This is a genomic window from Pseudomonas sp. WS 5010, assembly GCF_012985565.1.
Lineage (GTDB): Bacteria > Pseudomonadota > Gammaproteobacteria > Pseudomonadales > Pseudomonadaceae > Aquipseudomonas.
The window spans coordinates 626,511-681,688 of record NZ_JAAQWQ010000003.1 but is presented as its reverse complement, the minus strand read 5'-3'; the positions used below and the strand labels follow the sequence as shown (position 1 = coordinate 681,688).

The 55,178-nt window shown below is 60.6% G+C and carries 61 protein-coding genes (2 of these 61 cut by a window edge); 26 read left to right on the top strand and 35 right to left on the bottom strand.

The window, feature by feature from the left end:
- Window positions 1-2,472 carry the 3' portion of a bifunctional lysylphosphatidylglycerol flippase/synthetase MprF gene (gene mprF, locus HBO11_RS12005; protein ID WP_169954602.1) on the top strand. 171 nt of this gene lie to the left of the window's left edge, so 2,472 of the gene's 2,643 nt are visible here — the last part of the coding sequence; its start codon lies off the left edge, out of view; the stop codon is at window positions 2,470-2,472.
- Window positions 2,472-3,752 carry a virulence factor family protein gene (locus tag HBO11_RS12000; RefSeq protein WP_169954601.1) on the top strand — a complete coding sequence of 427 codons (1,281 nt, stop codon included), beginning with the start codon at window positions 2,472-2,474 and terminating at the stop codon, window positions 3,750-3,752. The genes mprF and HBO11_RS12000 overlap by 1 nt, the downstream gene beginning before the upstream one ends.
- Before the next feature lie 111 nt (window positions 3,753-3,863).
- On the opposite strand, the gene HBO11_RS11995 is transcribed toward HBO11_RS12000, so the two are convergent.
- A complete protein-coding gene (locus tag HBO11_RS11995) occupies window positions 3,864-5,765 on the bottom strand; it encodes a potassium transporter Kup (protein WP_169954600.1) in 1,902 nt (633 codons plus the stop codon).
- A gap of 321 nt (window positions 5,766-6,086) precedes the next feature.
- Between HBO11_RS11995 and rimO the strand changes: the two genes are divergently transcribed.
- The 5 genes from rimO (at window position 6,087) to tsaA (ending at window position 10,022) form a co-directional block, all read left to right on the top strand.
- Window positions 6,087-7,415 carry a 30S ribosomal protein S12 methylthiotransferase RimO gene (gene rimO / locus HBO11_RS11990; protein ID WP_169851201.1) on the top strand — a complete coding sequence of 443 codons (1,329 nt, stop codon included), beginning with the start codon at window positions 6,087-6,089 and terminating at the stop codon, window positions 7,413-7,415.
- 103 nt (window positions 7,416-7,518) lie between these two features.
- Window positions 7,519-7,989: a GNAT family N-acetyltransferase gene (locus tag HBO11_RS11985; protein ID WP_169954599.1), complete on the top strand. Its 471-nt coding sequence runs from the start codon at window positions 7,519-7,521 to the stop codon at window positions 7,987-7,989.
- Window positions 7,990-8,084: 95 nt separating this feature from the next.
- Window positions 8,085-8,795, top strand: coding sequence for an rRNA pseudouridine synthase (locus HBO11_RS11980; RefSeq protein ID WP_169954598.1), 711 nt, complete (start codon window positions 8,085-8,087; stop codon window positions 8,793-8,795).
- A gap of 66 nt (window positions 8,796-8,861) precedes the next feature.
- Entirely contained in the window at window positions 8,862-9,323 is a 462-nt protein-coding gene (locus HBO11_RS11975; protein WP_057439364.1) for a DUF1456 family protein, read from the top strand.
- 3 nt (window positions 9,324-9,326) lie between these two features.
- Window positions 9,327-10,022, top strand: coding sequence for a tRNA (N6-threonylcarbamoyladenosine(37)-N6)-methyltransferase TrmO (tsaA, locus tag HBO11_RS11970; RefSeq protein WP_169954597.1), 696 nt, complete (start codon window positions 9,327-9,329; stop codon window positions 10,020-10,022).
- A 147-nt stretch (window positions 10,023-10,169) separates the two neighbouring features.
- On the opposite strand, the gene fpr is transcribed toward tsaA, so the two are convergent.
- On the bottom strand, window positions 10,170-10,949 hold the full coding sequence (fpr, locus tag HBO11_RS11965; protein WP_003172178.1) for a ferredoxin-NADP reductase: 780 nt from the start codon (window positions 10,947-10,949) through the stop codon (window positions 10,170-10,172).
- 125 nt (window positions 10,950-11,074) lie between these two features.
- Here fpr and HBO11_RS11960 point away from each other — a divergent pair, with 125 nt between their 5' ends.
- Window positions 11,075-12,001: a LysR family transcriptional regulator gene (locus tag HBO11_RS11960; RefSeq protein WP_169954596.1), complete on the top strand. Its 927-nt coding sequence runs from the start codon at window positions 11,075-11,077 to the stop codon at window positions 11,999-12,001.
- On the opposite strand, the gene HBO11_RS11955 is transcribed toward HBO11_RS11960, so the two are convergent.
- The 3 genes from HBO11_RS11955 to HBO11_RS11945 form a co-directional block, all read right to left on the bottom strand.
- Window positions 11,998-12,360, bottom strand: coding sequence for a diacylglycerol kinase (locus tag HBO11_RS11955; RefSeq protein WP_169954595.1), 363 nt, complete (start codon window positions 12,358-12,360; stop codon window positions 11,998-12,000). The two genes, HBO11_RS11960 and HBO11_RS11955, sit on opposite strands and share 4 nt — an antisense overlap.
- Window positions 12,361-12,434: 74 nt before the next feature.
- Window positions 12,435-13,085 carry a response regulator transcription factor ErdR gene (erdR, locus tag HBO11_RS11950; RefSeq protein ID WP_169954594.1) on the bottom strand — a complete coding sequence of 217 codons (651 nt, stop codon included), beginning with the start codon at window positions 13,083-13,085 and terminating at the stop codon, window positions 12,435-12,437.
- Window positions 13,086-13,247: 162 nt separating this feature from the next.
- Window positions 13,248-13,958 carry a tRNA-uridine aminocarboxypropyltransferase gene (locus HBO11_RS11945; RefSeq protein WP_169954593.1) on the bottom strand — a complete coding sequence of 237 codons (711 nt, stop codon included), beginning with the start codon at window positions 13,956-13,958 and terminating at the stop codon, window positions 13,248-13,250.
- A 194-nt stretch (window positions 13,959-14,152) separates the two neighbouring features.
- Between HBO11_RS11945 and HBO11_RS11940 the strand changes: the two genes are divergently transcribed.
- Window positions 14,153-14,587 (top strand): PA3611 family quorum-sensing-regulated virulence factor, encoded by a 435-nt coding sequence (locus HBO11_RS11940; RefSeq protein WP_169954592.1) that lies wholly within the window; start codon window positions 14,153-14,155, stop codon window positions 14,585-14,587.
- Between the two features lie 264 nt (window positions 14,588-14,851).
- Window positions 14,852-15,964, top strand: a complete 1,113-nt coding sequence (locus HBO11_RS11935) for a TIGR00730 family Rossman fold protein (RefSeq protein ID WP_169954591.1) — start codon at window positions 14,852-14,854, stop codon at window positions 15,962-15,964.
- A 192-nt stretch (window positions 15,965-16,156) separates the two neighbouring features.
- On the opposite strand, the gene recX is transcribed toward HBO11_RS11935, so the two are convergent.
- From recX to HBO11_RS11820, 23 genes are all read right to left on the bottom strand, one after another.
- On the bottom strand, window positions 16,157-16,624 hold the full coding sequence (gene recX / locus HBO11_RS11930) for a recombination regulator RecX (RefSeq protein ID WP_032858392.1): 468 nt from the start codon (window positions 16,622-16,624) through the stop codon (window positions 16,157-16,159).
- An 8-nt stretch (window positions 16,625-16,632) separates the two neighbouring features.
- On the bottom strand, window positions 16,633-17,691 hold the full coding sequence (recA, locus tag HBO11_RS11925; protein ID WP_029295312.1) for a recombinase RecA: 1,059 nt from the start codon (window positions 17,689-17,691) through the stop codon (window positions 16,633-16,635).
- Between the two features lie 83 nt (window positions 17,692-17,774).
- Window positions 17,775-18,275, bottom strand: coding sequence for a CinA family protein (locus HBO11_RS11920; protein ID WP_169954590.1), 501 nt, complete (start codon window positions 18,273-18,275; stop codon window positions 17,775-17,777).
- A gap of 81 nt (window positions 18,276-18,356) precedes the next feature.
- Window positions 18,357-18,821, bottom strand: coding sequence for a lysis protein (locus HBO11_RS11915; protein ID WP_262381032.1), 465 nt, complete (start codon window positions 18,819-18,821; stop codon window positions 18,357-18,359).
- Between the two features lie 29 nt (window positions 18,822-18,850).
- On the bottom strand, window positions 18,851-19,402 hold the full coding sequence (locus tag HBO11_RS11910) for a glycoside hydrolase family 19 protein (protein ID WP_169954588.1): 552 nt from the start codon (window positions 19,400-19,402) through the stop codon (window positions 18,851-18,853).
- Between the two features lie 17 nt (window positions 19,403-19,419).
- Complete coding sequence (locus tag HBO11_RS11905) at window positions 19,420-20,430, bottom strand: contractile injection system protein, VgrG/Pvc8 family (RefSeq protein WP_169954587.1); 1,011 nt, start codon at window positions 20,428-20,430, stop codon at window positions 19,420-19,422.
- Between the two features lie 9 nt (window positions 20,431-20,439).
- A complete protein-coding gene (locus HBO11_RS11900) occupies window positions 20,440-20,652 on the bottom strand; it encodes a tail protein X (RefSeq protein WP_169954586.1) in 213 nt (70 codons plus the stop codon).
- Complete coding sequence (locus HBO11_RS11895) at window positions 20,645-21,028, bottom strand: phage tail protein (protein ID WP_169954585.1); 384 nt, start codon at window positions 21,026-21,028, stop codon at window positions 20,645-20,647. Before HBO11_RS11895 ends, HBO11_RS11900 begins: the two co-directional genes overlap by 8 nt.
- Entirely contained in the window at window positions 21,028-22,386 is a 1,359-nt protein-coding gene (locus HBO11_RS28660) for a tail tape measure protein (RefSeq protein WP_262381031.1), read from the bottom strand. The genes HBO11_RS11895 and HBO11_RS28660 overlap by 1 nt, the downstream gene beginning before the upstream one ends.
- A gap of 128 nt (window positions 22,387-22,514) precedes the next feature.
- Complete coding sequence (locus HBO11_RS11885) at window positions 22,515-23,081, bottom strand: phage tail assembly protein (RefSeq protein ID WP_169954584.1); 567 nt, start codon at window positions 23,079-23,081, stop codon at window positions 22,515-22,517.
- A gap of 108 nt (window positions 23,082-23,189) precedes the next feature.
- Window positions 23,190-23,696 (bottom strand): phage major tail tube protein, encoded by a 507-nt coding sequence (locus tag HBO11_RS11880; protein ID WP_169954583.1) that lies wholly within the window; start codon window positions 23,694-23,696, stop codon window positions 23,190-23,192.
- Window positions 23,696-24,862: a phage tail protein gene (locus HBO11_RS11875; RefSeq protein ID WP_169954582.1), complete on the bottom strand. Its 1,167-nt coding sequence runs from the start codon at window positions 24,860-24,862 to the stop codon at window positions 23,696-23,698. The genes HBO11_RS11880 and HBO11_RS11875 overlap by 1 nt, the downstream gene beginning before the upstream one ends.
- A gap of 2 nt (window positions 24,863-24,864) precedes the next feature.
- Entirely contained in the window at window positions 24,865-25,068 is a 204-nt protein-coding gene (locus HBO11_RS11870) for a hypothetical protein (protein WP_099167790.1), read from the bottom strand.
- Between the two features lie 90 nt (window positions 25,069-25,158).
- Window positions 25,159-25,395 (bottom strand): tail fiber assembly protein, encoded by a 237-nt coding sequence (locus HBO11_RS11865; RefSeq protein WP_169954581.1) that lies wholly within the window; start codon window positions 25,393-25,395, stop codon window positions 25,159-25,161.
- An 11-nt stretch (window positions 25,396-25,406) separates the two neighbouring features.
- Window positions 25,407-26,159: a hypothetical protein gene (locus HBO11_RS11860; RefSeq protein WP_169954580.1), complete on the bottom strand. Its 753-nt coding sequence runs from the start codon at window positions 26,157-26,159 to the stop codon at window positions 25,407-25,409.
- 33 nt (window positions 26,160-26,192) lie between these two features.
- A complete protein-coding gene (locus HBO11_RS11855; protein WP_169954579.1) occupies window positions 26,193-26,726 on the bottom strand; it encodes a phage tail protein in 534 nt (177 codons plus the stop codon).
- A complete protein-coding gene (locus HBO11_RS11850) occupies window positions 26,723-27,361 on the bottom strand; it encodes a phage tail protein I (protein WP_169954578.1) in 639 nt (212 codons plus the stop codon). The genes HBO11_RS11855 and HBO11_RS11850 overlap by 4 nt, the downstream gene beginning before the upstream one ends.
- The gene (locus tag HBO11_RS11845) at window positions 27,358-28,353 is read right to left on the bottom strand and encodes a baseplate J/gp47 family protein (protein ID WP_169954577.1); all 996 of its coding nucleotides are present in this window, start codon (window positions 28,351-28,353) and stop codon (window positions 27,358-27,360) included. The genes HBO11_RS11850 and HBO11_RS11845 overlap by 4 nt, the downstream gene beginning before the upstream one ends.
- A complete protein-coding gene (locus tag HBO11_RS11840) occupies window positions 28,350-28,682 on the bottom strand; it encodes a hypothetical protein (protein WP_057439347.1) in 333 nt (110 codons plus the stop codon). Before HBO11_RS11840 ends, HBO11_RS11845 begins: the two co-directional genes overlap by 4 nt.
- Before the next feature lie 9 nt (window positions 28,683-28,691).
- A complete protein-coding gene (locus tag HBO11_RS11835) occupies window positions 28,692-29,303 on the bottom strand; it encodes a phage baseplate assembly protein V (protein ID WP_169954576.1) in 612 nt (203 codons plus the stop codon).
- Between the two features lie 3 nt (window positions 29,304-29,306).
- The gene (locus HBO11_RS11830) at window positions 29,307-29,819 is read right to left on the bottom strand and encodes a hypothetical protein (protein ID WP_169954575.1); all 513 of its coding nucleotides are present in this window, start codon (window positions 29,817-29,819) and stop codon (window positions 29,307-29,309) included.
- A 21-nt stretch (window positions 29,820-29,840) separates the two neighbouring features.
- The gene (locus HBO11_RS11825; protein ID WP_032858418.1) at window positions 29,841-30,173 is read right to left on the bottom strand and encodes a phage holin family protein; all 333 of its coding nucleotides are present in this window, start codon (window positions 30,171-30,173) and stop codon (window positions 29,841-29,843) included.
- Window positions 30,174-30,772: 599 nt separating this feature from the next.
- On the bottom strand, window positions 30,773-31,501 hold the full coding sequence (locus HBO11_RS11820) for an XRE family transcriptional regulator (protein WP_169954574.1): 729 nt from the start codon (window positions 31,499-31,501) through the stop codon (window positions 30,773-30,775).
- Between the two features lie 198 nt (window positions 31,502-31,699).
- Between HBO11_RS11820 and mutS the strand changes: the two genes are divergently transcribed.
- Together mutS and fdxA are read left to right on the top strand one after the other, a co-directional pair.
- Window positions 31,700-34,291: a DNA mismatch repair protein MutS gene (gene mutS, locus HBO11_RS11815; RefSeq protein WP_170041840.1), complete on the top strand. Its 2,592-nt coding sequence runs from the start codon at window positions 31,700-31,702 to the stop codon at window positions 34,289-34,291.
- Window positions 34,292-34,433: 142 nt separating this feature from the next.
- Entirely contained in the window at window positions 34,434-34,757 is a 324-nt protein-coding gene (fdxA, locus tag HBO11_RS11810) for a ferredoxin FdxA (protein WP_003208688.1), read from the top strand.
- A gap of 497 nt (window positions 34,758-35,254) precedes the next feature.
- On the opposite strand, the gene apbC is transcribed toward fdxA, so the two are convergent.
- Complete coding sequence (apbC, locus tag HBO11_RS11805) at window positions 35,255-36,349, bottom strand: iron-sulfur cluster carrier protein ApbC (RefSeq protein WP_169954435.1); 1,095 nt, start codon at window positions 36,347-36,349, stop codon at window positions 35,255-35,257.
- Between the two features lie 171 nt (window positions 36,350-36,520).
- Here apbC and metG point away from each other — a divergent pair, with 171 nt between their 5' ends.
- The 8 genes from metG (at window position 36,521) to HBO11_RS11765 (ending at window position 43,430) form a co-directional block, all read left to right on the top strand.
- The gene (gene metG, locus HBO11_RS11800; protein ID WP_169954436.1) at window positions 36,521-38,572 is read left to right on the top strand and encodes a methionine--tRNA ligase; all 2,052 of its coding nucleotides are present in this window, start codon (window positions 36,521-36,523) and stop codon (window positions 38,570-38,572) included.
- 106 nt (window positions 38,573-38,678) lie between these two features.
- A complete protein-coding gene (locus HBO11_RS11795) occupies window positions 38,679-39,230 on the top strand; it encodes an Rnf-Nqr domain containing protein (protein ID WP_169954437.1) in 552 nt (183 codons plus the stop codon).
- Window positions 39,227-40,435 (top strand): electron transport complex subunit RsxB, encoded by a 1,209-nt coding sequence (gene rsxB, locus HBO11_RS11790; RefSeq protein WP_169954438.1) that lies wholly within the window; start codon window positions 39,227-39,229, stop codon window positions 40,433-40,435. The genes HBO11_RS11795 and rsxB overlap by 4 nt, the downstream gene beginning before the upstream one ends.
- Entirely contained in the window at window positions 40,422-41,387 is a 966-nt protein-coding gene (locus HBO11_RS11785) for an RnfABCDGE type electron transport complex subunit D (RefSeq protein ID WP_169954439.1), read from the top strand. Before rsxB ends, HBO11_RS11785 begins: the two co-directional genes overlap by 14 nt.
- The gene (locus HBO11_RS11780) at window positions 41,384-41,989 is read left to right on the top strand and encodes an RnfABCDGE type electron transport complex subunit G (protein WP_169954440.1); all 606 of its coding nucleotides are present in this window, start codon (window positions 41,384-41,386) and stop codon (window positions 41,987-41,989) included. The genes HBO11_RS11785 and HBO11_RS11780 overlap by 4 nt, the downstream gene beginning before the upstream one ends.
- Window positions 41,982-42,485 carry an Rnf-Nqr domain containing protein gene (locus HBO11_RS11775; protein WP_169954441.1) on the top strand — a complete coding sequence of 168 codons (504 nt, stop codon included), beginning with the start codon at window positions 41,982-41,984 and terminating at the stop codon, window positions 42,483-42,485. Before HBO11_RS11780 ends, HBO11_RS11775 begins: the two co-directional genes overlap by 8 nt.
- Before the next feature lie 16 nt (window positions 42,486-42,501).
- A complete protein-coding gene (nth, locus tag HBO11_RS11770) occupies window positions 42,502-43,140 on the top strand; it encodes an endonuclease III (RefSeq protein WP_169954442.1) in 639 nt (212 codons plus the stop codon).
- A 107-nt stretch (window positions 43,141-43,247) separates the two neighbouring features.
- Window positions 43,248-43,430, top strand: a complete 183-nt coding sequence (locus HBO11_RS11765) for a hypothetical protein (protein ID WP_169954443.1) — start codon at window positions 43,248-43,250, stop codon at window positions 43,428-43,430.
- A gap of 62 nt (window positions 43,431-43,492) precedes the next feature.
- On the opposite strand, the gene HBO11_RS11760 is transcribed toward HBO11_RS11765, so the two are convergent.
- The 3 genes from HBO11_RS11760 to HBO11_RS11750 all read right to left on the bottom strand — a co-directional run bounded on the left by HBO11_RS11760 (window position 43,493) and on the right by HBO11_RS11750 (window position 47,003).
- Entirely contained in the window at window positions 43,493-44,125 is a 633-nt protein-coding gene (locus HBO11_RS11760; RefSeq protein WP_169954444.1) for a response regulator transcription factor, read from the bottom strand.
- 623 nt (window positions 44,126-44,748) lie between these two features.
- Window positions 44,749-45,966 carry an argininosuccinate synthase gene (locus tag HBO11_RS11755; protein WP_029295244.1) on the bottom strand — a complete coding sequence of 406 codons (1,218 nt, stop codon included), beginning with the start codon at window positions 45,964-45,966 and terminating at the stop codon, window positions 44,749-44,751.
- A 128-nt stretch (window positions 45,967-46,094) separates the two neighbouring features.
- Window positions 46,095-47,003: an OmpA family protein gene (locus tag HBO11_RS11750; RefSeq protein ID WP_169954445.1), complete on the bottom strand. Its 909-nt coding sequence runs from the start codon at window positions 47,001-47,003 to the stop codon at window positions 46,095-46,097.
- Between the two features lie 156 nt (window positions 47,004-47,159).
- Between HBO11_RS11750 and pyrC the strand changes: the two genes are divergently transcribed.
- Both pyrC and rnt read left to right on the top strand, forming a co-directional pair.
- Window positions 47,160-48,206 carry a dihydroorotase gene (gene pyrC, locus HBO11_RS11745; RefSeq protein WP_169954446.1) on the top strand — a complete coding sequence of 349 codons (1,047 nt, stop codon included), beginning with the start codon at window positions 47,160-47,162 and terminating at the stop codon, window positions 48,204-48,206.
- Complete coding sequence (gene rnt, locus HBO11_RS11740; protein WP_029295237.1) at window positions 48,203-48,874, top strand: ribonuclease T; 672 nt, start codon at window positions 48,203-48,205, stop codon at window positions 48,872-48,874. The genes pyrC and rnt overlap by 4 nt, the downstream gene beginning before the upstream one ends.
- 71 nt (window positions 48,875-48,945) lie before the next feature.
- On the opposite strand, the gene HBO11_RS11735 is transcribed toward rnt, so the two are convergent.
- Window positions 48,946-49,548: a peroxiredoxin gene (locus tag HBO11_RS11735; RefSeq protein ID WP_032858443.1), complete on the bottom strand. Its 603-nt coding sequence runs from the start codon at window positions 49,546-49,548 to the stop codon at window positions 48,946-48,948.
- 235 nt (window positions 49,549-49,783) lie between these two features.
- Between HBO11_RS11735 and HBO11_RS11730 the strand changes: the two genes are divergently transcribed.
- Both HBO11_RS11730 and bfr read left to right on the top strand, forming a co-directional pair.
- Window positions 49,784-50,002 carry a bacterioferritin-associated ferredoxin gene (locus tag HBO11_RS11730; protein WP_038442994.1) on the top strand — a complete coding sequence of 73 codons (219 nt, stop codon included), beginning with the start codon at window positions 49,784-49,786 and terminating at the stop codon, window positions 50,000-50,002.
- A gap of 201 nt (window positions 50,003-50,203) precedes the next feature.
- Window positions 50,204-50,674, top strand: coding sequence for a bacterioferritin (bfr, locus tag HBO11_RS11725; RefSeq protein ID WP_038442996.1), 471 nt, complete (start codon window positions 50,204-50,206; stop codon window positions 50,672-50,674).
- A 79-nt stretch (window positions 50,675-50,753) separates the two neighbouring features.
- On the opposite strand, the gene grxD is transcribed toward bfr, so the two are convergent.
- Both grxD and HBO11_RS11715 read right to left on the bottom strand, forming a co-directional pair.
- Window positions 50,754-51,092 (bottom strand): Grx4 family monothiol glutaredoxin, encoded by a 339-nt coding sequence (grxD, locus tag HBO11_RS11720; RefSeq protein WP_032858447.1) that lies wholly within the window; start codon window positions 51,090-51,092, stop codon window positions 50,754-50,756.
- Between the two features lie 103 nt (window positions 51,093-51,195).
- Window positions 51,196-53,304, bottom strand: a complete 2,109-nt coding sequence (locus HBO11_RS11715; protein ID WP_169954447.1) for a molybdopterin oxidoreductase family protein — start codon at window positions 53,302-53,304, stop codon at window positions 51,196-51,198.
- Window positions 53,305-53,739: 435 nt separating this feature from the next.
- Here HBO11_RS11715 and argF point away from each other — a divergent pair, with 435 nt between their 5' ends.
- Window positions 53,740-54,660 carry an ornithine carbamoyltransferase gene (gene argF, locus HBO11_RS11710; protein ID WP_169954448.1) on the top strand — a complete coding sequence of 307 codons (921 nt, stop codon included), beginning with the start codon at window positions 53,740-53,742 and terminating at the stop codon, window positions 54,658-54,660.
- On the top strand, window positions 54,657-55,178 hold the 5' end (the start) of the coding sequence (locus HBO11_RS11705; RefSeq protein ID WP_169954449.1) for an ABC transporter ATP-binding protein. 588 nt of this gene lie beyond the right edge of the window; only the first 522 of its 1,110 coding nucleotides appear in the window; the start codon lies at window positions 54,657-54,659; its stop codon lies off the right edge, out of view. Before argF ends, HBO11_RS11705 begins: the two co-directional genes overlap by 4 nt.

Below are 55,178 nucleotides of genomic sequence, written 5' to 3'. Positions count from 1 at the left end.
GAGCTGGATCTATACGCCCTGCACGACTCGATCCTGGAAGTGCCGAAGCCTTCCCTGCTGGGCGCCTTTGCCGCCGCGATCGCGGGTTTCATCATTCTATTGGGCTACGAATTTTCCGGCGCACGCTACGCCGGGGTAAAACTGCCGGCCAAGACCCTGGCCTACGGCGGCTTTACTGCATTCGCCATCGGCAATGCGATTGGCCTGTCGATGCTGTCCGGTGGTTCGGTGCGCTACCGCCTTTATGCACGGCATGGCATCGGGGCTTCGGAAGTGGCCCATATGACCGTATTTGCCAGCCTGGCCCTGGGTTGCGCCTTGCCGCCGCTCGCCGCCCTGGCCACGTTGAGCAACCTGCCCGCCGCCTCCAACGCCCTGCATCTGCCGGCAGCGCTGCTCGGCGGCATCGCAGGCGCGGTGCTGCTGCTGTCAGCCGTATTGTGTATCGGGATTTATCGTCGGCGCCTGCCAGAGCAGCCCTACCCCGACAACCTGCTGGTCAAGGCCGGCCGCCGCACCTTGCGCCTGCCTGGGCGCCGCCTGACGTTCCTGCAACTGATCATCACCGCGCTGGATGTCGCCGCCGCCGCTACCGTTCTTTATATGTTGCTGCCAGAAGCCCCGCCCTTTGGCCCGTTCCTGCTGGTGTACCTGCTGGCGCTCGCGGCCGGTGTGCTCAGCCATGTGCCTGGCGGTGTCGGCGTATTCGAGGCGATCCTGCTGGCCGCGTTTGCCGACAAGCTCGGCGCCGCACCACTGGCCGCCGCGCTGCTGTTGTACCGGATGATCTACGTGGTGCTGCCATTGCTGATCGCGTGCATCTTCCTGCTGATCAACGAAGCCCAGCGCCTGTTCCAGACCCAGCAAAGCCTGCGGGTGGCCTCGGGCCTCGCGGCACCGGTGTTGGCCGTGCTGGTTTTTTTGTCCGGGGTGGTGCTGCTGTTCTCCGGCGCCACCCCGGAAATCGACTCACGCCTGGAAAACATCGGCTTCCTGATTCCCCACCGCCTGATTGACGCCTCGCACTTTGGCGCCAGCCTGATCGGCGTGTTGTGCCTGTTGCTGGCCCAGGGCCTGCGTCGACGCCTGTCGGCAGCCTGGATGCTGACCATGGTGCTGCTGCTGGTGGGCGCCCTGCTCTCACTGCTCAAAGGCTTCGACTGGGAAGAAGCCAGCCTGATGACCATCACTGCGGTGCTGCTGGCAATCTTCCGGCGCTCTTTCTACCGCGCCAGCCGCCTGACCGAACTGCCGTTCTCGCCGCTGTACCTGGTGGCCAGCGTGTGCGTGCTGGGAGCGTCGATCTGGCTGCTGCTGTTCGCCTATCAGGACGTACCTTACAGTCATCAACTGTGGTGGCAGTTCACCCTCGACGCCAACGCCCCGCGTGGCCTGCGCTCGCTGCTGGGCGCCGCCATCTTGCTGGTGATTGTGTCGCTGACCTGGTTGTTGCGCACCGCCCGCCCGGTGATCCACCTGCCGACCGCCGATGAGCTGGAGCGTGCCACCAAGATCCTGATGGCCTCCTCGCAACCCGACGGCGGCCTGGCACTGACCGGCGACAAGGCCCTGCTGTTTCACCCCAACGACGAAGCGTTCCTGATGTACGCCCGGCGCGGCCGCAGCCTGGTGGCCCTGTACGACCCGATCGGCCCGACCCAGCCACGGGCCGAGATGATCTGGCAGTTTCGCGACCTGTGCGACATCCACCACGCCCGCCCGGTGTTCTACCAGGTACGTGCGGAGAACCTGCCCTTCTATATGGATATCGGCCTGACCGCGATCAAGCTGGGCGAAGAAGCCCGGGTCGATCTCAAGCGCTTTGACCTGGAAGCCAAGGGCAAGGAGATGAAGGACCTGCGCTACACCTGGAACCGCGGGACCCGGGATGGCCTGTCCCTGGAAATCTTCGAGCCGGGCCAAGCGCCGATGGATGCTTTGAAAGTCATCTCCGATGCCTGGTTGACCGGCAAGAACGTGCGCGAGAAGGGCTTCTCCCTGGGCCGTTTCAGCGACGAGTACCTCAAGCATTTTCGCATTGCGGTGATTCGCTTCGAGGGGCAGCCGGTGGCCTTCGCCAACCTGCTTGAGACCTACAGCCATGACCTGGCCAGCCTGGACCTGATGCGTGCGCACCCGGATGCGCCAAAGCTGACCATGGAGTTCATGATGGTCGGCTTGATCCAGCACTATAAGAGCCACAACTATGCACGCTTCAGCCTCGGCATGGTGCCGCTGTCGGGCCTGCAACCGCGCCGTGGCGCACCGCTGACCCAGCGCCTGGGCTCGATGGTATTCCGCCGTGGCGAGCAGCTGTATAACTTCCAAGGTTTGCGCCGCTTCAAAGACAAGTTCCAGCCTGACTGGGAACCTCGTTACATGGCCGTGCCCGCAGGACTTGATCCGCTGGTGGCACTGGCCGATACCGCCGCCCTGATCGCGGGCGGCTTGACTGGATTGGTGAAACGCTGATGATTCGACGCTCCTGGCGGTATGTATTGGCAAGTCTGGTGGTGCTGGCCCTGATCCTGGGTGGCGGCTACTGGTACTGGAATCGCCCCGCCCCCCAACCGACCCTGGAGCAACTGCCCCAGGCCGACGGCTCGACCCTGACCCGTGTGACCCCTGGCACCACCCCCAAGGCTCGCGTAGCCGTCGCCGTGCTGGCCGACGCCAGCCTGAGCGACAGCCAACTGATTGCCCTGAGCCAGGGCGGCAGCGCACAGATCGTGCAAGTGATCCTACCCAAGGACGACTGCAAGCTGCAGGAGCACGCCTTGCAAGCAGCCCTGGGCCAGCTCAAGGGCCCGGCCACCCTGGTCAGCGGCATCGGCCCTGGCGCGGCACTCGCCTGGCGCTGGCTGGCGACACAGAACGACGACAAGGCCAATGCCATCTCCGTGGGCTTCGCCCTGGTCCAGGAAGGCTGCAAGGACCCACTGCCCAAGACCGCCGCCCACGGCAACTGGCTGGTCGCCTGGAACGATAACCCTGACGACGAAAGCGCCAGTTTCGTACGCGATACCCCGCGCGCCACCACCAGCATCAGCGACTACGACATCAATTACCCGCAAGTGCTGAACAACGAACTGCGCAAGCAACTGGTGGGTTCGGACAATGGTGGCCTGGCGATCCCGGTGGTGGAAGTGCCGGCCGGCCAGGCCAAGGACACCGTGACCCTGTTCCTTTCCGGTGACGGCGGTTGGCGCGACCTCGACCGCGACGTGGCTGGCGAGATGGCCAAGATCGGCTACCCCGTGGTCGGCATCGATACCCTGCGCTATTACTGGCAGCACAAAAGCCCGGAGCAGAGCGCTAAGGACCTGACCGAGCTGATGCAGCACTATCGGCAGAAATGGGGCACCAAGCGCTTTGTGCTGACGGGTTACTCGTTCGGCGCCGATGTATTGCCGGCCATCTACAACCGCCTGCCGGAAGCCGAACAGCAACGGGTAGACGCGATAATCCTGCTGGCCTTTGCCCGCACGGGCAGCTTTGAGATCGAAGTGGAAGGCTGGCTCGGCAATGCCGGCAAGGAAGCCGCCACCGGCCCGGAAATGGCCAAGCTGCCGGCGACCAAGGTGGTGTGCATCTACGGTGAGGAAGAAGTCGACGAGAGCGGCTGCACCGACAAGAGCGCCGTGGGCGAAGCCATGAAGTTACCGGGCGGCCATCACTTCGACGAGAACTACCCGGCACTGGCCAAGCGCCTGGTGGATATCATCGAGAAGCGCCAGGTCAAGACCGAGTAATACCCCATCACGGTAGGATCTGGCTTGCCGGCTCCTCAAGGTGATCAGCCAGTTTCCCAAGGCACAAAAAAGCCCCCGCTGCCGCATGGCAACGGGGGCTTTTTGTTGGAGTTACATTTCTACCTGGGTCCCCAACTCAATCACCCGGTTCACCGGCAACTTGAAGAAACGCAGGTTGCCGTTGGCGTTCTTCAGCATGAAAGCAAACAACCCCTCGCGCCAGCGCGCCATGCCTTCGAGCTTGGAGGCGATGACCGTCTCGCGGCTGAGGAAGTAGGTGGTACGCATAGGACTGAAGTCCAGGTCGTCCAAGTGGCACAGTTTCAGGGCTTCGGGCACGTCCGGCTCATCGGTAAAGCCAAAATGCAGAATCACCCGGAAGAAGCCGTCGCCGTAGGCGTCTACCTCGAAGCGGCGCTGGGCCGGGACGCGCGGAATGTCCTCGTAGACCACCGTCAACAGCACCACCTGCTCGTGCAGCACCTGGTTGTGCAGCAGGTTATGCAGCAAGGCGTGGGGCACCGCGTCCGGGCGGGCGGTGAGGAACACCGCCGTGCCCTGCACGCGATGAGGCGGCTGGACGCGGATGCTGCTGATAAAGATCGGCAGCGGCAACCCGCCCTCATCCAGGCGTTCCACCAGCAATTGCTTGCCGCGCTTCCAGGTGGTCATCAGCACAAACAGCACTATCCCCGCCAACACCGGGAACGCACCGCCCTGCACCACTTTCGGCACGTTGGCCGCAAAGAACAGGCCATCCACCAGCAAAAAGCCCAGCAATACGGGCACGGCCAGGACCGGCGGCCATTTCCACAACAGCAGCATCACGGCGGAAACCAGGATGGTGGTCATCAACATGGTCCCGGTCACAGCTACCCCGTAGGCCGAGGCCAGGGCGCCCGAGGACTCGAAGCCCAGCACCAGCAGGATCACGCCGACCATCAGCGACCAGTTCACCGCGCCGATATAGATCTGGCCCTGCTCGGCGCTGGAAGTGTGCTGGATATGCATGCGCGGGATGTAGCCGAGCTGGATCGCCTGGCGCGTCAACGAGAACGCACCGGAAATTACTGCCTGGGAAGCAATCACCGTGGCCAGGGTGGACAAGCCCACCAGCGGCAGCAAGGCCCAGCTTGGCGCCAGCAGGTAGAACGGGTTGCGCGCGGCCTCGGGGTCACCGAGCAACATCGCGCCCTGGCCAAAATAGTTGAGCACCAGCGCCGGCAGCACCAGGATGAACCAGGCCCGGGCAATGGGTTTGCGGCCGAAGTGGCCCATGTCGGCATACAGCGCTTCGGCGCCGGTCAAGGCCAGCACCACGGCGCCGAGGATTGCTACGCCGATACCCGGATGGACCATGAAGAAACGCACACCCCACATCGGGTTCATCGCGTTGAGCACTTCGGGGTGCTGGACGATGCCATAGACGCCCAGGCCGCCCAGCACCAAAAACCAGGTGACCATCACCGGCCCGAACAGCTTGCCGATGCGGTCGGTGCCATGTTTCTGGATCAGGAACAGCCCCACCAGCACCACCAACGCCACGGGCACGACCCAATGCTCAAGGCCGTCGAACGCCAGTTCCAGGCCCTCGATGGCCGACAACACCGAAATCGCCGGGGTGATCATGCTGTCGCCATAGAACAGCGCCGCGCCACACAGGCCGCACACCACCAGGAAACTGCGCAGCCGCGGATGATTGCCCGCCGCCCGTCGGGCCAGCGCCGTCAGCGCCATGATGCCGCCCTCGCCCTGGTTGTCGGCGCGCAGCACGAACAACATGTACTTGATGGACACCACCCAGATCAACGACCAGAAGATCAGCGCCAGGATCCCCAGCACCCCATCATGATTGACCTGCACCCCATAACTGCCGGAAAACACCTCTTTAAGGGTGTAGAGCGGGCTGGTGCCGATATCGCCATAAACCACCCCGACCGCCGCCACCAACATGCCGATTGGCTTTGCGCTGGAATGCCCGGCACCCGCCGCCTGACTATTTACCTGACCCATCAACCACTCCTGCCCTTTTGACCTGAGGTCTTTTATAAACAGCCCAGCTATACACTTAAGCCCAAAGCTAAGCTATACACAGCATGTGCCGCTGTACTTCTGGTAACAGATTATTTGTTGACTACCAACCTAGCCCCGGTGCAACGGCGCGCAGCATAGCGCAGCACTCGTCGTATTTCCCTGCATAAAGCTGGTCAAGTGCGTTTCCCGTCGCTAGAATTGCGCACTTTTTGATCAGAGGCACATCAAGTGCCCGTCCGCTGCCCTGTCGTGCCCGACTGGCGGCGTCATTCAATACCGAGGTTAGACATGTCCACCACCATCGCAAAAGCCAACCCCAAGGTTGGCTTTGTTTCCCTGGGTTGCCCGAAGGCGCTCGTCGACTCCGAGCGCATCCTCACGCAACTGCGCATGGAAGGCTACGACGTCGTGTCCACTTATCAGGACGCCGATGTGGTGGTGGTCAACACCTGTGGCTTCATTGACTCAGCCAAGGCAGAGTCCCTGGAAGTGATCGGCGAAGCCATCAAGGAAAACGGCAAGGTCATCGTCACCGGCTGCATGGGTGTGGAAGAAGGCAATATCCGCAATGTGCACCCAAGCGTGCTGGCCGTGACCGGTCCGCAGCAATACGAGCAGGTGGTCAACGCCGTGCACGAGGTAGTGCCGCCGCGCCAGGACCACAACCCGCTGATCGACCTGGTGCCACCCCAGGGCATCAAGCTGACCCCGCGGCATTATGCGTACCTGAAGATTTCCGAAGGCTGCAACCACAGCTGCAGCTTCTGCATCATCCCGTCGATGCGCGGCAAGCTGGTCAGCCGCCCGGTGGGCGATGTACTGGACGAGGCCCAGCGCCTGGTCAAGTCTGGCGTCAAGGAACTGCTGGTGATCTCCCAGGACACCAGCGCCTACGGCGTCGATGTGAAGTACCGCACCGGTTTCTGGAACGGCGCGCCGGTGAAAACCCGCATGACCGAACTGTGCGAAGCCCTGAGCAGCCTGGGTGTGTGGGTGCGCCTGCACTACGTGTACCCATACCCGCACGTCGACGAATTGATCCCGTTGATGGCCGCCGGCAAGATCCTGCCGTACCTGGACATCCCGTTCCAGCACGCCAGCCCCAAAGTGCTCAAGGCCATGAAACGCCCGGCCTTCGAAGACAAGACCCTGGCGCGCATCAAGAACTGGCGCCAGATATGCCCCGAGCTGATCATCCGCTCGACCTTTATCGTCGGCTTCCCCGGCGAAACCGAAGAAGACTTCCAGTACCTGCTGGACTGGCTGACTGAAGCCCAGCTGGATCGCGTCGGCTGCTTCCAGTACTCGCCGGTGGAAGGTGCCCCGGCCAACCTGCTGGACCTGGCCGTGGTGCCGGATGACGTCAAGCAAGACCGCTGGGAGCGCTTCATGGCCCATCAACAGGCCATCAGCTCGGCCCGCCTGCAACTGCGTATCGGCAAGGAAATCGAAGTGCTGATCGACGAAGTGGACGAGCAAGGCGCGGTCGGCCGTTGCTTCTTCGACGCACCGGAAATCGACGGCAATGTATTTATCGATGACGCCAGCGGCCTCAAGCCAGGCGACAAGGTCTGGTGCACGGTCACCGACGCCGACGAGTACGACCTCTGGGCGCAAAAACGCGACTAAGCTGTAAAAAATTGAAAAAGCCCTGCTTCTGGACAAGATGTGGGGCTTTTTTAGGTCTATCGTTTGCCCCATCAACGCCAACAAGCAGCAAGGAGCAGCGGGCATGGGCCAGCACTCGGTCATCCACACCCCAAAAACCAGCGACTACCCGGAGCTGACCCGGATCTGGGAGGCCTCGGTGCGCGCCACCCATGACTTCCTGCCGCAAAGCTACATCGAACGCCTCAGGCACCTGGTGCTGACGCGCTACCTGGATGCCGTGATGTTGATCTGCACCAAGGACGCGCGCCAACGGATCACCGGGTTTGCCGGCGTTGCGGCGGGCAAGGTGGAAATGCTGTTCATCGACCCGCACTACCGGGGCCAGGGCCTGGGCCGGCAGTTGCTGCACTATGCCATTACCTCGATGAATGCCGATGAGCTGGACGTCAACGAACAAAACCCCCAGGCCCTGGGCTTCTATATCAAGCAGGGTTTTGAAGTGATCGGGCGCACCGAGCATGACGGCATGGGGCAGCCTTATCCGTTGCTGCATATGCGTTTGCGCCAGGCCCAGCAAACACGCAGTGGCTGACACCTCCCACAAAAAGCAACTGCGGCGAAATGGGGCCGGGATTAACCGGCTCCAGGCAGGTACAATAGCTGCCCCCTTTTGTTACGGCCCTTGTCATGACTGACCCCATACGCCTCTCCAAACGCCTTATCGAACTGGTCGGTTGCTCCCGTCGGGAGGCCGAGCTGTTCATCGAAGGCGGCTGGGTCTCGGTGGATGGCGAAGTGATCGATGAACCGCAGTTCAAGGTCACGACACAAAAAGTCGAACTTGATCCCGAGGCCAAGGCCACCGCTCCAGAGCCGGTGACTATCCTGTTTCATGCGCCGGCCGGCGTGGACGTCGACAGCGCGATGCAGTCCCTCAGCGCCGAGACCCTGTCCGAGGAGCACCGCTTCAGCAAGCGCCCGCTCAAGGGCCACTTCCTGCGCCTGACCGCCAGCGCCGACCTGCAAGCCAAGGCCAGCGGCCTGTTGGTGTTTACCCAGGACTGGAAGATCCTGCGCAAGCTGACGGCCGACGCCGCCAAGATCGAGCAGGAGTATGTGGTTGAAGTCTCAGGCGACGTGGCCGAGCACGGCCTGAACCGCCTCGCCCACGGCCTGATGTACAAAGGCAAGGAGTTGCCTGCAGTCAAAGCCAGCTGGCAGAACGAGAACCGCCTGCGCTTTGCCCTGAAAAACCCGCAGCCCGGCATCATTGCCCTGTTCTGCGAAGCCATTGGCCTGAAGGTTGTGGCCATTCGCCGCATCCGCATTGGCGGCGTGTCCATCGGCAAGGTGCCGGTCGACCAGTGGCGCTACATGTCCGGCAAAGAAAAGTTCTAAGCCACCCTATCTCTCGACCTCGCCCGCCCGGGCGAGGTCTACAGTCGAATACCAGGATTGCCCACCATGATTCACAACGACGTACTGCGCAGCGTGCGCTACATGCTCGACATCAGCGACAACAAGATGGTCGAGATCATCAAGATCGGCGGCATGGAAGTGTCCAAGGACGACCTGCTGACCTACCTCAAGAAAGACGAGGAAGAAGGCTTCGTGTTCTGCCCGGATGAAGTCATGGCGCACTTCCTCGATGGCCTGGTGATCTTCAAGCGCGGCAAGGACGAAAGCCGTCCACCGCAGCCGATCGAAACCCCGGTGACCAACAACATCATCCTCAAGAAACTGCGCGTGGCCTTCGAACTCAAGGAAGACGACATGCACGCCATCCTCAAGGCAGCCGAGTTCCCGGTGTCCAAGCCGGAACTGAGCGCTCTGTTCCGCAAGTTCGGCCACACCAACTATCGCCCGTGTGGCGACCAGTTGCTGCGTAACTTCCTCAAGGGCCTGACCCTGCGGGTTCGCGCGTAAACCATGAGTTACAACGTCTCGCCCGTCGGCTTCGTACGCTCCTGCTTCAAGGAGAAGTTCGCCATCCCGCGCCAGCCACAACTGGCGCCCGCCGCCCGCGGCGTGTTGGAGTTGGTCGCGCCGTTCGACCAGGGTGAGGCAGTACAGGGCCTGGAGCAGGTCAGCCATGTGTGGCTGCTGTTCCTGTTTCATCAGGCCCTGGAAGACAAGCCGCGCTTGAAAGTGCGCCCGCCACGCCTGGGCGGCAACACGTCCATGGGCGTATTTGCCACCCGCGCGACCCATCGCCCCAATGGCATTGGCCAGTCAGTGGTCAAGCTGGACAAGGTAGAGCCGGGCCGGCTGTGGATTTCCGGGATCGATCTGCTCGATGGCACGCCGGTCCTGGATATCAAGCCGTATGTGCCCTATGCCGACATCATCGACACCGCCACCAACAGCATCGCCAGCAGCGCACCACCGCTGATTCCTGTGCAGTGGCTCAAGACCGCCCTGCACCAGGCTCACAGCCACGGCCAGCGCCTGGACGAGCCGCTGGTAGAGCTGATTGAGCAGTGTCTGGCGCAGGATCCACGGCCGGCGTATCAGACGCCAGGGCCGGAGCGCGAATATGGTGTGCGCTTCTGGGATGTGGATGTGCGTTGGCACTATCCCGAGGCGGGGATGATTTGTGTGCTTGAAGTGGTTGCGGCCGAATAAACGCCAAAAACAAATATGGGAGCTGCCCGGTGTAGGAGCTGGCTTGCCTGCGATATAGGCACCTCGGTGTATCAGTTACACCACAGTGATGCCATCGCAGGCAAGCCAGCTCCTACACCAGGCAGCTCCCACATTTTTTGACCGCGTTTATTTCTCGACGAACGCACGTTCGATCAGGTAGTCACCCGGCTCACGCATGCGTGGCGAAACCTTCAGGCCGAAGCTGTTCAGCACTTCGCTGGTCTCGTCGAGCATGCTCGGGCTACCGCACAGCATGGCGCGGTCGTCTTCAGGATTGATCGGCGGCAGGCCGATATCGCTGAACAGCTTGCCGCTGCGCATCAGGTCGGTGAGGCGGCCTTCGTTTTCGAACGGCTCGCGGGTCACGGTCGGGTAGTAGATCAACTTTTCACGCAGCGCTTCGCCGAAGAACTCGTTCTGTGGCAGGTGCTCGGTGATGAATTCGCGGTAAGCGACTTCGTTGACGTAACGCACGCCGTGGCACAGGATCACTTTTTCAAAGCGCTCGTAGGTTTCCGGGTCCTGGATCACGCTCATGAATGGCGCAAGACCAGTACCGGTGCTGAGCAGATACAGGTGTTTGCCCGGCTTCAGATCGTCGAGCACCAGGGTGCCCGTCGGTTTTTTGCTGATGATGATCTCGTCGCCTTCCTTCAAATGCTGCAATTGGGAAGTCAGCGGGCCATCCGGGACCTTGATGCTGAAGAACTCCAGATGCTCTTCCCAGTTCGGGCTGGCAATGGAGTAAGCACGCATGAGCGGGCGGCCGTTGGGCTGCTGCAGGCCGATCATCACGAACTGACCGTTCTCGAAGCGCAGGCCCGGATCGCGGGTGCACTTGAAGCTGAACAGAGTGTCGTTCCAGTGATGAACACTGAGGACACGCTCGTGGTTCATGTTGCTCATGTACGGGGAACTCCTGGAAATGGGTCTGCGCCAAAATGATAGGTGCGCAATTGCACAGTATTCTAATGGCGGCGACAATATCTGTTAACTGGATTATTAAGATAAGGGTTATCGGTTATATCGATATGCGATTTACTCTCCGTCAACTGCAAGTCTTCGTCGCCGTCGCCCAGCAGGAAAGTGTGTCACGCGCTGCTGGCCTTCTGGCCTTATCTCAATCCGCCGCCAGCACCTCGATCACCGAGCTGGAGCGCCAATCCAGCTGCCAATTGTTCGACCGCGCCGGTAAACGCCTGAGCCTCAACGCCCTGGGACATCAGTTGCTGCCCCAGGCGGTGGCGCTGCTGGACCAGGCCAAGGAAATCGAAGACCTGCTCAACGGCAAGTCCGGCTTCGGCTCCCTGGCAGTCGGCGCGACCCTGACCATCGGCAATTACCTGGCCACACTGCTGATCGGCAGTTTCATGCAGCAGCATCCCGAGAGCCAGGTGAAGCTGCATGTACAGAACACTGCGCATATCGTGCATCAGGTTGCGCATTACGAAATTGATCTGGGTCTAATCGAAGGTGACTGCAGCCACCCGGACATTGAGGTGCAAACCTGGGTCGAGGATGAACTGGTGGTGTTCTGTGCGCCCCAGCATCCCCTGGCCCTGCGTGGCCAGGCGAGCATGGAGCAGTTGACCCATGAAGCCTGGATCCTGCGGGAGCAGGGCTCCGGGACGCGCCTGACGTTTGATCAGGCCATGCGCCATCATCGCAGCGCACTGAATATCCGCCTGGAGCTGGAGCACACCGAGGCGATCAAGCGCGCCGTGGAGTCGGGATTGGGGATTGGCTGCATTTCCCGCCTGGCGCTACGGGATGCGTTCCGGCGCGGCAGCCTGGTGCCCGTCGAGACCCCGGACCTGGACCTGGCCCGGCAGTTCTACTTTATCTGGCATAAACAGAAGTACCAGACCTCGGCCATGCGCGAGTTCCTCGAACTGTGCCGCGCCTTTACCGCCGGGGTGCAGCGCAGCGACGAGATCGTGCTGCCGAATATCGCCTAGATCAGGATCACGGCCCACACCACGGTAATCATGGTCAGCGCGACGAATTGCGCGGCGCTGCCCATGTCCTTGGCGTTTTTCGACAAGGGGTGGCGATCCAGGGAGATCCGGTCGATGGCCGCTTCCACCGCCGAGTTGAGCAACTCGACAATCAACGCAAGCAAGCACACGGCAATCAACAGTGCGCGCTCTACACGGCTGACGCTGAGGAAAAAGCTCAACGGAATCAGGATAACGTTGAGCAACACCAACTGACGAAAAGCCGCCTCGCCGGTGAAAGCGGCACGCAGGCCATCGAGGGAATAGCCCCCGGCGTTGAAGATACGTTTGATACCGGTTTGACCCTTGAAAGGCGACATAGGTAGGCAACTGAGCAAAAAAGATGGAAGGAAGCTAGAGCACGCCAAGTCAAAAAAGCGTGAATCGAGCAGGCCTATGAGTGGGAAATTGACTCAAGTTGTTGCAACAGCAGCGCCGCCTGGGTGCGGGTGCGCACGCCCAGCTTACGGAAGATCGCGGTAACGTGTGCCTTGATGGTCGCTTCAGACACGCTCAGCTCATAGGCGATCTGCTTGTTCAGCAAGCCCTCGCAGACCATGGTCAACACACGAAACTGCTGTGGCGTGAGGCTGGCGAGCCCTTCCTGAGCGGCCTTGGCTTCGGCGGACACGTTGATTTCTTCGAATGCCTGCGGCGGCCATGAGACATCACCGTCCAACACCGTGCGCACCGCTGCTTGAATCTGCTCCATGGAGCTGGACTTGGGGATAAAACCACTGGCCCCGAACTCGCGGGAACGCACTACGACGTCTGCCTCTTCCTGGGCCGACACCATCACCACCGGAATCTGCGGGTATTGCCCGCGCAACAGCACCAGGCCGGAAAACCCGTAGGCACCGGGCATGTTCAGGTCCAGCAGCACCAGATCCCAATCGGTCTTGTCAGTCAGGCGGGCTTCCAGCTCAGCGATGCTGCCCACTTCCACCAGGCGGACGTCCGGGCCCAGGCCCAGTGTGACGGCCTGGTGCAGCGCGCTGCGGAAAAGCGGGTGGTCATCGGCAATCAGGATTTCGTATGTGGCCATTTATTAAATGATCCTGTTTTTTATGGGAGCACCGATGGGTTCGGTGCTCGCCAACGTACAAGGTGCCAGCCAGCGGCTGTCACGAACAGTTACGCTTGATGGCATTTTAGCCGGCTCAGGCGATGCAGTGCCATCATGCAAAGGTCATCTGACCCCGAAGTCCTACAGATAAGGTGCCAGACGCGTGTGGACACTGTCCGTCGGATCCAGCGCCAACTGGAACTTGGCCGCCAGGTAATGGGTACTGAAAACATCCAGGTAGGCGTCCAGCACTTCGCTGGCCTGCTGGTCCTCGGCCAGTTCCAGGCACAACGCGGCCACTTCGGCGGTGCAGAAGTGGTCATCACGCTTGGAGCGGCGCAATTTGTAGCGCGAAAGCTGCTCCGGCTCCAGGCTCAGTACCGGCAGGTGCTCCAGATACGGGCTCTTGCGAAACATCTTGCGCGCTTCGCTCCAGGTGCCGTCCAGCAGGATAAACAACGGGCGCTTGCCCTGCGCCACCTTCACCTCGCTGACCACCCGCTGCGGCGCCACAAACTCGCCGGGAAAGACGATGTAGGGCTGCCATTGCGGGTCGGCCAGCAGCGCCAGCAACTCAGGTTCGACGGCCGTGCGCGTCCAGGGGAAGGCGCTGGTGTCTTCGATCACATCAGCGATCAGCCAACCGGTATTGCTGGGCTTCATCGGCTCCACATCGTGCATCAACAGGCACATGGCCGACCTGGCCTGGACCTTGGGACGCCAGGCGCACAGGCAGTATTGGGGGATCACTCGGCATCTGGGGCAACGTTCTGCACGCGAGCCGCGTGCGACAAAGGGGCTGACGGCACGGGCCAGGCGCTGGGTGCGCAGACGGAACACCGCGTGGCTCATAGCGGGTGCCGTTGTGAAGCGATGAAAATCGACACGGACAAAACTCGGGGGCAGGCAAAAGTGCCAGCAGTTTACCAGAGCCGCCCCGCCAATACGCCTGGCCGTCGCGGCGACAGGTCACCTATAATCCTGCGCCACTGAACGCATAGCGCAGTGATGGGTCTATGGACCAGTAACCGAATCAGGAGAGTTTCATGCTGCGTCTTATGTTGCGTCTTGCCGCCCCGACCGTCGCCCTGGCGCTGGTATTGCCCTTGGGCGCCCAGGCAGCCTCCCTGGTGGAGCTGCAAATGAACAAGAAACTGCAAAGCGTCGCGGCAGAAAGCAACAAAGACCTGCCCAGGGAAATTGATGAGCAAACCCTGGAAGTGGCCTACACCGTCGAAGGCATGCAACTGATTGACCACTTGAGCGTGCTGCCCGAGCGCGCCGAGCAAATGCGCGCCAACCCCAAAGCCGTGTATTTCCAACTGGGACAAAGCGTTTGCCTGAACAAAGGCTATCGCGAGTTGATGGCCAAGGGCGCCGTGATGCGCTACGAAATCACCGAAAACAAAACCAACCGGCCAGTGGCCTCGGTCAAGTTCGTCGAGACTGATTGCCCGGCCCCGGCCAAGAAGAAAAAGTAAGCCCCCTCTCCCACGCGCCGTTGGTCAACGGCGCGACAGCTCCCGCCCGCAAAACCTCGATCAATGCCCATTAAGTTATTGCCAGACAAGACTTTAGGGGCTCATGATCGAGCGATCCGGTAACATTTCCAGGGCAAAAAAGGTTGCCCTCGCGTGACTTGCAGTGCAAAGGTTTTTAACCACAAGGAACATACAGAGCCTGTTTCGTCGCCGTCAGCAGCCTGCAAGCAAGACGCCGGGGCTCTGTAACGAAGGAGAAGCTGAATGCCTGATCAACCGAATGACCTGCTGTCCCGTCATTTTCCAGAAAACGGGAACGACCTTACACAACAGGTCGAAGCGCAACTCAAGCTGATTGCCCCCAGCAGCCCGAATATCTCCCTGTATCGCGACATGATCCTCACCGTGCTGCGCATGGCCCAGGACGACCGCGACCGCTGGAACGCCAAGATCACATTGAAGGCGATAAATGAACTGGACCATGCGTTTCGCGTGCTCGAACAGTTCAAGGGCCGACGCAAGGTCACCGTCTTCGGCTCGGCCCGCACACCAGTGGAAAGCCCGCTCTATGCCCTGGCCCGGGAAGTGGGCGCAGCCCTGGCCCGCTCGGACCTGATGGTCATCACCGGCGGCGGCGGCGGCATCATGGCCGCGGCCCACGAAGGGGCGGGCCTGGAACACAGCCTGGGGTTCAATATCACCCTGCCCTTTGAGCAGCATGCCAACCCGACCATTGATGGCACGGAAAACCTGCTGTCATTTCACTTCTTCTTTACCCGCAAGCTGTTTTTCGTCAAGGAAGCTGATGGGTTGGTGCTCTGCCCCGGCGGCTTCGGCACCCTGGATGAAGCGCTGGAAGTCCTGACGTTGATCCAGACCGGCAAGAGCCCGTTGGTGCCTGTGGTGCTGCTGGACGAGCCTGGCGGCGGTTTCTGGAAAGGTGCCCTGGAGTTTGTTCGCAACCAACTGGAGGCCAACCGCTACATCTTGCCCACCGACCTCAAGCTAGTGCGCCTGGTGCACAGCGCTGAAGAGGCGGTGCATGAAATCAACCAGTTCTATGCCAACTTCCATTCCACCCGCTGGTTGAAGCGCCAGTTCGTGGTGCGCATGAACCATCCGCTCAGCGAGCAGGCAATGGCGCATATACAGACGGCCTTCGCTGATCTGCGGCTCAGTGATGACTTCCAGCAACTGCCCTACGGGGGCCAAGAGCACGATGAAGCACGCTTCAGCCACCTGACACGCCTGGTGTTCAACTTCACCGGGCGGAACCAGGGGCGATTGCGGGAGTTGGTGGATTACATCAACCTGCCGGAGAACTGGGCTGAGGCTCAGGGCAAAGCACAGCAACGGGTAGCGCCGGAACCGGCGTGATGCCGTAAAACACAAAAAAGGCCCGCTATTTTCATAGCGGGCCTTTTTTAGTGCTGTTTTATGTGGGAGCTGTCGAGCCCCTGCGAGGCGCGATGGCGGCGTGTCAGGCAATACACTATTCGCTGTGAGGCCACCATCGAAGCCTCGCAGGAGCTCGACAGCTCCCACCTTTGATCGTCGCTTGCCGAAGAATCAGTCGTCCAGATCTCGACCGCTCAACAGCCGGCTGATCATCTCCATCGAAAACCCGCGATAACTCAAAAAACGCCCTTGCTTGGCACGCTCACGGGCATCAATAGGCAGATGGCCAGCAAATTTGCGGCGCCAGGTGTCTTCCAGTTGTGTTTGCCAACTGATGCCACACTCGCGCAGTGCCAGATCAATATCGGCGCGCTGCAAGCCCCGCTGGCTCAGCTCCTCGCGAATCCGCGCAGGCCCGTAGCCCGAGCGTGCCCGGTAGGAAACAAAACTTTCGAGATATCGGGCTTCGGAAAGCAGCCCCTCTTCCGTCAGGCGGTCGAGGGCTGTTTCGATCATTTCAGGAGGGGCGCCACGCTGACGCAATTTACGCGTCAGCTCGACACGACCATGCTCGCGTCGTGCGAGCAGGTCCATTGCCGTACGCCGTACGGCAACCAGCGTATCGAGTACAACTGTCATCGTTGGACTCAGATATCAGCGTCGGCTTCTGCCATGTCATCAACAGGTTCACGGTTAGCCGCAGCCTTGACGTCTGGCGCCGGGGTCAGCAGCTTGTCGCGGATTTGCTTCTCAAGGGTCGCCGCGATATCCGGGTTGTCCTGCAGGAACTTGGCCGAGTTGGCCTTGCCCTGACCGATCTTGCTGCCGTTGTAGGCATACCAGGCACCGGACTTCTCGACAAAACCGTGCAGCACGCCCAGGTCGATCATCTCGCCGTTCAGGTAGATACCCTTGCCGTAGAGAATCTGGAACTCAGCCTGACGGAATGGCGGGGCTACCTTGTTCTTCACCACCTTGACGCGGGTTTCGCTACCGACAACCTCGTCACCTTCCTTCACCGCGCCGGTACGGCGGATGTCCAGACGGACCGAAGCGTAGAACTTCAGCGCGTTACCACCGGTGGTGGTTTCCGGGCTGCCGAACATTACGCCGATCTTCATCCGGATCTGGTTGATGAAGATCACCAGGCAGTTGGCGTTCTTGATGTTACCGGTGATTTTACGCAGGGCCTGGGACATCAGACGGGCTTGCAGGCCGACGTGCATGTCGCCCATTTCGCCTTCGATCTCGGCCTTCGGCACCAGGGCCGCCACGGAGTCGACCACGATCACGTCGATGGCGTTGGAGCGCACCAGCATGTCGGTGATTTCCAGGGCTTGTTCGCCAGTGTCCGGCTGCGAAACCAGCAGGTCGTCGACATTGACGCCCAGCTTGCCCGCGTATTCAGGATCCAGGGCGTGCTCGGCATCGACGAACGCGCAGGTGGCGCCCATTTTTTGGGCCTGGGCAATCACCGACAGGGTCAGGGTGGTTTTACCAGAAGACTCTGGACCGTAGATTTCAACGATACGGCCTTTTGGCAGGCCGCCAATGCCGAGCGCGATGTCCAGACCCAGAGAGCCAGTGGAAATAGCCGGGATCGCCTGACGGTCGTGATCGCCCATACGCATTACGGCACCCTTGCCGAATTGACGTTCGATCTGACCCAGGGCCGCAGCCAAGGCTTTCTTCTTGTTGTCGTCCATTAAAGTCCTCACGTAATCAATAAGGCCTGACGGCCAACACCTGTATAAGTAGACAGTATTGTTCCATAAAGATCGGGGATCGCCTACCCCTGATTTTCTATTTCTGCTGCAGCTCGTCGCAACAGCCCCTCTAATGCGGCCTTTACCGTTTGTCGGCGGACCTCGTCGCGGTTGCCGGGGAAGTGCTGGCACTCGGCCGTAACCTCTTCGCCGACGCCCCAGGCCAGCCATACGGTGCCCACCGGTTTGTCCGGCGAGCCGCCATCGGGGCCCGCCACACCACTGACCGCCACGGCAAACCGCGCCAGGCTTTTTTCCTGGGCGCCCCGGGCCATGGCCTCGACCACTTCACGGCTGACCGCGCCGACCTTGGGGAACAAACCCTGTGGCACATTCAGCTGGCGGGTCTTCTGCCGATTGGAATAGGTCACGTACCCGGCCTCGAACCAGGCCGAACTCCCCGGAATACGGGTGATGGCTTCGGCAATACCACCACCGGTGCAGGACTCGGCGGTGGTGACGTGGGCATTGAGCACCTGCAAACGCCGGCCAAGTTCGGCGGCGAGTTGGGTAATTTCCTTCACGGTCGTCTCCAGGAAAGTGCGGGGGTTTGCCTACCCTACAGGAGCCCATCGGCCACGCAAGGTGCAGACGGGTTCATCGACTTACCGGGAGATGACCTGCACATAGGCCTGGCAGGCCCGCAACGCGATCAATCCGTCATCGCCGGCATCGGTGATGCCGATAATTCGTTGAGCATGCGCCGGGTCAAGTCGGCCTCGCGCGGCGCCATGAACCACGCTGCCGGCAGCGGTGGCTGGCATTGCGTGGCTGTTGGCGGGGTCGGCGGGGTCGAGAAGGACTGACAAGCGCACATCAGCAGTGGCCAGCCGGTCGCGCAGATAAACCTGGTGACGCTGTGCATCGTTCAACTCCCGGGTGTGTTGTTGATCGCTGGCCTGAAGCTGTTGCTCCAACGCCTGACGCCTGTGCTGTTCGGCCCGGTATTGGCCCAGCGCCGCCTGGCTTTGTCGGTTGAGCACCTCTGAATGCCGCGCAGCCTGGCGTTCAAAGGCAAGGCCATGGCGCCAGGCCTGGACCTGCCAGCTGGCTGCCGCCGAGATAGCCATCAGCAGGGCAACCGCCCATATGCGCCCGCTCAACGGCATAACACTGCCCTCGCCTTTTCCCACAACTGTTGGCGGTGCTCCAGTCCGTTAAGGCCACCATTGATACGGCGGGTGATGGTGGTGAATTGGTCCTGGTCCGCCAATTCATTCAAGCCGTTGCTGTGCCAGAACCAGGCGGCGGATTCCGCCGCCCATTGCGGTTGTTCCAGCAGTTCGGGGAAATGCAGCAGACGTTCATCGCCAAACAGCGCCCGGCTACAGGCCAGGTAATTGCGCCGCCCGGTAATCTGGATCAAGCCGCGGCCCCGGTACTTCTGGCCATCACCGTCGGCGTCGGGAGTGTTGCCCAGGCGTGCAGCCAAGGCGCCCGTGTCGTATTTGCTCAGGTAGTGCTCGCCGCCCAGTTCACGCACGTAACGCAGTTCGCCGGACTCATGCCCGACCTGGGCGATAAAGGCCGCCATCCGCTTGGACCCGGTGATGTGTCGATGAAGCATGGCGGCGTTCAATGCCAAAATAAAAACACCCGCTTGGGCGCGGGCGTTAGGCAGGATCTGTTGCAACTGCGTCAGCGTGATCATCCTTGATCTCCAACCATTTAAGAGGCCAATCCACGGGCCATGATCGAACTGCGATACCCCGTCGTCGTGTCGCCTACATGGGTCACCTTGTCAATCGACCAGCGCCCCTGCATATAGCCCGGCCAGGTTTCATCCAGCAACAACAGGCCTTCGGCGGACAGCAACGGGTTACCAGGGCAGTCGATAGTGATGCTCAAACCTTCACGCCCCACCCGGCGCAACTCGCCCTGTGCCACTGAGCGCGCTTCGGTTTCACTCTGGCACCGTTGGCGCAACGTCTTGAACGGTGCGATCCCCACCTCGACCACGCGCTGGCGAGAGGCCGCGGCATCCCACCAACTGACACGGCAACCCTGGTATTTGGCCCGCACATTTTCATCAACCCGGGCACTGATAAACGCCTGCTCGCCGGGACGGTTGTCATGGGTCACCGACAGCCGCACATCCGGCAGTTGCTGGCCCGAGAGCGACTTGACCTGGCCGCTTTCCGCCAGCACATACAGCTCGTTGACCGGCTTGGTCACCGCGTTGTGGCGCCCGGCCAGGCGGGTGATAAAGCCCATGTCGGTCTCGTTGGACTGGTCGATATGATCAATCGCAATCCCATCCAGCGACGGCGCCACCCTGGGCGAAAACCCATGCCGCGTCGCCAGTTGGCGAAACAGCGCACCGAGGGTCGTGGGCCCATGGCTGGCGGAACGGCGCTGGCGGTAGCCACTCTGGTCCATCACGCTGAACGGCGCCGCCGTGGCCACGAGCGCCAGGCGCATGGGAAACAGGTAGGGGGTGCGCTGGGTAATCACAAACTCGCCTTTTTCCACCAGGCCCGACTCGCGGTAACCCACGCGCAAACCGATCTTGGCGCCCAGGCTAGGCAGGCCTTCCAGGCCCTCGATATTGATGGTCAGTTCCAGGCGGTCGGATTCGATCCCCGCCGCATCGGTGTGCTTCCACTGCATCAGCCGCGGGTTGATCAGAGCTGCGTTGGCGCCATAAATCTCCACGACCGGGGTAAATCCCATTGCCATGCTGCCTCCTTAATCCCAGGCCGAAACGGGCTTTGCAACACCCGGTTGCGCGTCCATCTCGGGCACGATCACCCCTACGCCCGCCGGCAACACCGGGCCATGCTCGGCAAGCCCAGGGTTCAAGCGCCAGAGGGTTTCTTCGGCCGCGTCATCGCACCGCCCCAGCTCGCGGTAGAGCAGCAGGTTGACCGAATCACCGGCAATACTTCGTACTCTACGCATTGACGAATTCCTCCAGCACCAGCGACCAATTGATCAACATGGCAGTGCCGTCGTCGATCACATTGGCCTGGTTTTCCGTGAGCCCGGTAATGCGCCACAGGCCCCAGTTGCGGCCGATGCCATCAACCAACGGCAGCGGTGCCCGTGCATCCTGCAAGGCGCGCAATTGGTCCAGGCGCTGCATGCCAACGGCCGCCATGGCGGTGCCGGCGAAGGTCAGTTTTTCCAGCTTCTGGCCGTTTTGCCGCGACTGGGGCTTGCTGGCAATAATCTCCAGGTCACCCCAGCCGCCATCACTGCTGCGCTGGAGCGTGGAATAGGCGAACCCTCGGGACAGCCCGAAAATAAAGTCGCCCAGCACCATCTGCTGTCGCATTAATCACCTCCATCGGTCAGTGCCGCGTTGCGCCGAACCGCCAGTGAATCGGTGAGCATCGGCACGCATTGGTTTTGCAGGGTTTGCAGGACCCGGTCGACCACCTGCTGGGCGTCGGCGGGGTTGACGCCGGTGATCTGGATGCTCGGTGCCAGGGTGACCTGGACGTTGTCCGAGCGGGCGCTGTTGAGCTCTTTGCTCACTGCATCGGGCGATGGCAGGCGATTGCTGGAAGGGAAGAGTTTCTCACCCAGCCAGGTGCCCGCTTCGCCGCCCAACAGGCCGCCGATCAGGCCACCGACGGCAGTGCCAACGCCTGGCAAAACCAGGGTACCAAGGGCCGCCCCGGCAGTGGCGCCGGCCCATGCACCGCCGGCAGTGCCGAGGCTACTGCCAACCGCTTGCAGGTCGCCATTGCGCACACCTTGGACGAGGTTGACGGCGGTGTCGGCGTAGCGCAGCGGCGCAAGGGATCGAGTGCCGACGGACTCCAGTTTGGTCATCGTTGAAACCAGGTTGGAGGGGATAGTCTTGGGCAAAACGAGCGCTGGAGCGCTGAGCAACAGCGGCCCACGAACGGGTGAAACAAGCGCCTTGGATGAACGCTCGCCCAGGCGCGGAGCGGGCCGATCAACTTGAAACGACGCACCATGAAAACCCACTTTGGGCCCGTCAAACGCCTTGCTGGCCTGTCCAAAAATACGCTGCAGCGTTGCCATTGACCCAGCAATGCTGCTGCCGACGCGGGTGGTTTTTTTCGACGACGACCGCTCCGTGAGTCTCTCGCGCAGCGTTTTTTTCGGCAGAAAACGCGCACGTCCCTTCAAGGTTTCGGTCGCCCCTGGGCAGCAGCAATCCTTGCTATCGTCGCGAAACAGTTTCCCCACGCCGGGCAACTTGCCAAGCGTCACATCGACAGCCTTGCCCGTTAACCGGCTCCTGGCCGTCTCGAGATAGCCCTCCCCCAACCAATTTGCCCCCTTGGTGTACCAGGAGTCCGCTGCCGGCTCCTTGTCTTGGATGGCCTCTGGAGCCACAGGGACGGAGCTTGCAGCGACACCACCGAGCAGGGAGCCGCCCGTGATAAACAGGGTGCCATTAAGGGTTTCCAGGCTCTCGCGCAGGCGCACCTGTTCTTCGGTCAACGCGTGGATATGCAGGCTGGCATTGGCCAGGGCCAGGCTCAGCTCAGACGGCGGTTCTGTTGCGCCGCCCACACTGGTGGCGCCAACCAGACTTTCGTCCTGTGCTTCAAGCAGGCCCGGCAGTTGCAAGGCTCCACTTTCGGCCAGTGCGGGAAAGGTCATCCAGCGCTTGTCTTCGTCGGCGAGCTTGAGCGTATATCGAGGGTCTTGCATCTCGCTCTACTCCTATTTGACGCCAAGGCGATTGATCGCGATGTCGTAGCGGCGCAATGCTTTTGCGGCATTCCATTCAAGAATTTCCGCTTCGTTTACCGAGTAAACCAGCGGTACAACATCGAGGATTACTTCGATATCGCGCTGCGAAAGAAGTCCGCCGGTTTGTTTAAAAAATCGTCGATGCGCTCCTGCATCTCCGTCCAGTCCGGCACGGTCAGGCCGTCCAGGTCGGGGATCATCAGGCCGGTGCAGTGCGAGGTAATGAACTCGGCGCGCTCTTTGTTGGTGGCGAGCTTTTTCATCACCTTGGTGGCGCGCAGGGCGGGCATTTCCAGGGTGACGCTGGTCAACACGCGGCCGGCCACGTCCAGTGGCAGCAGCAGTTGCACCTGTTCGCCGGGCTCGGTGGAACCTTCCAGGAAGAACGAAGCCGGGCGCGTCGAGAGGTCGTGCACGTACTGGACGATGCTCACGTAGTCCGGGCGCTTGAGTTGGTCGAGTTCTTTTTCCGAAAGGCCGGTGGCCAGCTTGGCCAGTTCGAAGAATTGATCGTCCTCGTCATCGCCCGCACGGGCCAGCGCCTGTTTTTGTGGGGCGTAGAACAAGGGTTTGAGTTGGATCTGCTCGATCGTCGCACCGCTGTCGGCGGTGATGGGCGCCAGCAGGATATGCAGGGGTGGCTTCCAGGCCATGGGCGAAATTCCTTGATGAACAATGTTGAACACGTGGACACGGTCAATGTGGGAGCTGGCGTGCCTGCTCCCACACTGGCCGTGCCTATTTCCGATTCGTGGAAAGGTTTACGGCATCAACACCGCACGCCGGGCATCGCCGAGGATGTCGACGCCGTTGAGCACAAACTTCTGGGTGCGCACGTCGATGTCGATCACCGGCACGCCGTTGTCCAGGCGATGGTAGGTGCGGCAGGACAGATCCAGGGTGGTAGTCGCCTTTTCGCCCATCTTCAGCTTGGCTTCCTCCAGGGATTTGAGCTTGCCGCCGACGGTGTGGTAGGTGAAGTAGGTCTTGCCGTCCTGGTCCTGGCCCGCTTCGCGCACGTTAAGCAGGATGTCTTCGCCCAGGCGCACGCCCAGGGCCAGCATAATTTCGGGACCGGCGCCTTGCAGCACCAGCTTGGCGCTGAGTACCTTGCCACTCTTGGCCATTTCCTCGGCGATAAAGCGCCCGCCGGACATGGGCTCCATTTCGAACTCGATCTTCGGCGGGGTGAATTCCTCGACGGTCGCCGACAGCGGCAGGCCCTGGAGGGTGGCCGCAATGGCCTGTCTTACTCGGTTGGTAAACATTAGAGAACGTCCTCCAGGAATTGCTCGATGATTTCATCGCGGGCATTGAGTTGATAAACCATATGTTCGTTCGGCGCATAGCGGCCGTAGTCGATCACGATGAACCAGGTGCCGTTCTTGTACTTCTCGACACTGTTGAGTTCCGGGTGCAGGTACACGCTGCCACCGGGGATGGTTTCGTCGGCCACCAGGGTTTGCAGCCAGTCGTTGATGCGCTTGACCTCCTGGTCCATGAACGACTTGGTCAGGTTGTGCGCCATGGCTTTCTGCCCGGCCTTGACCAGCTTGCGGCTGATGGCGTCTTCCAGGCCGACATAGCTGATGAACTTGCCGGTGACGGAGCGGTTACCCAGCAGCGAGAAGCCACCGAGGACGGTGCGCGCGTAGTAGCTCACGCCGTAGCGGTTGAGCAGGTCGCCTTCGGTGGAGGTGTCGAGGATGTTGTACTCGACCACGCGGGAAACATCTTCGGCGAAGGTCACCTGATTGCCCGGGCTTTCCCACTGCTTGACCTTGGCCAATGCGGCGATGGCCAGGGACGACGGCGCGAGGAACACGTTTTTCTTCGCAGCCTTGGAGTACACCGACGGCATGTTGTGCACCAGCAGGCAGCGGTCGAAACCCAGGCCTTCGCCACCCAGCTCGCCGCTGTAGGTCACTTGGTCGGCGACGCTGGCGTCTTTGCCGTCCAGCACCACACGGGCCTTGATACGCTTGCCGAACGCGGCAAATTCACCGGCCACAGCCTTGGTCCCGGTAAAGCCCGGGGCGCCGATGATGGTCAGGTCTTCGGGCACGCTGCCAAGCGCTGCGAGGCCCAGTTTGCGACCGGTCACCGGCTCATTCCCGCCGATCACGTTGTTGAGGGTATCGGCCGGGGTCGCGCCCTCTTCGACGATCACCACATACACCGGCACCTTGACCACTTTGAGGATCTGGTACACCGCATGAAACAACGTGCCCGACTCGGCGCCGGTGGGGTCCAGCAGCGCCTGGGCGGTGAAGCTGTTGATACGGAACGGGGCGTTTTTCGGGATCGACAGGTGCGCATTGGGCGCGGTGCCGACCAGGCCGATCACGTTGTCACCCAGGCCACCCATGGCCTCGGGGGATTCGCTGGCATTGACGGTGATGCCGTTATGCTCGAAGTTCAAAACCTCAGCCATGATTATTCAGCCTTCTTGGTGACGGCCTTCTTGGCCGGTGGGGTGTCTTGGGCGGCAGCCAGCACGCTGGTCAATTCCAGGCGGCCGGCGGTGCGCAGGGCGGTTGCTTCGACGTCCAGCAGCTCCAGTTCCTGACCGACGGTGGACCAGTGGCCACCTCCGGTGGGGAATGGGATGAGGACGGTGTAGGTTTGGCGGTTGGCCATGGGGGGAATTCTCCGGGTGCAAAAAGCGCAAAACCCCTGCGGGAGGGGCTTTGGGCGGGCGAAAAAAAACCGCTGTCGCGGTGGGGTGAGTTACTTCAGGAAGGCCGGTTTTTCAGGCCAGATCACAGCATCCGGGTCGGCGCCCTGGTCGGGGATATCGCGCAGTGCCTTGCGGTAGGCGACGAATACCGGGCGGTCTTTATCGGCCATGGGGTAATCCGGCATTGCCGCATAATCGCTGGCGGCCAGATCGGCGTCGCGCGACGCTCGAATGACACTCCATTTAATCAACGGATGCAGTTCAGCAGATGCAAATACAGGTTTCATCAAAGGTCTCCTTAACCCAAAGCCAGCATGCAAGACCAGTCGGCCGGATTAGTCACGACACCGGTACAGGCGCCAGCAAGCATGACCTCGACTGTCCCACCGACAGAAACACGTTCCGGGTGCATGATCATGTACTGACCAAACACGCCGGCCGGCTGGATTGCCAAAGAACACCAACGCCATTTGCCCGACTCAGCACCCGTCGCCCAAGTGCCCCTGATCTCGCCCTCAACCACCCGGACAAAGGCGCCCATCGTCAGCATCGAGTTCAAAAGCAGGGTCCCGCCACCACTTGGCCGTGCGGCGTCGATGGAATGTGGAAACGCAAGCCACGGGCTTCCGAGGTTGTCCGACCATTTCATCTGCCAGACATGGATAGGGTTTCGCCAAAAGTCGGCAGCGTGGATTTCGAAGTCCGGGAACTGCTCGCGTACATCGGCTTGCACTTCTCGCATAAAGTCGACATCGGCCTGGGGGCGACCCGCACTCTGTGACGTAGCGACGATCGAACGCAGTTTGGTAGTAGTGACCTGCTGATGAACATCCCAGCCATCAACCAAGTTGCCATTGGCGTCCGGGACCATGGTGAAGTTTTTCGTAATCGCCAGCCTGGGCAAACGTTGATTCAGGCTGGCGAGCTGTTCGCGGTAGGTTTGTTGTGCAACTTCAAGGGCGCGGTCAATCTCGCCAATCTTGCCAGTCACAACACCCGTCAGATTATTTGCCGCGCTGACAACCGCGGCCAATTGCTGTTCAGTACTCAATGTTCAAACTCCTTGTAGTGCATTGATCTTGTGTTAAGCCTTCGCTTCAAGCGCCATCAATCGGAATAAAACTCCGACTCCTCGCGCCATGTTGTCGATGCTCGCCGCCGAGAGTGACGCCAACTCATCCACCATTAGGATGTTGAGGTTTTCCGAGCCCACGATCACGGTGACGCTATCCGCCGGCAACGGCGAAATATCCAACGTGAACTTCTGCAGCACCCGCGCCGCCGCCGCCTTATACGTCAGCAACTGCCCCGCCACCGAATACACGGCCAACAACGTCCCGCTGGCGAGATAAAACCCGAACTCGCCAATCTCATATTCGCCATCGCCATCAAACAGCGCGGCCATGCGCAGTTGGCGCTGGCCCAGGTCTTCGTAGTCCACAATGGCTACGCGCTGGCGCTCATTGCGCAGGGCGGTTTCGTTGCCGGTGGGGTTGTAGCGGCCGGTGCCGGCGGCGATGTGGGTGATTTCGCCTTTCAAGCCTTGGTTCTTTGCCTGCAGCACTTCATCCAAACCCTTGGAGGTGAAGCGCACCAGGCGCGTGATGTCATCGGTCATGGCTGCGCCCTGAGGTCGTAGTCGTTAATGGTGTAGTGCTGGGCGATGCCCGCACTGTTTAGCCTTGAACTCAATGCGAGTTCCGGCAGCGCGCCCCACAACGACAACTCGCCGTCGCTCAGTGCACGGTGGGCGGCGCCGGTCATCGGCAGCCCACCGAACACTTCGTGCACCAGGGTGATGGTGGCCAGGTCGCGCTCGCTCTTGGCCGCGTTGATGCGGCGGATCAAACGGTTGTGGTCGCCACTGGACCAACTGCGGCCGATGATCGCCTGCACGTCAAAGGTGTAGGGCTGGGCCTGCGGGCGCTGCTGGTACCAGGCCAGAATATTGGGGGTGAATCCCAGGGATTCGACCGCGTGGCTCAACGCCTTGGGTGTGCCGGCCTGGCGCTGGATTTGCCAGGACAGGGCGACCGTGAGGCGTTTTTCGGTTTCGCTGGCAGATGCATTCCATTCGCTGACGCCACGGTCCGCCGCCAGGTAAGGCAGGAACGGCGCGGGCGTTTGCAGCGGGTTCATCAACGCCGGGAATGGCGGGGCGACCCGTTCGAGCAGTCGGCCAAAGCCCAGGTCCAGCGCCTTCTCCAGCGGTGAGCTGTTGGCGGGCAACAGGCTGGGAGATTGTTCAGTCATAAGCTGCGCACCTCCACCTCGACACCCATGCAATACGGGGCCTGGAATGCCGTGGTGATAATCGGCGCCAGCGGTTCGAGAATCTCCAACTGCGCCGCCCCGGCGGTGTGGATGGTGTAGTCGATCCAGCTCGGGTCCACGCGCCCTTCCAGGCAGTGGCAGGATTCGGCATAGGTTTGCAGTAGCTGCTGGGCCGCCACTTGCGTCAGCCCCGAGTCGGGGCCGGCGTTGATCTTGGCCACCACGCGGATCTTGTACGGCACGATCTGCGCGCCCTGCACCGCCACCCAATCGGTTTCCGGACGTACATCGGGCCGGGCGAAATGACGCCGCACCCCTTCAAGCAAATCTGCCGACGGCGTGCCATTGCCGGTACGAGACAGCACGGTGACCATCACTTGCCCAGGTGCGGTGCGCCGGGCGTTGCCGTCCTTGACCTGGGCGGCATAGCCATCCGGGTCGAAGGTATAGCTGACGGTGACCACCCCCGCCGCAGTACCGTGGACTTTCACCACCGGCCGTTCGCCGAGGGTAAAGACCTCGCGCCGATACTGCATGCGCGAACCAGCGGCCGGCGCGTGGGGTGCCAGGTAGTAGCGCAGCCGGGCATCGTCATCGCTTTCGAGGGTCGGCGGCACCGGCGGGAACGCCGCCGGGTCGCCGGGGTCGAGCACCTGGCGCTCCAGGCCCATATCGGCCAGGCGCGCATCCAGGTTGCTGCCGTTGGCCCACCACGCCAGCATCTGCTGGATGCGCGCGTTGTACTTGCGCTCATGGGTTTGCAGGCGCACACAAAACGCCTCCAGGGCCAGGGTCAGCAACTCGCTTTCGTTGTCCAGGCTGACCTTGAGCTTGGCCGCGCTTTGCGGAGCGCGGGCGGCGACATAGTCGACGACAAACGCCTTGAACTGCGCCAGCAACGGCTCGAATTCGTCGACGGCGATCAAGTCGGGCGGCGCCAATTGGTTCTGCCCGGGGATCAACATGCTCATGTCACCACCTCGAAGGATTGCTTGCGGTTTTTCCAGGTCCCGGCAAACCGCAGCAACAGGCCAGCGCCCTGGCGATTGGCGACGATGACTTGCGGATCAAAATCGGCGATGCCGTTCTGTGGGTTGTAAAAAGCCTGGGCGGCGTGGCTTTGGGCGAGGATCAACAGGTCATCGCCCAGGTTCTGCCCCAACAATTGCGGGATCAGCGAACCGTACAGCGGGCGTTTCTGCCGTGTGCCCAAAGGTGTGGTCAGGGCCCGGGTGGCGCGCTGGACAAATTGCGGCCAGTCGTCCACCACGGCCCCGGTGTTTCTCTCTATTCCGATCATGGCAAATCCTTATGCCGTGCTGATAACTCGGCCCTGGTGGTCCACCACCGGGCCACTCAAGTGCACGCCGGACGCATCCAGCAGCAGGCCAACTGCACCGACCTGCACGCTGATGGTTGCGGCGGTCATGACCAAACGGGCGGCGCCCAGACTCATTTCCACCTGCTCGCGGGAGCCACTGAATGCCGTGGGGCCGTTGCTCCAATCCAGTACATGACCGGCGGCGTCGTAGGCGCTTTGCGTGCCGTCCGGGTAACGCCGGCTCGTCAGGCTGGCCACACTGGACAGCGGCGGGAAGCGATCGCTGTTGAGGCCAAACAACGCCACCGACTGCCCGCCGCCCTCGCCGCCACCGTAGTTGAGCAGCAGGCATTGCTCACCCACGGTGGGAATCCGCGTTTCCGTCTGCGCCCCGGCGCTGGGGTTGAAAAAGCGAATCGCCGGGGTCAGCAATTCGCCATGCCTGACCTTGCAGGTATTGCTGGCCGCGTCGACCTCCTGGCACACGCCGATCCGGCAAAAACTCTCGGCGCGCCGATAGAGGTCCTCAAGCTGGGTTTCCATCTGCGCCAGGCGCTCGACGATGGGCGCCAGTTGCAGGCGTAACAGTGCATCGAACATGGGCTACTCCTGCAATGGCCGGTATTGATCGGGGTCGTCGATATTCGACACCTCCCAGGTGCAGGCAAACAGCGGCTTGCCGATAGGGTCATCAAGCAGCGGCGGGCCGAGATAGAGGGTTTGGTTGAAGGACACGGTCCAACTGTCGTAGTGAGTGTCGGCCCCCACCAGGGTCAACGGCAGCGCAACGATATTGACGGGCACATCGCACTGGGCCGCCGGCAACTGCCAACGATTATCCAGCACCAGGTCCATCAGCCGGCTCGCCAGGTCACAGGCATCAAAGGGCTGCGCGCCCTGGGCGGACATGACCTTGAGCGAGATCGACAGCACATGAGCCTTGCGCCCCTCCAGGGAACGGACGCCCGGGCCATTACGCTCGATGGTGATTGCCACGCAGGGTTCATCCGCCGCCAGGATGCCCGGCGGGCTGCCCACCCGTAGCTCGGGAAACGCCGCACGCAGGGCCTGGCCGATGGCTATCGGCAGTTGTGAAGGTTTTTCAATGAGGGTCATGGTGTGGCTTCCTTGCAACGATCACTTTGAGTCCGGGGGCTGGTTGACCCCGATGCGCTTGGCGGCCCAGCGCTCATAAAGGCCGATAGCGACATCGGCGCCGGCCATGGCGGTCAAGCAACCCAGAGCACCGGCCGTCCAGATCGACATGCCGGCGGCGTACAACAGCATCAACGCCGATACCCCGCACACCATGCACGCCCCGGAACGCAGGGCCAGGCGGCGCACCAGTGACCAACCGCGGGCGCCCTCCTTGTCGGCGCGCCACATCTCCCCGGATACACCGCCAATCAGGGCCAGAATAATCACCAGCCAGATAGGCATTTCTGCCAACGCTTGCTGCTCGTTTGTCATGTCACGCCTCCTGGAATGCGTAAAACCGGCAGATGGCCGGTGCTTTGTTAAATAGATGGATGGGGGTGTCGGTAGGCATTCCAAAAAGCCCGGTGGCCCGGGCTTTTCAGTAATGCGGTCCTTGGATCTTTCGGCGCTACTGGCGCGGTACGGATCTTTCCTCGATGTTTTTCCGACCACGATCCCTGTCTGCCGGATAACTGCTTGTGGTGCTTTACGCTGCACACCCGGGTCAGTTGCCAACCCTCTGAACCGTCAAGGCCGGTTCATCGCTGCCTGTTGTAAAACCGTGAAACTAAAGAGCGTCGGCATCCTTGCCGGTGTTGCCTGGCGTCCTTGCCATCACTCGGTGGCGTCCATGCCAGTGTTGCGTGCCTTCCTTGTCTTCCTTGGCAGCATCCTTGCCGCCTCCACCAGGCCTTGTTGGCTGGCTTGAGATGGAGAATATGCATGTATGCATATACAGTCAATGCATAAATGCATTTATATCGCCACCAAAAATGCGTTAACGCATAAAACCCTTATGTAGCGGGCACTTGCGGTTTTGCACAGACGAAAAAAAGCCCGCTCGTGGGCGGGCTGTTTCTTACGGAGCGAGGTTAACGGGCGTACATGCCCCACCAGAAAACGTGACCGAGGATGCTGATCTGCTCCTCCTGGATATCCTGGAAGCTGTAGTCCTCATCCGGATGCTCGTCACGATTGAAACTGCGCAAGCGAATCCCCGACGGCAGGCGATAGAGTTGTTTGACCCGCAATTGACCGTTGTGATTGATGGCATACAAGTCACCATCCACGATATCGCCGATCCCGCTCTTGCCGGCATTCACCCCCACCGTCGCCCCGTCGCGCAACACCGGCAGCATGCTGTTGCCACGCACCGTCACACACTTGGCCTGGTCGAACTGCACACCGTTATGCCGCAGGCTGCGCTTACCAAAACGCAGGCTGGCCTTCTCGCTTTCCTCGATGACGAATCTTCCTGATCCAGCAGCCAATTCAACCTCGCGCAAAAAGGGGATCGACACCTCGTCATCATTAACGGGCGTGTCGTCGTCCCACAGGCTTATATCCTTGAGCTCCGAATGCATCGGATCGCGTTCATCCTGCCACGCCGGCCCCGCGCGCCCGCGCAACTGGTCGGTGCTCACCCGGAAGTAATCGGCAATACGCGAGATGTGCTTGTCCGACGGATCAACGATCTTGCCGCTGAGAATCCGGGACAGAGTGGATTGAGGCACGCCGGTACGCCGGTGAAGCTCCGTGGGGGAGATCCCGTCGCGAGCGAGCAGCTCTCTTAAGACGATAGAAACGTTGCGTTTTTGCATAAATGGGATAGTGACGGGAGTTTTTGGGGTTGGCAAATGCTAATTTGCATATTTTGTGCATGGTGCATGCGGTTGTACCTGGCCGTTTGTGAACTGCGAAGCACTAACCTCACATGTTAACCTTGCCGCCATCGCAAAAAATGCTGGGCCAAGCGCCCCCTTTGCCCCATCACTTTCAACGAATTTGCCTACTACCCAATGAGTAAAAATACGTCCGATCTGTCCTCCCACACCCCAATGATGCAGCAGTACTGGCGCCTGAAAAACCAGCACCCTGATCAGTTGATGTTCTATCGCATGGGCGACTTCTACGAGATCTTCTATGAGGACGCGAAGAAGGCCGCCAAGTTGCTGGATATCACCCTGACCGCGCGCGGGCAGTCGGCTGGGCAGGCGATTCCGATGTGCGGGATTCCCTATCATTCGTTGGAAGGTTACCTGGCCAAGCTGGTCAAGCTGGGTGAGTCGGTGGTGATCTGTGAGCAGATCGGCGACCCGGCGACCAGCAAGGGGCCGGTGGAGCGTCAGGTGGTGCGGATCATTACGCCGGGGACGGTGAGTGATGAGGCGCTGCTGGATGAGCGGCGCGACAACCTGATCGCTGCGGTGCTGGGGGATGAGCGGCTGTTCGGCCTGGCGGTGCTGGATATCACCAGTGGCAATTTCACCGTCCTGGAGATCAAGGGCTGGGAGAACCTGCTGGCGGAGCTGGAGCGCATCAATCCGGTGGAGTTGATGATCCCGGATGATTGGCCCAAGGATCTGCCGGCGGAAAAACGCCGTGGGGCCAAGCGTCGCGCGCCGTGGGATTTTGAGCGCGATTCGGCGCTGAAAAGCCTGTGCCAGCAATTCTCCGTACAGGATCTGAAAGGTTTTGGTTGCGAGACCCTGACCCTGGCCATCGGCGCTGCCGGTTGCCTGCTCAATTACGCCAAGGAAACCCAGCGCACCGCCCTGCCGCATTTACGCAGCCTGCGCCATGAGCGCCTGGACGACACGGTAGTGCTCGATGGTGCCAGCCGGCGCAACCTGGAACTGGACACCAACCTGGCCGGTGGGCGCGACAATACCCTGCAGTCGGTCGTCGACCGTTGCCAGACCGCCATGGGCAGCCGTTTGCTGACCCGTTGGCTGAACCGCCCGCTGCGCGATTTGACCGTGCTGCAGGCGCGCCAGTCTTCTATTACCTGCCTGCTGGACGGCTACCGCTTTGAAAAGCTGCAACCGCAGCTCAAGGAAATTGGCGATATCGAGCGGATTCTCGCGCGGATCGGCCTGCGTAATGCCCGCCCGCGTGACCTGGCGCGCCTGCGTGACGCGCTGGGTGTGCTGCCCGAGCTGCAACAGGCGATGACCGAGCTGGAAGCGCCGCACCTGCAACAACTTGCTGTCACGGCCGGCACTTACCCGGAACTGGCTGCGCTGCTGGAAAAAGCCATTATCGACAACCCGCCCGCGATCATCCGCGACGGCGGCGTGCTGAAGACCGGTTACGACAGTGAGCTGGATGAGCTGCAGGCCTTGAGCGAAAACGCCGGGCAGTTCCTGATCGACCTGGAAGCCCGCGAAAAAGCCCGCACCGGCCTGGCCAACCTGAAGGTCGGCTACAACCGCGTGCACGGCTACTTTATTGAGTTGCCGAGCAAGCAGGCCGAGCAGGCCCCGATTGATTACCAACGTCGCCAAACCCTTAAAGGTGCCGAGCGCTTTATCACCCCTGAGCTCAAAGAGTTCGAAGACAAGGCGCTGTCGGCCAAGAGCCGCGCCCTGGCCCGGGAAAAAATGCTCTATGAGGCCTTGCTCGAAGACCTGATCGGCCAGCTCGCGCCGTTGCAGGACACCGCTGCGGCCCTGGCCGAGCTGGATGTATTGAGCAACCTTGCCGAGCGCGCGCTGAACCTTGACCTGAACTGCCCGCGTTTTGTCAGCGAGCCGTGCATGCGCATTGTCCAGGGCCGCCATCCGGTGGTGGAGCAAGTGCTGACCACCCCGTTCGTGGCCAACGACCTGTCGCTGGACGACGATACGCGCATGCTGGTGATCACCGGTCCGAACATGGGCGGTAAATCCACCTACATGCGCCAGACCGCATTGATCGTGCTGCTGGCGCATATCGGCAGCTTCGTGCCGGCGGCCAGTTGCGAGTTGTCTCTGGTGGACCGCATCTTCACCCGTATCGGTTCCAGTGATGACCTGGCCGGTGGCCGTTCGACCTTTATGGTGGAAATGAGCGAAACCGCCAATATCCTGCACAACGCCAGCGACCGCAGCCTGGTGCTGATGGATGAAGTGGGGCGCGGCACCAGCACTTTCGACGGCCTGTCGCTGGCCTGGGCGGCCGCCGAGCGCCTGGCACACTTGCGGGCCTATACGCTGTTCGCCACCCACTACTTCGAATTGACCGTGCTGCCGGAAAGCGAGCCATTGGTGGCCAACGTGCATCTCAATGCCACCGAGCACAACGAACGCATCGTGTTCCTGCACCACGTGCTGCCAGGGCCGGCCAGCCAGAGTTACGGCCTGGCCGTGGCCCAGTTGGCCGGTGTGCCGAACGATGTGATCCTGCGCGCCCGCGAGCACCTCAGCCGCCTGGAAACCACCGCCCTGCCCCACGAAACCGTGGTGGCCAGCCCAGCCAAGGCCGCCAGTAAACCGGGTGTGCCGATGCAGAGTGATATGTTCGCCAGCCTGCCTCACCCCGTGCTGGATGAGTTGGCAAAGCTTGACCTGGACGACTTGACTCCACGAAAAGCGTTGGAATTGCTCTATGCACTGAAGACACGGGTCTAACGCAGACGCTTGCAAGCTGATAGAATCTCGCGCGGTTTGGGATGCTGCGGGCTTTTAGCCTGGCCTGCAGACTATCGCTCCCAAACCTCGCGAGCCCTGCCACAAGGGGTTTCGCTGCCGCCGCCTGAGGAGAAAATTAGAAATGACCTTCGTCGTCACCGACAACTGCATCAAGTGCAAGTACACCGACTGCGTAGAAGTGTGTCCGGTGGACTGCTTTTACGAAGGGCCGAACTTCCTGGTAATCCACCCGGATGAGTGCATTGACTGCGCCCTGTGTGAGCCAGAATGCCCGGCCGTTGCGATTTTCTCCGAGGATGAAGTCCCGGCAGAGATGCAGGAATTTATTCAGTTGAACGTCGAGCTGGCGGAAATCTGGCCCAACATCACTGAGCGCAAAGACCCGATGCCGGATGCGGCAGAGTGGGATGGCAAAAAAGGCAAGATCGCAGACCTCGAGCGCTGATCGCGTCGATGTCCTCTAAAAGGCCCCTTGCGGGCCTTTTCGCATTTCTACGGGGTGGATTTCACTTTTCTACGGGCAAAAAAAAGGGGCGGTTTGACCCGCCCACATTTTTTCCCTAGTCCCTGTGTTCCTTTTCATCGTCCTGATGAATCGCATCCTGCGAACTTCCCTGAGTCATCGTTCCTTGATGACTGTGTCAATCCGTGGACACAGGGCTGATATTAGAGACTTCCCGAACAAGTTCAACGGGATCCATTCGCAAGCACAACCTGCCACGGCCCTCAAACAGAAATAAATAAACCTTACTTTTCAAATAGTTATAAATATGCACAGGTAATTCGAGACGTCTCGGCGCGGTTAAAAAACCAAACACTTACCCAAAAGTAAGCGAATGCTTACAACGCCCATTAGGAAAATGCACACCCGACCTCCCAAAAGGTTTACGCCAGGCAAGAAAAAGCCCCGACAGGGTCGAGGCTTTTCTGCCTTCAGGCCGATCAGTCGTCGCTGACAGTGATGGTCGGCATTGCCTGGGTGCTGGCTTCCTGCAAGACAATCCGCGCCCCGACGTGACGGGCCAGTTCCTGGTAGATCATGGCGATCTGTCCATCGGGTTCGGCAACTACCGTCGGCCTGCCGCCATCGGCCTGCTCGCGAATGCCCATCGACAGCGGCAACGACGCCAGCAATTCAACATCATATTGGGTGGCAAGCTTTTCGCCGCCGCCTTCACCGAACAAATGCTCGGCGTGACCGCAGTTGGAGCAGATGTGCACCGCCATGTTTTCCACGACGCCCAGCACCGGGATGTTGACCTTGCGGAACATTTCCACGCCTTTGCGCGCATCCAGTAACGCCAGGTCCTGGGGCGTGGTGACGATCACCGAGCCTGCCACCGGTACTTTCTGCGCCAGGGTCAGCTGGATATCGCCAGTGCCTGGTGGCATATCGATCACCAGGTAGTCCAGGTTGCCCCAGTCGGTCTGCATCACCAACTGCATCAAGGCCCCGGATACCATGGGCCCGCGCCACACCATCGGGGTGTTGTCATCGGTGAGGAAGGCCATCGACATCACTTCCACGCCATGGGCCTGGATCGGCACGAACCACTTCTGGTCCTTGATCTTGGGCCGCGAACCTTCGGCAATGCCAAACATCACACCTTGGCTGGGGCCATAGATATCGGCGTCGAGGATGCCCACCCGCGCGCCCTCACGGGCCAGGGCCAGGGCCAGGTTGGCCGCCGTGGTCGACTTGCCCACGCCGCCCTTGCCGGATGCCACGGCCACCACGTTCTTGACGTTGGCCAGGCCCGGGATCTGCGCCTGGGCCTTGTGCGCAGCGATCACGCATTGGATGTCGACCTTGGCCGAGCGCACGCCATCCAGGCCTTCAATGGCCATTTGCAGCATCTGTGCCCAACCACTCTTGAACAGACCTGCGGCGTAGCCCAGTTCAAGCTGGACCGAAACCTGGTCGCCCTGCACATCAATGGCCCGGACACAGCCGGCGCTGACCGGGTCCTGGTTCAGATAGGGGTCGGTGTACTGGCGAAGAACGGCTTCCACCGCTGCGCGATTGACGGCGCTCATGGGCTACTCCCGGAAAAGACAGACTAAAACAGGCGGCTATCCTAACCGTTCCGAGGCGTGAGGGGCATGCTTTCGCGACATTGGAAAACCCTGAAACAGCCTCACGGGGTGAAATAAATTTCCCGGCGCTTTATAGTGGCCGACCTCCGTTTCATCAAGTAGCCGAGCCCCATGTCCGAGCCACGCAAGATCCTCGTCACCAGCGCCCTGCCCTATGCCAATGGTTCCATCCATCTTGGCCATATGCTTGAGTACATCCAGACCGATATGTGGGTGCGCTTCCAGAAGCATCGCGGCAATCAATGCATTTATGTCTGCGCGGACGACGCCCACGGTTCGGCCATCATGTTGCGCGCCGAAAAGGAAGGCATCACCCCGGAACAACTGATCGCCAACGTCCAGGCTGAACACAGCGCCGACTTTGCCGAGTTCCTGGTGGATTTCGACAACTTCCACTCGACCCACGCCGAAGAAAACCGCGAGCTGTCGAGCCAGATCTACCTCAAGCTGCGTGACGCCGGGCACATTGCCACCCGCTCGATCACCCAGTATTTCGACCCGGAAAAGAAAATGTTCCTGGCCGACCGCTTCATCAAGGGCACCTGCCCCAAGTGCGGCACCGAAGACCAGTACGGCGACAACTGCGAAAAATGCGGCGCCACCTACGCGCCAACCGACCTTAAGGATCCGAAGTCGGCGATTTCGGGCGCCACCCCGGTGCTCAAGGATTCCCAGCACTTTTTCTTCAAGCTCCCGGATTTCCAGGAAATGCTGCAAGCCTGGACCCGCAGCGGCACCCTGCAGGACGCCGTAGCCAACAAGATCGCCGAATGGCTGGATGCTGGCCTGCAACAGTGGGACATCTCCCGCGATGCGCCGTATTTCGGCTTCGAGATCCCCGATGAGCCGGGCAAGTACTTCTATGTGTGGCTGGACGCGCCGATCGGCTACATGGCCAGCTTCAAGAACCTCTGCGACCGCACGCCAGAGTTGGATTTCGACGCGTTCTGGGGCAAGGACTCCACCGCCGAGCTGTACCACTTCATCGGCAAGGACATTGTCAATTTCCACGCCCTGTTCTGGCCGGCGATGCTCGAAGGTTCGGGCTACCGCAAGCCGACCGGCATCGCCGTACACGGTTACCTGACGGTCAATGGCCAGAAAATGTCCAAGTCCCGTGGCACCTTTATCAAGGCGCGCACCTACCTGGACCACCTGTCGCCGGAGTACCTGCGCTACTACTACGCGTCCAAGCTGGGCCGCGGCGTCGACGACCTGGACCTGAACCTGGAAGACTTCGTGCAGAAGGTCAACTCGGACCTGGTGGGCAAGGTGGTCAACATCGCCAGCCGTTGCGCCGGGTTTATCCACAAGGGCAATGCTGGCGTGATGGTGCCGGTCAACGCCGCACCGGAGCTGACCGATGCCTTCCTGGCAGCCGCGCCAAGCATTGCCGACGCCTATGAAGCCCGCGACTTTGCCCGCGCCATGCGCGAGATCATGGGCCTGGCCGACCGCGCCAACGCCTGGATCGCCGACAAAGCGCCGTGGTCGCTGAACAAGCAGGAAGGCAAGCAGGATGAAGTCCAGGCCATCTGCGCCACCGGCATCAACCTGTTCCGCCAGTTGGTGATCTTCCTCAAGCCGGTGCTGCCGTTGCTGGCCGCTGACGCCGAGGCCTTCCTCAACGTTGCGCCGTTGACCTGGAATGACCACGCCAGCCTGCTCAACAACCATCAGCTCAACGAGTTCAAGCCGCTGATGACCCGTATCGACCCGGTCAAGGTGCAGGCCATGACGGACGCGTCCAAGGAAGACCTGACCGCTAGCCAGACCGACACCGGCGAAGCCGCCCCGGCCGGCAATGGCGAGCTGGCCAAGGATCCGTTGTCACCGGAAATCGACTTCGACGCCTTTGCCGCCGTGGACCTGCGGGTTGCACTGATCATCAAGGCCGAAGCCGTGGAAGGTGCCGACAAGCTGCTGCGCCTGACCCTGGATATCGGCGACGAGCAACGCAACGTGTTCTCCGGGATCAAGAGTGCCTACCCGGACCCGTCCAAGCTCGATGGTCGACTGACCATGATGATCGCCAACCTCAAGCCACGAAAAATGAAGTTCGGCATCTCCGAGGGCATGGTGATGGCAGCCGGCCCTGGCGGTGAAGAAATCTACCTGCTCAGCCCCGACAGCGGCGCCAAGCCTGGCCAGCGCATCAAGTAACCCGAAGCGCCCTGTCGCGGTGATTGGCCGCGACAGGGCGGTTTGCGCTAGTACCCTCTCCCTGCTTGCCGGATAATCAGGCCCTGTTTGCTTAACCGGCTCGACCATGACCGAACTGCTTGTCGCCCTTCTCTGCGCCGCCCTGATCAGCCATTACCTGCTGCGCCTGGCGCTGCCTGGAGATCCCCGGGTGGAGCGACTGCGGGTACACGCCCTTGGGTTGGCGACCACGCTGTTGATGGTGCTGACGGGTGTTTCGAGCTACCTGCTTGTTCATTTCGTGTTGCAACCCTTGGCGCTGGACGCGTTATGGCTGTTTGCCTATGTGCCCGTGGCAATCCTGTTGAGCCAGCCGTTGCTGAATGGGCTTTCGCGCCACGTGCCCGCCCTGCCCGTCGATGGCTTATGGGTACCACTGCTGGCTAACGCCGGCGTGCTCAGCGGGGTACTCCTGGGCCCGGGCCACGCCAGCCAACTGATCTACAGCCTGGGCATCGGCCCGGCGTTCTGGCTGACCTTCAGCCTGTTCAGCGATTTGCGCCAGCGAATAGATGAAAACGATATCCCCCAGCCCTTCAAAGGCTTGCCCGTGGACCTGCTCAGTGCCGGGCTGATGGCCGTGGCATTCCTGGGCTTAAACGCAATGATCAAACCATGAGCCTGATTCAACGTATCGACGCCCTGCTGCCCCAAACCCAATGCGGCAAATGCGGGCACCCCGGTTGCAGGCCCTACGCCGAAGGCATCGCCCAGGGCGAGGCCATCAACAAGTGCCCGCCGGGCGGCCCCGAAACCATTGCCGAACTGGCGCAGTTGTTGAACCTGGTACCGCTGGAGCTGGACAGTTCCCGTGGTGAAGCCCCGGCGCAGATCGCCTTTATCCGCGAGGCCGAGTGCATCGGCTGCACCAAGTGCATCCAGGCCTGCCCGGTGGATGCGATTGTCGGCGCGGCCAAGCTGATGCATACCGTGATCGTGGATGAATGCACCGGCTGCGACTTGTGCGTAGCGCCTTGCCCGGTGGACTGCATCGACATGCTGCCGCTGCCCCTGGCCGCGGTGCTGCCGATTGTCGCGGGCTACGCGAATACTGCCGAGGAGCGCCAGGCGCGCGGGATCAAGCGTGATCGCGCCCGCCGTCGCTTCGAGCAACGCAACGCAAGGCTGCAACGCGAGGAAGAACACAAGCTGGCGGAGCGCCTGGCCCGCAGCAAACGCCCGGCCCCCATCGAGCAGGTCAATAGCGACCCATTGCAGGCCGCCATCGAACGCATGCGCGCACAAAAAGCCGCAGAGATCGACACAGCGTTAAAAAAAGCCAAGGTCAACCTGGCAATGAGCCGGGCGCAACTGCACAAATCCCTGAAAGCCTTTGGCCATCCGCCGACCTTTGAGCAGCAGTCGCAGTTGATCATCCTGCAGCAGCAGTTTGAGTCCGCCGAACAGGCATTGACCGCCCTCGCAGCGAACGCCCCCACAGTGGCGCCCCCCCAGACCAGTAAAGACCCTGAGCTCAAGCGCGCAAAAATCCAGCTGGCCATGCGTCGCGCCGAGCTGAAAAAGGCCCAGGACGCACTGGCCGATGCAGAGCAACTGACCACACTCGGCGCAGCCCTGGCCGCCGCCGAACAGGCGTTGCACGCAGCCGAAGAAAAATCCGAGCAGCCCCGGCCGGACCTGCAACGTATCGAGAAACGGCCCATCGACCGCCACCTGCGCCAGTTGAAGACCGCCCTGGCCTATGCCCGCGCCGACCTGAGCAAACTTGAGCGCCAGCCCACCAGCAGTGCCGCCGAGCTGACGGATGCCAGGCTGCGCGTGGATGAAGCCCAACGGCAAGTAGATAGTCATGTCAGCGCCTGAGGTGGTTGATCGCCAGCAACACGCCATGCAGCGATTATTGCTGGCCACAACGCCCGGCGTGCTGGTGCTGTTCTGGCTGTATGGCTGGGGCGTGCTGATCAATCTGTTGCTGGCCGGCAGCTGTGCATGGGCCGTCGAAGCCGGTGTGCGCCAAGTGCGCGGCCATGATTCCCGCGACTTGGGCGGCCTGGTCAGCGCGGTGTTGCTGGCCTTGGCGCTACCACCTTATTGCCCGTGGTGGTTATGCCTGGGCGCTGTCAGCGGTGGCTTGCTGTTGGGCAAACACCTGTATGGCGGCAAGCAAAACCCCTTCAACCCGGCCATGCTCGGTTATGCGTTGATGCTGCTGGCCTTTCCCCAGCCAATGACCCATTGGCCGGCGTCCCACGGGCTGGACCTGTTGGCCGGTCTGCAACAAGTGTTCGGCCTGCACGGCGAGACCGCCGATGCCTGGGCCCGGGCCACGGCGTTGGATGCCTTGCGCATCAATAACAGCCTGACTGTCGACGAGCTGTTTGCCCGCCACCCGGCTTTCGGCCAGCTCGCAGGTAAAGGCACTGAGTGGGTGAACCTGGCATTTCTCGCTGGCGGCCTCTATTTACTGCAGCAACGGGTCTTCAGCTGGCATGCGCCGGTGGGCATGCTCGCCAGCCTGTTTGTCATCAGCCTGCTGTGCTGGAACGGATCGGGTTCGGACTCCCATGGCTCGCCGCTGTTTCACCTGCTGACCGGAGCCACTATGCTCGGGGCCTTCTTTATCGTCACCGAGCCGGTGTCGGGTGCAAAAAGTGCGCGGGCGCGCTTGTTGTTTGGGGTGGGCGTGGGATTGCTGACCTATCTGGTCCGCACCTGGGGCAGCTACCCGGATGGCGTGGCGTTCGCGGTGCTGATGATGAACCTGGCAGTGCCGGCACTGGAGCGCTGGACGCGGCCGCAGGCGGTGGAAGCATGAAGCGCACCTCGCAAGCCTTGAGCGTGCTTTTGATCGCCGCCGGCGCGGTAGGCCTGACCCTTGGCCTGCAACAGCTGACCGCCAAGCCCATTGCCGCGCAGCAGCGTGAAATGCAAAGCCGGGCGTTGCTGGATGTACTGCCTGCTGGCAGTTATGACAATCAACCGCTGGAACGCCCCTTGGACGTTACTTCGGCAATGCTGGACAACAGCCAACTGCTGGGAGCTTACCTCGCGACCTTGGCCGGCAAACCCAGCTCCGTGGTGCTGCGCTCCCAGGTCGAGGGTTATGGTGGCCGCATCCAATTGCTAATTGCCATCGACCGCAACGCCAAGCTGCTCGGGGTCAAGACCCTGGCACACACGGAAACGCCCACGCTGGGCGGGCATATCGGCGAACCCGGCAATCCCTGGCTTGCCTCATTCAAGGGGCTGTCGCAGGAAAATCCACAGGCTTGGGCGCTGAAGAAAGACAGCGGCCAGTTCGACCAAATGGCCGGTGCGACCATCACGTCCCGCGCCGTGATCAACGCGATCCACGATGCCCTGCGGTATTTTGACGAGCACCGCCAGGCCCTGCTGGAGCGCACCGACCATGACTAAGCCATTGGTCCTCGGCAACCTGTTGCTGCTACCGGCGCTGCTGGGTGTCAGTGACACGCCGGCGAGTGCTGCAACGTTCTGGGTTATGTGGACGCTGATCATGATGCTCCATGGCTGGAGCTGCGGCTGGGTGCGCAATCGCCTCAGTGGCCAGTGGCAGCTGATGGCCAATGTATTACTGGCCACCACCTGGGTCAGTTGCGCCAACCTAGTGGCGCAGGCAGTGGCCTTTGCCCCGTCTACGGGCCTGGGGGCATACCTGGCCTTGATCGGCCTGCAATGCGTGCTGCTTGAGCACGAAGGCCTGTTCGCCGCCCACCAGCGCAGGGCACAACTTAAACTGTTCGCGCTAGTAACCGGGCTACTGGCTGCAATCACCCTCTCGCGCTTGTTACTCGGCAGTAGCATCGCCACCCTCGCCCCCACAGAGTTTATCCTGCTCGGGTTGCTGCTCGCCGGGTGGCAGGCCTGGACCCAACGCCACACACCACATTGAAGGAACCGCTCGCCCAATGAACGCCGCAAAACGCCTGGAGATCTTTCGTCGGTTTCACGAGGACAACCCCGAGCCCAAGACCGAACTGGCCTACTCATCGCCGTTCGAGTTGCTGATTGCCGTGATCCTGTCTGCGCAATCGACGGATGTGGGCGTCAACAAGGCCACGGCCAAGCTGTTTCCCGTGGCCAACACCCCGGCTGCTATCCACGCCCTGGGAGTCGAAGGATTGTCGCAGTACATCAAGACCATTGGCCTGTACAACAGCAAGGCGAAAAACGTCATTGAAACCTGCCGACTACTGGTCGAGTTGCATAACGGTGAAGTGCCAGAGACCCGCGAAGCACTTGAAGCCCTGCCCGGCGTAGGCCGCAAGACGGCCAATGTGGTGCTCAATACGGCGTTTCGCCAATTGACCATGGCGGTGGACACCCATATTTTCCGTGTCAGCAATCGCACGGGAATCGCGCCGGGCAAGAATGTGGTGGAGGTCGAAAAGCAATTGATGAAGTTTGTGCCAAAGCCTTACCTGCTCGACTCCCACCACTGGCTGATCCTGCACGGTCGGTATGTGTGTCAGGCCCGCAAGCCGCGCTGTGGCAGCTGCCGCATCGAAGACTTGTGCGAATACAAGGAAAAGACGTCGGACGATTGAGCAATCATTGGTTTTATTGATCAGTCGATTGAAAAAATCTTTTTTACCCGGTGCACGATTGTCGATATAAGGAGCGCCAACGGCAGTCTTAGCCTGGAGTTAACCTTATGAGCACTGGCAAAGAACAACTGGATGTAGAAGAAGACTTTGTGGCCGCAGACACGGACGAGGCAGCCGAGGCGCCTGTAGAAGTTGCCAAGACCAATTTGAGCAAACGCCGCACCATCGACAACCTTCTGGAAGAGCGACGCTTGCAAAAACAGTTGGCCGATTACGATTTCGATCTCTAGCCAAACGATCACACAGAAGCCTCCGCCATGGAGGCTTTTTTCTGCCTGTTGCTCCCTGCTTCTTAAACCAGGCCGTTACGCTGGGCAAGCTCGATCAGGTCCACCAGGGACCGGGCGTTGAGCTTGAGCAGCAAGCGCGTCTTGTACGTGCTCACAGTCTTGTTGCTGAGGAACATGCCATCAGCGATCTCTTTGTTGGTCTTCCCCTGGGCCAGTTGCTGCAGCACCATCATCTCCCGGCCTGAAAGCCGCTCGACCATGTCGGCTTCGCAGGTATTACCCTGGCTGGAACGCACCGAGTTGAGTGCCTGGTTGGGAAAGTAGCTGTAGCCGGACAGCACCGCCTTGATCGCGCTCAGCAACTCGGTCAGATCCTGTTGCTTGCACACGTAGCCAGCCGCGCCCGCGTGCATGCAGCGCATGGAGAAGTGGCCCGGCGCCTGCGACGTCAACACTAATACCTTGAAGGGTTGCGCCTGCTTGGTGGAAGACAGGCGACAAATAACTTCCAAACCGTCAAGTTTGGGGATTCCAATATCCAGGATGACAATATCCGGCATATGCTCCCGCGCTAGTTGCAACGCGTCGACTCCGTTATCGGTCTCTGCAACGACCTCATAACCATGACGTTCCATTAGCATGCGTACAGCAAGGCGAATGACGGGATGATCATCCACGATCAGCACTTTATTCATGGGCAAGTCCAATTTCGCTGTTCGAATTATTCAGAACCAGCACAATAGCCTAGTCGTTTCCTCCTTGGCATAGCACTCCCCCCCAAGTAACGACAAGCAGAGACCCAACCCACAAAGTTATGAGAATAGGCCTACAAAAAAACGCCTATATGGATGTGTGGGTTATTGTTTGGCCTTTCAGAACTTTCCGTGAGCAAACATATTTTGAGCAAAAAAACGCCTGCCGAACCAGCAAAAGTAAACACGACGCACGCCACTTTCAGGAAATGCCCCTTGCCAGGGTTGTACCGGCAGGGACCATTACAGAAAAACACCTCTCGGAAAAGTTCCATGGAAAAATTCACCACTAACCATGTACCGAACCATCTGACAGATAATTCCTAAGATAAAACCAGATATCTGATCCGTCCTACTAATTAACCGAATGAATTTAAACATAAATACTCACATACGGTTAATCTACCAACTTCCAGATACAAAAATCACAAGCAACCCATAATAAACAGCAACACCCTCAACATCAGAAAAAATATTAAACATAATTAAACAACGACGCCCAAAATTACAGTCAAAAAAAATGGCCCCTCATTCGAGGGACCACTTTTTATCCAGCCTGGACGACATCAGAACAACTTGCGGCCCTTGTTGGCCGCAATGCGCATGCGCAGAGCGTTGAGCTTGATGAAGCCAGCGGCGTCGGCCTGGTTGTAGGCGCCGCCATCTTCTTCAAAGGTCGCGATGTTGGCGTCGAACAGCGACTCATCGGACTTGCGACCGGTGACAATCACGTTGCCCTTGTACAGCTTCAGGCGCACAACGCCGTTCACATGGACCTGGGACGCGTCGATCATCTGTTGCAGCATCAGGCGCTCAGGGCTCCACCAGTAGCCGGTGTAGATCAGGCTGGCGTACTTGGGCATCAGCTCGTCCTTGAGGTGAGCCACTTCACGGTCCAAGGTGATGGACTCGATGGCGCGGTGCGCGCGCAGCATGATGGTGCCACCCGGGGTTTCGTAGCAGCCACGGGACTTCATGCCCACGTAGCGGTTTTCGACGATATCCAGACGGCCGATACCGTGCTCGCCACCGATACGGTTCAGGGTCGCCAGTACGGTGGCCGGAGTCATTTCGACACCGTCCAGCGCAACGATGTCGCCGTTGCGGTAGGTCAGTTCCAGGTATTGCGGCTTGTCAGGAGCGTTCTCCGGAGAGACGGTCCATTTCCACATGTCTTCTTCGTGCTCGGTCCAGGTGTCTTCCAGCACGCCGCCTTCATAGGAGATGTGCAGGAGGTTGGCATCCATCGAGTACGGGGACTTTTTCTTGCCGTGGCGCTCGATCGGGATGGCGTGCTTTTCAGCGTAATCCATCAGCTTTTCACGGGACAGCAGGTCCCACTCACGCCAAGGAGCAATCACTTTCACGCCTGGCTTCAAGGCATAGGCGCCCAGTTCGAAACGCACCTGGTCGTTGCCCTTGCCGGTGGCACCATGGGAAATGGCGTCTGCGCCGGTTTCATTGGCAATTTCGATCAGGCGCTTGGCGATCAGAGGACGTGCGATGGAAGTACCCAGCAGGTACTCGCCTTCGTAGACGGTGTTGGCGCGAAACATCGGGAAAACGAAATCGCGGACGAATTCTTCGCGCAGGTCGTCAATGTAGATCTCTTTGACGCCCATGGCTTGCGCCTTGGCTCGTGCAGGTTCGACCTCTTCGCCCTGACCCAGGTCAGCGGTAAAGGTCACCACTTCACAGTTATAAGTATCCTGCAGCCACTTGAGGATCACCGAAGTGTCCAGGCCGCCGGAATACGCGAGAACGACCTTGTTTACGTCGGCCATGCCATCACTCCACGGGGTTTTACGGAAAGGCGTCGATTCTACCGATCAAAACCGTGAAATTACAGGGGCGCGACAGCAAATGAAGATAAAGCGACAGATTATGTCGGGCGAGCGACGAATGGCCGCACCTAAGAGGTCGCTGCTGCGTTCGCCGGACCCGCAGCCTGAGGCGCCGGCTTTTCTGGGGCGGGCACGCGGTCGAGGTGGATATTCACCCGTCGATTCTTCGCCCGGTTGGCAGGATTGGTATTGGGTACCAGTGGATAACGTTCACCGTGGAAACGCAGCACGATCTGCGACTCGGGGATGCCGTTGGCCTTGAAGAAGTCCATCACGGCCAAGCCTCGGCGTCGGGACAGGTCACGATTGGTCAGGCGGTTGCCGCTGTTGTCCGAGTGGCCGTCCAGCTCGATATGGTTGACCGTAGGGTCGGCCTTGATGAACTCAAGCATCACCATCAACTTGGCCTTGGCGGCTGGGTCCAGGTCGATGCCGCCGCCCGGAAAGCCGACTTCAGCCTGCTTGACCTGCTCGAAGTTCATCGGCAGCAACTTCGCGGTACACAACTGGTAGTCGCTGTAGGCCTTGTTAAAGCGTACCGGCAGCAGGCGGATCTCCGAATAACCGCCATCCCGCGAATAGTGGCGCACGGTCGGGCTGCGGCCATCGAGCAAGCCATTGAACAGGCGCCCGGCCTGGGCCTGGGAACTGTTGAACAGCACATCACCACTGCCGGCCCGCACGGCGCCGAGGTTGATATCACCGCGCCCAGGCTGCCACGGCGCGGCCGCCGCCAATAGTGTTGCAGAGCCGACGCCCAACGCACCGTTGTAGGCTTTCAAACGAAATGTCGCCTGCTCGCCGGCCCGGCGCACGAACTCACCCGAACCAAAATCGGCAATCGGCTGGCTCAAGCGGCACTCGAACTTGTCGCCTTCCACCTTCCACTCAATATTTTCCAGGCGCGTCTGGAACGTCAGGGCCATCGCAGGCAGGCTGGCGAACACGCTGAGCAGGGCTAGATATTGCTGGCGCACGGGCGGCTCCACTGGTTTCTACAACACAACAAGGCGTCATACATCGTTAAGGCATACCCAGGGATATCGGTCGCGTCCTGCAAAACTTGATAGCGAGTGCCTGCAAGAGTCTTTTCCGGTAGCATTCCCACCAGATTGACCCGCCTGGAATCCCCAATGTCCGACCGCCTGACCCTGCTGCGTCCCGACGACTGGCATATTCATCTTCGCGATGGTGCTGCGTTGCCCCAAACCGTGGCCGATGTTGCGCGCACGTTTGGCCGCGCCATCATCATGCCTAACCTGGTACCTCCGGTGCGCAATGCCGCAGAAGCCGACGCCTATCGCCAGCGCATCCTCGCTGCGCGGCCGGCCGGCAGCCGCTTCGAACCGTTGATGGTGCTCTACCTGACCGACCGCACCCAGCCCGCCGAAATCCGCGAGGCCAAGGCCAGCGGTTTCGTACACGCTGCCAAGCTGTATCCGGCCGGCGCCACGACCAACTCCGACTCCGGCGTGACCAGTATCGACAAGATCCTGCCCGCCATCGAAGCCATGGCCGAAGTGGGCATGCCGCTGCTGATCCACGGTGAAGTCACCCGTGGCGATGTCGATGTGTTCGATCGCGAGAAGATCTTCATCGACGAACACATGCGCCGTGTGGTCGAGCTGTTCCCGACCCTCAAGGTGGTGTTCGAGCACATCACCACCGCAGACGCCGTGCAGTTCGTCACCGAGGCGTCGGCCAACGTCGGCGCGACCATCACCGCGCATCACCTGCTGTACAACCGCAACCACATGCTGGTGGGCGGGATCCGGCCGCACTTCTATTGCCTGCCGATCCTCAAGCGCAACACCCACCAGGTGGCGTTGCTCGATGCGGCTACCAGTGGCAGTGCGAAGTTCTTCCTCGGCACCGACTCGGCGCCCCACGCCCAGCACGCCAAGGAAGCGGCCTGCGGCTGTGCCGGCTGCTACACCGCTTATGCGGCGATCGAGCTGTACGCCGAGGCCTTCGAGGCGCGTAACGCCCTGGACAAACTCGAGGCTTTCGCCAGCCTCAATGGCCCGCGTTTCTACGGCCTGCCGGCGAATACCGACCGTATTACCCTGGTCCGTGAAGACTGGAGCGCCCCCACCAGCCTGCCATTTGGCGAGCTGACCGTTATCCCGCTGCGCGCCGGTGAAACACTGCGCTGGCGCCTGCTGGAGGAACACAAGTGAGTGAAGACCATTACGACGACGAACAGGAACACGGTGGCGGCGGTTCGCGCCATCCGATGGCCGAGCGTTTTCGCGGCTATCTGCCTGTCGTTATCGACGTAGAAACCGGCGGCTTCAATTGCGCTACCGATGCGCTGCTGGAAATTGCAGCAACCACCATCGGCATGGACGAACAGGGCTTTGTGTATCCAGAACACACCCATTTCTTCCGCGTCGAGCCGTTTGAAGGCGCCAACATCGAAGCCGCAGCCCTGGAATTCACCGGGATCAAGCTCGACCATCCGTTGCGCATGGCCGTTAGCGAAGAAGCGGCATTGACCGATATCTTCCGTGGCGTACGCAAGGCCTTGAAGGCCAACGGCTGCAAACGCGCGATCCTGGTCGGCCACAACAGCAGCTTCGACCTGGGCTTCCTCAACGCCGCCGTGGCGCGCCTGGACATGAAGCGCAACCCGTTCCACCCGTTCTCCAGCTTTGACACCGCCACCCTGGCTGGCCTGGCTTATGGCCAGACCGTACTGGCCAAGGCGTGCCAGGCAGCCGGTATCGACTTCGACGGTCGCGAGGCCCACTCAGCTCGCTACGACACCGAGAAGACTGCCGATCTGTTCTGCGGCATCGTCAACCGCTGGAAGCAGATGGGCGGCTGGGAAGATTTCAGCGACTGATTGAATCGCCAAATCCCACGCATAAAAAAACCGGCCCTCTCAGGCCGGTTTTTTTTCACCGCGAACCTGGCTTACAGCTTGCCAGCGTTCTCGGTCAGGTAAGCCGCAACGCCTGCTGGCGAAGCGTTCATGCCTTTGTCGCCTTTTTTCCAGTTGGCTGGGCAGACTTCGCCGTGCTCTTCGTGGAATTGCAGAGCGTCGACCAGGCGGATCAGCTCTTCCATGTTACGGCCCAGCGGCAGGTCGTTGATGATCTGCGAGCGCACAACGCCCTTGTCGTCGATCAGGAACGCGCCACGGAAAGCCACGCCGCCTTCGGACTCAACATCGTAGGCCTTGGCGATGTCGTGCTTCATGTCGGCAGCCATGGTGTATTTGACTTTGCCGATGCCGCCATCATTGATAGCGGTGTTGCGCCAGGCGTTGTGGGTGAAATGGGAGTCGATGGAAACGGCGACCACTTCAACGTTACGCGCCTTGAAATCGTCCATGCGGTGATCCAGGGCGATCAGCTCGGACGGGCAGACGAAGGTGAAGTCCAGCGGATAGAAGAACACCAGGCCGTATTTGCCTTTGATGGCTTCAGACAGCTTGAAGCTGTCAACGATTTCGCCATTGCCGAGGACGGCTGGGACGTCGAAATCCGGGGCTTGTTTGCCGACGAGTACGCTCATTGGTTATCTCCTGATGGTAATTGAAGTAAATGGACCGCCCTTGAGTCTGCCGCGAATTGACGACAGGCCTGCGACGCGATCACGCTTCGTAAAGACCGACCATCATACCTGAAAAAAGCCGTTCGTCAGTGTGGGGGCCAGGGCGGGCAACGGTTTGAGAAAGCACTTTGACAATCATTCTCGTTAACATTAAGATCCATCGCACTTAAGCCTTAAACCGCGATGGTTCTCCCTTATGTATGTCTGCCTCTGCACTGGCGTCACCGACGGACAAATCCGCGAAGCGATCTATGAAGGTTGCTGCAGCTACAAGGAAGTGCGTGAAACCACCGGCGTTGCCAGCCAATGTGGCAAATGTGCCTGCCTTGCCAAGCAAGTGGTACGGGAAACCCTGACAAAACTGCAGGTAGCCCAGGCGGCGATCCCCTACTCGGCAGAATTTACACACGCCTGAAACAGCCTATTTTAAAGAACCGGACTTAGTGTCCGGTTTTTTTATGCCTGTAATTCAAATAGTTAGGGCCAAGACGCGGAACACAAACATTCTTATTCCGATTAATTTTCATTTATTATTCAATAACTTAGGTTTGACACCAGTAATTGCGCAGCTCAAACTCCGCCCTATATACAACGAACACAGGGCAGGACCCCAATCATGAAAGGCGACATCTCAGTCATCCAGCAACTCAACAAAATCCTTGCCAATGAACTGGTCGCGATCAATCAGTACTTCCTGCATGCACGCATGTATGACGATTGGGGTCTGGAAAAGCTCGGCAAGCGTGAGTACAAGGAATCGATCAAGGCCATGAAGGACGCAGACGCGCTGATCAAGCGCATCCTGTTCCTCGAAGGCCTGCCGAACGTCCAGGACCTGGGCAAGCTGAACATCGGCGAGCACACCCTGGAAATGCTCAACAGCGACCTGGGCTTCGAGCGCAAGAGCCATGCCGACCTCAAGGCCGCCATCGCCCATTGCGAAACCAAGGGCGACTTCGGCAGCCGCGAACTGCTGGAAGATATCCTCGAAGACCAGGAAGAACATATCGACTGGCTGGAAACCCAAGTTGGCCTGATCGACAAAGTGACCCTGGAGAACTACCTGCAATCGCAAATGGGTGAATAACCCATCGCCTGCCGGTAAACATCAGGCACAAAAAAGCCCCGCTCTCGAATGAGAAGCGGGGCTTTTTATTGCGCGCCGATTACGCTTCGGTCTTGGCCGCCGCTTTTTCAGCAGCATCCTTGATCAGCGCTTGCAACGAACCATCAGCCGCCATTTCGGTGATGATGTCGCTACCGCCGACCAGCTCACCGGCCACCCACAGTTGTGGGAAAGTAGGCCAGTTGGCGTACTTGGGCAGATTGGCGCGGATTTCCGGGTTTTGCAGGATATCGACGTAAGCGAACTTTTCGCCACACTGCATGACAGCCTGGGAGGCCTTCGCGGAGAAGCCGCACTGCGGGGCATTCGGCGCGCCCTTCATGTAAAGCAGAATGGTGTTGTTAGCAATCTGCTCTTTAATCGTTTCGATGATATCCATGGAACACCTCGGCTGGAACTTTGCGACTCACAGGTCGGCACGGTGGCGCATTGTAACGCAAAATCCCAGCGTGGTGCTCGAGCTCCCCGACAGACTCACTGCGTCACGCCGCCGCGACCTGCACCGGCACGCCATTCAATGCCGCGTTGCCCGACAACTCATCCAACTGCCGCTCATCCGTCAGGTCGTTGGCGCTGGCCCCCGGCTGCGCGCTGGCAATGTTCATGTGCACGCCCGGCCGATCATGACCCCAACCGTGGGGCAGGCTGACCACGCCGGGCATCATCTCCAGGCTGGCCAGCACTTGCACCTCGATCATGCCGATCCGCGAACTGACCCGCACACGCTGCCCGTCACTGAGCTGGCGATTGGCTAAGTCATCCGGGTGCATCAGCAACTGGTGCCGCGGCTTGCCCTTCACCAGCCGGTGATAGTTATGCATCCATGAATTATTGCTGCGTACGTGCCGGCGGCCGATCAACAGCAACTCATCGACCTTGGGCAACGGCAATGCGGCAAACCGCGCCAGGTCCGCGAGGATCACTGCTGGCGCCGCCTGCACCCGACCATTGGCGGTTTTCAAGCGCGCGGCCAGGTTGGCCTTCAGCGGCCCCAGGTCCAGGCCGTGGGGATGCTCGGCCAACATCGCCACTGACAACTTGTGCGTGGAGGCGTCGCCATAGGCTCCCGCCCGCAGGCCCAGGTCAATCATCTGCGCCGGCGCCAGGGTCGGCTTGAGCGGGTTGCCGGTGCGGGCCGCAAACGCTTGGGCCAGGCCGACGAAAATCTCCCAGTCGTGCAGTGCACCCTCGGGCTTGGGCAGAATCGCCCGGTTGAAGCGCGTGACGTTGCGCACTGCAAACATGTTGAAGGTGGTGTCGTAGTGATCGTTTTCCAGGGCCGAGGTCGATGGCAGGATCAGGTCGGCATAGCGTGTGGTCTCGTTGATATACAGATCGACACTGACCATGAACTCCAGGCCGTCCAGCGCCTGCTCGAGTTGCCGCCCATTGGGCGTGGACAGCACCGGATTGCCAGCCACTGTCACCAGTGCGCGGATTTGTCCTTCGCCCTCGGTGAGCATTTCTTCGGCCAGGGCCGACACCGGCAACTCGCCACTGTACTCGGGACGCCCGGACACCCGGCTCTGCCAACGATTGAAGTGCCCGCCGGACGTGGCCGCCACCAGGTCTACCGCAGGCTCAGTGCACAAGGCACCGCCGACCCGGTCCAGATTGCCGGTAACCAGGTTGATCAACTGCACCAGCCAGTGGCACAAGGTACCGAACGCCTGGGTCGACACCCCCATGCGCCCGTAACAGACGGCCTTGTCTGCCGCCGCAAAATCCCGCGCCAACTGGCGAATCTGCTCGGCCGGCACCGCGCATTGCGCGCTCATGGCCTCGGCGGTAAAGCCCGCGACAGCGCGGCGCACCTCGTCCAAGCCATCCACCGGCAAGTGGCTGTCGCGGGTCAGGTGCTCGTTGAACAATGTGTTGAGTAACCCAAACAGCAACGCCGCATCGCCACCGGGGCGCACAAACAGATGCTGGTCGGCCATGGCCGCCGTCTCACTGCGCCGGGGGTCGACCACCACCACTTTGCCGCCACGTGCCTGAATGGCCTTCAGGCGTTTCTCCACGTCCGGCACGGTCATGATGCTGCCATTGGAGGCCAGTGGATTGCCGCCAAGGATCAGCATGAAGTCGGTCTGGTCGATATCCGGGATGGGCAGCAACAGGCCATGGCCGTACATCAGGTGGCTGGAAAGGTGATGGGGCAACTGGTCTACCGATGTCGCAGAGAAGCGGTTGCGCGTCTTCAACTGCCCGAGGAAGTAATTGCTATGGGTCATCAAGCCATAGTTATGCACGCTGGGGTTGCCCTGATACACCGCCACCGCATTGTGCCCATGCCGTGCCTGGATCCCCGCCAGCCGTTCGGCCACCAGGGCGAAGGCCTCGTCCCAGGGGATCGGCTGCCATTCGCTGCCCACCCGCAACATGGGTTGGTGCAGGCGATCGGGATCGTTCTGAATATCCTGTAGGGCCACGGCCTTGGGGCAGATATGGCCGCGGCTGAAGGTGTCCTGTGCATCACCCTTGATCGATGTGATGGCAATACTGCCATCATCCGAGGTGGTGGTTTCCAGGGTCAGGCCGCAGATGGCTTCGCACAGGTGGCAGGCACGGTGATGGAGAGTCTTGGTCATGGCCAGTCTCTTTATTAGGGCTTTGGCCCGACTATGAGCCGCGCCCATCGGCGGCGCCAGCAACGTTCGCCCCGTGAATCAACGGGCATCAGGCCAGGCCATGGGTAAGCATGAGCAAATGTTTCAGAAACCTCCCACACCGCCCAGGAAACCGACCCAACCTGGCCCGGGGCCGCCATCACACATTGCAAAAGGTCGCGGCGCCAGTGTACAAATGACCCGCTGCTGTCCGTAAACAGGCCTCAAAAGTGCAATTCCCGCCCCTTTGAACACCCCTAAAAAACCGTAGCCTATTGGTAAGACGCGACATTTAGTGTCAATATCGCGCCTTCCCCTATTTCGTCGCCCCGTGCGGCTTTCGCCGCAGGTCTCGCCCGTTGTCACAATAAACAAGGCTTTGAGTATCTGCGGTCTGTTGCAAAAAGGTAGTTAATGATGAGCGCAAGGCACTTTCTCTCCCTGATGGATTGCACGCCCGAAGAGCTGGTCAGCGTGATCCGTCGAGGCATTGAGCTTAAAGACCTGCGTAATCGCGGCGTACTGTTCGAGCCTTTGAAAAACCGCGTACTCGGGATGATTTTCGAGAAATCGTCCACCCGTACCCGCCTGTCCTTCGAAGCCGGCATGATCCAGCTCGGCGGCCAGGCCATTTTCCTGTCGCCACGGGACACCCAACTGGGCCGTGGCGAGCCGATCAGCGATTGCGCCATCGTCATGTCGCGCATGCTCGATGCGGTGATGATCCGTACCTTCGCCCACAGCACCCTCACCGAATTTGCCGCCAACTCGCGGGTGCCGGTGATCAACGGCCTGTCCGATGACCTGCATCCCTGCCAGTTGCTCGCCGATATGCAGACGTTCCTCGAACATCGCGGCTCGATCCAGGGCAAGACCGTGGCCTGGATCGGCGATGGCAACAACATGTGCAACAGCTATATAGAAGCGGCGATCCAGTTCGACTTCCATCTGCGCATCGCCTGCCCCGAGGGCTATGAGCCGAGCGCCGAATTCCTGGCCAAGGCCGACGCCCGCGTACAAATCGTGCGTGACCCGAAAGACGCGGTGATCGGCGCGCACCTGGTGAGTACCGACGTCTGGACCTCCATGGGCCAGGAAGACGAGACCGCCAAGCGCTTGGCCCTGTTCGCACCTTATCAAGTCACCCGCGAATTGCTCGACCTCGCCGCGCCGGATGTGCTGTTCATGCACTGCCTGCCGGCCCATCGCGGCGAAGAAATCAGCCTCGACCTGTTGGACGACTCGCGCTCCGTCGCCTGGGACCAGGCAGAAAACCGCCTGCACGCCCAGAAGGCCTTGCTGGAGTTCCTGGTCCCACCGGCGTACCACCACGCATGAGCCAGCCACTTCTGCTGAATCTACGCAATCTGGCATGCGGCTATCAGGACCAACGGGTGGTGCAGAACCTCAACCTGCACCTTAACGCCGGCGATATCGGTTGCCTGCTGGGCTCCTCGGGCTGCGGCAAAACCACTACCCTGCGGGCGATTGCCGGGTTCGAACCGGTGCACGAAGGTGAGATCAACCTGGCCGGCGAAGTGATCTCCAGCGCCGGCTTTACCCTGGCACCGGAGAAACGTCGCATTGGCATGGTGTTCCAGGACTACGCGCTATTTCCGCACCTCTGCGTGGCCGACAACATTGGCTTCGGCATTCGCAAACACCCGCACAAAGAGCGCGTGGTCGCCGAGCTGCTGGAATTGGTCAACCTGAAGAACCTGGGCAAGCGCTTCCCCCACGAACTGTCTGGCGGCCAGCAACAGCGCGTGGCCCTGGCCCGTGCGTTGGCGCCGGAGCCGCAATTGCTGCTGTTGGACGAACCCTTCTCCAACCTTGATGGTGAGCTGCGGCGCAAG

Bases quoted from the DNA above. Each gene is read 5' to 3' on its own strand.
- HBO11_RS11820 (WP_169954574.1), bottom strand. From the start codon at position 31,501: ATGCAAAAACGCAACGTTTCTATCGTCTTAAGAGAGCTGCTCGCTCGC.
- nth (WP_169954442.1), top strand. From the start codon at position 42,502: ATGAACGCCGCAAAACGCCTGGAGATCTTTCGTCGGTTTCACGAGGAC.
- HBO11_RS11845 (WP_169954577.1), bottom strand. From the start codon at position 28,353: ATGAGCATGTTGATCCCCGGGCAGAACCAATTGGCGCCGCCCGACTTG.
- HBO11_RS11910 (WP_169954588.1), bottom strand. From the start codon at position 19,402: ATGATCACGCTGACGCAGTTGCAACAGATCCTGCCTAACGCCCGCGCC.
- HBO11_RS11875 (WP_169954582.1), bottom strand. From the start codon at position 24,862: ATGGCTGAGGTTTTGAACTTCGAGCATAACGGCATCACCGTCAATGCC.
- HBO11_RS11885 (WP_169954584.1), bottom strand. From the start codon at position 23,081: ATGGCCTGGAAGCCACCCCTGCATATCCTGCTGGCGCCCATCACCGCC.
- HBO11_RS28660 (WP_262381031.1), bottom strand. From the start codon at position 22,386: ATGCAAGACCCTCGATATACGCTCAAGCTCGCCGACGAAGACAAGCGC.
- recA (WP_029295312.1), bottom strand. From the start codon at position 17,691: ATGGACGACAACAAGAAGAAAGCCTTGGCTGCGGCCCTGGGTCAGATC.
- HBO11_RS11765 (WP_169954443.1), top strand. From the start codon at position 43,248: ATGAGCACTGGCAAAGAACAACTGGATGTAGAAGAAGACTTTGTGGCC.
- HBO11_RS11915 (WP_262381032.1), bottom strand. From the start codon at position 18,821: ATGGCTATCTCGGCGGCAGCCAGCTGGCAGGTCCAGGCCTGGCGCCAT.
- HBO11_RS12000 (WP_169954601.1), top strand. From the start codon at position 2,472: ATGATTCGACGCTCCTGGCGGTATGTATTGGCAAGTCTGGTGGTGCTG.
- HBO11_RS11870 (WP_099167790.1), bottom strand. From the start codon at position 25,068: ATGGCCAACCGCCAAACCTACACCGTCCTCATCCCATTCCCCACCGGA.
- HBO11_RS11945 (WP_169954593.1), bottom strand. From the start codon at position 13,958: ATGAGCCACGCGGTGTTCCGTCTGCGCACCCAGCGCCTGGCCCGTGCC.
- HBO11_RS11840 (WP_057439347.1), bottom strand. From the start codon at position 28,682: ATGATCGGAATAGAGAGAAACACCGGGGCCGTGGTGGACGACTGGCCG.
- bfr (WP_038442996.1), top strand. From the start codon at position 50,204: ATGAAAGGCGACATCTCAGTCATCCAGCAACTCAACAAAATCCTTGCC.
- HBO11_RS11955 (WP_169954595.1), bottom strand. From the start codon at position 12,360: ATGTCGCCTTTCAAGGGTCAAACCGGTATCAAACGTATCTTCAACGCC.
- HBO11_RS11830 (WP_169954575.1), bottom strand. From the start codon at position 29,819: ATGACCCTCATTGAAAAACCTTCACAACTGCCGATAGCCATCGGCCAG.
- apbC (WP_169954435.1), bottom strand. From the start codon at position 36,349: ATGAGCGCCGTCAATCGCGCAGCGGTGGAAGCCGTTCTTCGCCAGTAC.
- HBO11_RS11780 (WP_169954440.1), top strand. From the start codon at position 41,384: ATGAAGCGCACCTCGCAAGCCTTGAGCGTGCTTTTGATCGCCGCCGGC.
- HBO11_RS11730 (WP_038442994.1), top strand. From the start codon at position 49,784: ATGTATGTCTGCCTCTGCACTGGCGTCACCGACGGACAAATCCGCGAA.
- grxD (WP_032858447.1), bottom strand. From the start codon at position 51,092: ATGGATATCATCGAAACGATTAAAGAGCAGATTGCTAACAACACCATT.
- HBO11_RS11960 (WP_169954596.1), top strand. From the start codon at position 11,075: ATGCGATTTACTCTCCGTCAACTGCAAGTCTTCGTCGCCGTCGCCCAG.
- HBO11_RS11985 (WP_169954599.1), top strand. From the start codon at position 7,519: ATGGGCCAGCACTCGGTCATCCACACCCCAAAAACCAGCGACTACCCG.
- rsxB (WP_169954438.1), top strand. From the start codon at position 39,227: ATGAGCCTGATTCAACGTATCGACGCCCTGCTGCCCCAAACCCAATGC.
- HBO11_RS11775 (WP_169954441.1), top strand. From the start codon at position 41,982: ATGACTAAGCCATTGGTCCTCGGCAACCTGTTGCTGCTACCGGCGCTG.
- fdxA (WP_003208688.1), top strand. From the start codon at position 34,434: ATGACCTTCGTCGTCACCGACAACTGCATCAAGTGCAAGTACACCGAC.
- HBO11_RS11940 (WP_169954592.1), top strand. From the start codon at position 14,153: ATGCTGCGTCTTATGTTGCGTCTTGCCGCCCCGACCGTCGCCCTGGCG.
- mutS (WP_170041840.1), top strand. From the start codon at position 31,700: ATGAGTAAAAATACGTCCGATCTGTCCTCCCACACCCCAATGATGCAG.
- HBO11_RS11995 (WP_169954600.1), bottom strand. From the start codon at position 5,765: ATGGGTCAGGTAAATAGTCAGGCGGCGGGTGCCGGGCATTCCAGCGCA.
- HBO11_RS11785 (WP_169954439.1), top strand. From the start codon at position 40,422: ATGTCAGCGCCTGAGGTGGTTGATCGCCAGCAACACGCCATGCAGCGA.
- HBO11_RS11980 (WP_169954598.1), top strand. From the start codon at position 8,085: ATGACTGACCCCATACGCCTCTCCAAACGCCTTATCGAACTGGTCGGT.
- HBO11_RS11735 (WP_032858443.1), bottom strand. From the start codon at position 49,548: ATGAGCGTACTCGTCGGCAAACAAGCCCCGGATTTCGACGTCCCAGCC.
- pyrC (WP_169954446.1), top strand. From the start codon at position 47,160: ATGTCCGACCGCCTGACCCTGCTGCGTCCCGACGACTGGCATATTCAT.
- HBO11_RS11895 (WP_169954585.1), bottom strand. From the start codon at position 21,028: ATGCGACAGCAGATGGTGCTGGGCGACTTTATTTTCGGGCTGTCCCGA.
- HBO11_RS11835 (WP_169954576.1), bottom strand. From the start codon at position 29,303: ATGTTCGATGCACTGTTACGCCTGCAACTGGCGCCCATCGTCGAGCGC.
- HBO11_RS11935 (WP_169954591.1), top strand. From the start codon at position 14,852: ATGCCTGATCAACCGAATGACCTGCTGTCCCGTCATTTTCCAGAAAAC.
- HBO11_RS11825 (WP_032858418.1), bottom strand. From the start codon at position 30,173: ATGACAAACGAGCAGCAAGCGTTGGCAGAAATGCCTATCTGGCTGGTG.
- HBO11_RS11975 (WP_057439364.1), top strand. From the start codon at position 8,862: ATGATTCACAACGACGTACTGCGCAGCGTGCGCTACATGCTCGACATC.
- HBO11_RS11715 (WP_169954447.1), bottom strand. From the start codon at position 53,304: ATGACCAAGACTCTCCATCACCGTGCCTGCCACCTGTGCGAAGCCATC.
- HBO11_RS11755 (WP_029295244.1), bottom strand. From the start codon at position 45,966: ATGGCCGACGTAAACAAGGTCGTTCTCGCGTATTCCGGCGGCCTGGAC.
- HBO11_RS11865 (WP_169954581.1), bottom strand. From the start codon at position 25,395: ATGAAACCTGTATTTGCATCTGCTGAACTGCATCCGTTGATTAAATGG.
- HBO11_RS11850 (WP_169954578.1), bottom strand. From the start codon at position 27,361: ATGACTGAACAATCTCCCAGCCTGTTGCCCGCCAACAGCTCACCGCTG.
- HBO11_RS11760 (WP_169954444.1), bottom strand. From the start codon at position 44,125: ATGAATAAAGTGCTGATCGTGGATGATCATCCCGTCATTCGCCTTGCT.
- metG (WP_169954436.1), top strand. From the start codon at position 36,521: ATGTCCGAGCCACGCAAGATCCTCGTCACCAGCGCCCTGCCCTATGCC.
- HBO11_RS11900 (WP_169954586.1), bottom strand. From the start codon at position 20,652: ATGCGTAGAGTACGAAGTATTGCCGGTGATTCGGTCAACCTGCTGCTC.
- HBO11_RS11795 (WP_169954437.1), top strand. From the start codon at position 38,679: ATGACCGAACTGCTTGTCGCCCTTCTCTGCGCCGCCCTGATCAGCCAT.
- HBO11_RS11880 (WP_169954583.1), bottom strand. From the start codon at position 23,696: ATGTTTACCAACCGAGTAAGACAGGCCATTGCGGCCACCCTCCAGGGC.
- recX (WP_032858392.1), bottom strand. From the start codon at position 16,624: ATGACAGTTGTACTCGATACGCTGGTTGCCGTACGGCGTACGGCAATG.
- HBO11_RS11905 (WP_169954587.1), bottom strand. From the start codon at position 20,430: ATGGCAATGGGATTTACCCCGGTCGTGGAGATTTATGGCGCCAACGCA.
- argF (WP_169954448.1), top strand. From the start codon at position 53,740: ATGAGCGCAAGGCACTTTCTCTCCCTGATGGATTGCACGCCCGAAGAG.
- HBO11_RS11855 (WP_169954579.1), bottom strand. From the start codon at position 26,726: ATGACCGATGACATCACGCGCCTGGTGCGCTTCACCTCCAAGGGTTTG.
- tsaA (WP_169954597.1), top strand. From the start codon at position 9,327: ATGAGTTACAACGTCTCGCCCGTCGGCTTCGTACGCTCCTGCTTCAAG.
- fpr (WP_003172178.1), bottom strand. From the start codon at position 10,949: ATGAGCAACATGAACCACGAGCGTGTCCTCAGTGTTCATCACTGGAAC.
- erdR (WP_169954594.1), bottom strand. From the start codon at position 13,085: ATGGCCACATACGAAATCCTGATTGCCGATGACCACCCGCTTTTCCGC.